Genomic DNA, 56,749 nt, shown 5'->3' with positions numbered 1-56,749 from the left:
TTCATGTCGCCGATGACGTCGCCCAGATAGTCTTCCGGGGTCACGACCTCGACCTTCATGACCGGCTCGAGCAGCGTGATGCCCGACTTCTGGGCCGCTTCGCGCATGGCGCCACGAGCACAGATTTCGAACGCCAGCGCCGACGAGTCGACGTCGTGGTACGCGCCGTCATACAGCAGGACCTCGAAGTCGATGATCGGGAAGCCGACCAGCGAACCGGTTTCCGCGGTTTCACGGAAGCCCTTCTCGATCGCGGGGATATATTCCTTCGGAATGTTACCGCCCTTGATCTCGTCCTTGAAGACGAAGCCCGAACCACGCTCGCCCGGGGTCAGCTTGACCTTGACGCGGCCGAACTGGCCGGTGCCGCCCGACTGCTTCTTGTGGGTGTAGTCGATGTCGACCGGCTTCTTGAGATATTCGCGATACGCCACCTGCGGCGCACCGACATTCGCCTCGACCTTGAACTCGCGCTTCATGCGGTCGACCAGGATCTCGAGATGGAGCTCGCCCATGCCCTTGATGATGGTCTGGCCCGACTCGGCGTCCGAGGTCACGCGGAACGAGGGGTCCTCGCGAGCGAGACGATTGAGCGCGACGCCCATCTTCTCCTGGTCGGCCTTGGTCTTGGGTTCCACCGACAGCTCGATCACCGGCTCGGGGAATTCCATGCGCTCGAGGATGATCGGGGCGTTCTGCGCGCAGAGCGTGTCACCGGTCGTGGTATCCTTGAGGCCCGCGAGAGCGACGATGTCGCCCGCATAGGCTTCCTGGATGTCCTCACGGCTGTTCGCATGCATCAGCAGCATACGGCCGATCTTTTCCTTCTTGTCCTTCACCGAGTTCAGGACCTGCGACGAGGTCTCGAGCTTGCCCGAGTAGATGCGCGCGAAGGTGAGCGAACCGACGAACGGATCGTTCATGATCTTGAACGCCAGCGCCGAGAACGGCTCGGTGTCCGACGAAGGACGCTCGTCCGGCGTCTCGCCGTCGAGCTTCACGCCCTTGATGGCCGGAACGTCGAGCGGCGACGGCAGATAGTCGATGACCGCGTCGAGCAGGGGCTGCACGCCCTTGTTCTTGAACGCCGAGCCGCAGACCACGGGGACGAACGCCATTTCCAGCGTGCCCTTGCGGATCAGCTTCTTCAGCTCTTCGACCGAAGGCTCGTTGCCTTCCAGGTACGACTCCATCGCGGCGTCGTCCTGCTCTACGGCCATTTCGATCAGGTCGCTGCGATACTTCGCGGCCTTTTCCTTCAGGTCATCGGGAATGTCCTGATATTCGAACTTGGCGCCCAGCGACTCTTCGAGCCAGATGATCGCACGGTTCTCGACCAGGTCGACCAGACCCTTGAAGCCGCCCTCGATGCCGATCGGCAGGTACAGGACCGCCGGACGCGCGCCCAGGCGCTCGATGATCGAGTTCACGCAGAAATAGAAGTCGGCGCCGGTGCGGTCGAGCTTGTTGACGAAGCACATGCGCGGCACGCCGTACTTGTCGGCCTGACGCCACACGGTTTCCGACTGCGGCTCAACACCCGCCACGCCGTCGAAGCAGGCGACCGCGCCGTCGAGCACGCGGAGCGAACGCTCCACTTCGATGGTGAAGTCGACGTGCCCGGGGGTGTCGATGATGTTGATGCGGTTGTCGTTCCAGAAACAGGTCGTCGCGGCCGACGTGATCGTGATGCCGCGCTCCTGCTCCTGCTCCATCCAGTCCATGGTGGCGGTGCCTTCGTGCACTTCGCCGATCTTGTAGGACTTGCCGGTGTAATAAAGAATGCGCTCGGTCGTGGTCGTCTTGCCGGCATCGATGTGCGCCATGATGCCGATGTTGCGATACTTCTCGAGCGGATGGCTGCGGGCCATGATCGATCTTCCTCAAGCGTAGGGGGGAGCCGGTTGGCCCGGCTCCCCCTTATATAGGCTGTTTGCGTGACCAGCGGAAGACCGCCGGCACCGCACCCTGAAAAGGTTGCGGCAGGACGGAAAATATTCCGGTCCCGCCGCAGTCCCTTACCAGCGGTAGTGCGAGAAGGCGCGATTCGCTTCCGCCATGCGGTGCGTATCTTCGCGCTTCTTGACCGCGTTGCCACGGTTGTTCGCGGCGTCCATCAGCTCACCCGACAGACGGGCAGCCATCGTGTTCTCCGAACGGGCGCGCGACGCGCCGATCAGCCAACGGATGGCCAGGGCCTGGGCACGCTCCGGGCGGACTTCGACCGGAACCTGGTAGGTCGCACCGCCGACGCGGCGCGAACGGACTTCGATGCCCGGCTTGATGTTGTTCAGCGCATCGTGGAACACGCCGATCGGATCGCGCTTGGCGCGCGTCTCGACGGTTTCCAGAGCACCGTAAACAATGGCTTCGGCCACGGACTTCTTACCGTCCAGCATAACCGAATTCATGAACTTCGACAGGACCTCATCTCCGAACTTGGGGTCCGGCAGAATTTCCCGCTTTTCGGGACGACGACGACGAGCCATTCTCGTATTTCCTTACAAAACTTCAGCCTTTGATGGTCGAGGAGCCTGAAAACAGGCCCGACCGGCTTACTTCGGACGCTTCGCGCCGTACTTCGAGCGGGACTGCTTGCGATCCTTCACGCCCTGCGTGTCGAGAACGCCGCGCAGCACATGGTAGCGCACGCCGGGAAGGTCGCGCACACGGCCGCCGCGGATGAGCACCACCGAGTGCTCCTGCAGGTTGTGGCCTTCGCCCGGGATGTACGAGATGACTTCGCGGCTGTTGGTCAGACGGACCTTGGCCACCTTGCGAAGTGCCGAGTTCGGCTTCTTCGGGGTCGTCGTGTAGACACGGGTGCAAACGCCGCGCTTCTGCGGGTTCTGCTCCATTGCAGGGACCTTGGACTTGGCCTTCTGCAGTTCGCGGCCCTTGCGGACCAGCTGGTTGATCGTCGGCATTGAAGCCTTCACCTTTCCATGAGGTTACTTTGCTGGAGCCATCACAGCACTTCGGAATACAAAAAGGGGCCTTCGCGGCTTTCGCCCGGCCCTCATTCGCATCCAGCAATGTTCAAGCTTGCCCGACGGATAAGTCCCGAATCCCGGAAAATCCCCTTCGTGCAGCGGCGGGCTATACGCCGGAGTCGGCCGGGGGTCAATGACGGCGCGGCCCCGCCAGATCGCGGCCCGCGAACAATCTCGAAAATTCGTGATATTGGGTCTTGTCCCGACTCGCCAGCCGGGCTAATGGCGGCCGCCTCGCAGGAGTGTAGCTCAGTTGGTAGAGCATCGGTCTCCAAAACCGAGGGCCCACGGTTCGAGTCCGTGCACTCCTGCCACTTTTCCCTGACATCGTTGGATTGGTGATACCGCGTTGGCGGTAAGCGAAGCCACGCACCTATTCCTCCCCTGCAAGGGGAGGGGGACCAGCGAAGCTGGTGGAGGGGTGTCCCCGCTCGCGATGGCCACCTGACCTATCAAACGGTGACACCCCTCCGTCAGGCCTTCGGCCTGCCACCTCCCCTGCCGGGGGAGGAATGGGGGTCAGTTCACCGGGCGCGGCCCCACGCCCGGCGGGGTCGCAGGGTCCACTTCGCCGATTTCGTCACCGGGATTCCCGTCGCCCGCCCCTGCCCCGCTGCCATGGACTTCGCCGGTCTTCGGGTCGGCCGAGGCCCGCCTGCCATTGTCGTCAGGCAGGCTGGTGCCCGCATTGCGATCACCGGGCGCAGGCGGCTTGGGTGCGACCTGACCCGTCGGCAGGTCGCGGCCGAGCGCATGTTCGTCATCGCGGTGATAGACTTCGCCACTGTCTCCCCGATTGGAAGCGGTGAGTTTGACGGTGGGCTTTTCCTGCTCGGCCATGGCCTATCTCCTTTGCCCGGCTCAACGGGGCAAGGGAGACGCCGTTCCCCATCACGCAGAAGGGGCGCCCACCGGGTCGGTGGACGCCCCCTTTCGTCAGGCCATGACCTTCGCTCAGCTGCGGAAGAGCGAGTTCGGGTCGATGACGTCGCCATGATGGCCGACCGAGTCGACGTCGCGGCTCTGCTGCTCGCGCTCGGCGCGCAGCGAGGCGAGCAGGGCTTCGCGGTCGCCCTCCAGGCGGGTGTCGGTCGGCTGCGCATCGGCATTGCCGCCGGTCGCCTTGGCCGCCTTCGCCACCGCCGAGTCCAGCTCGCGCTGGGTGGTCAGGCCCAGGGTCACCGGGTCCTTCGGCGTGATGTTGGCGATGTTCCAGTGGCTGCGGTCGCGGATCGCGGCGATCGTCGTGCGGGTCGTGCCGATCAGGTTCGAGATCGCGCCGTCCGAGATTTCGGGATGGTTGCGGATGATCCAGGCGATGCCGTCCGGCTTGTCCTGCCGCTTGCTGACCGGCGTGTAGCGTGGCCCCTTGGTGCGGCGGACCTGCTCGGGGCCCTTGGTCATCTTCATGCGGTAATCGGGATTGGCCTGCGCCTTCTCGATCTCGCTCTGGGTCAGCTCGTGCGCGCGCACGGGGTCACGGCCGGTCAGCTTGGTCGCCGCCGTGTCGTCGGCGATCGCCTGGACTTCCAGGATGTGGAGGCCGCAGAAATCCGCGATCTGCTCGAACGAGAGCGACGTGTTGTCGACCAGCCAGGAAGCGGTCGCATGGGGCATGAGCGGCTGGGCCACGGGGATCACTCCAGTCGGAAAATAAAAGGGCCGCCCCTCACCGGAGCGGCCGTAGCTGCGACAAATCTAATGAAAGCCGTCCCCGAGAGCAAGGTGCGCTGCCACAAACTGCCGGGACGTGGCGCGATAGACGTTGGCGACGCCCACGTCCAGCCGGTCAGTTGTCGTCGTCGAAGCGCCCGAAAGGCAGCGATTGCGAGGCGAGCGCGCGCGTCTTCGGCCCGTCCCCGGCGCGCAGCGAGGCCAGGACCGCGACACAGGCGCGTTGCAGGATGCGGTCGATCGGAGTCACCGTCCCGGCGCGCACCGCCGCTTCCGCCAGGGTCCGGCCGCGCGGATCGCGGGGGTCCAGCTCCAGCCGCAGCAGCGCCGACAGCCCGGGAAACAGTGCGCGGTCACCGCCCAGTGCGATCGCCCGGTCGAGCGAGGCAAAACCGACGCTCCGCTGCGCGCCCAGCGCCGCGCGGCCGACGATCGCCCCCAGTTTCTTGACCGCGCCGATATGCCAGGCACCCAGCGCCAGTTGCGCCTCGGCATCGCGCGGATTCTGCGCCACCAGCGCCTCGAACTGGCGGCGGGCCGTGATCGCGTCGCTGCGATTGCCGGTCAGCTTGGCGCGGTAGCCGAGCGCGGTGGCCCGCATCAGCAGGGACTCATGATCGTCGGGCGTCCGCTTCAGGGCATTGGCCGCCACCGTATAGGCGCTCGAAACGCGGCGCAGCGCGCTCGCCTCGTCGGAATCGCCGAAGGACGCCTGGGTCAGCAACTCACGGGCCGATTGCGCCCGGGTCGGAGCCGCCATCGCCAATCCGGCCGCCAGACCCATGCAAACCAGCCCGATCCGGCCACCATGCTGCACCATCGCCATCCCCCATGGACTCGGCACGGGGAGACGGCCGATCCGGTCGTTCGATCCGTTGCAATCTTTTGCATCGGGATCAAGACCGGCCTGCTGGTCAGTCGGCTGCGGCCCCTTCCGCCGCCCCGTCCGCCGCCCCGTCCATGGTCAGGACGATCTTGCCCAGATGATCACCCGCCTCCATCCGGCGATGCGCCTCAGCAGCTTCGGCCAGCGGGAAGCTGCGATCGATGACCGGGCGCAACCGCCCCTCCTCGACATGCGGCCAGACCAGCCGCGACAATTCGTCGGCGACCATCGCCTTGAAATCCCGGTCCCGCCCGCGCAGCGTCGAGCCGGTCAGGATCAGGCGGCGGCGCATGATCTCCCAGATCGGGATTTCCGCCTTGGCGCCGCGCTGCACCGCGATCGAGACGTGGCGGCCATCCTCGGCCAGGCATTTCAGGTTGCGCGGCACATAATCGCCGCCGACCATGTCGAGCACGATGTCGACGCCGCGCCCCTCGGTGAAGTCCTTCACCGCCTCGACAAAATCGACCGCCTTGTAGTTGATCGCCTTGGCCGCGCCCAGCGTCTCGGCCGCCGCGCATTTCTCGTCCGAGCCCGCCGTAACGATCACGGTCAGCCCGAAGAGACGACCCAGCAGGATCGCCATGGTGCCGATGCCGCTGGTCCCGCCATGCACCAGCAACGTGTCGCCCTGGTCGGCATAGGCGCGCTCGAAGACGTTGGTCCACACGGTGAACAGCGTCTCGGGCAGCGCGGCGGCCTGCACCATCGACAGGCCATGCGGCACCGTCAGGCAGTGGTCGGCGACCGCCACCGCATATTCGGCATAGCCGCCGCCGCCGATCAGCGCGCAGACCGGCTGGCCGAGCATCTCGGGCCCGACGCCCTCACCGACCGCGACGACCTGGCCCGCGATCTCCAGCCCCGGGATCGAGGGCGCGCCCGGCGGCGGTGGGTAGAGACCCTGGCGCTGCATGACGTCGGGCCGGTTCACCCCGGCGGCGGCGACGCGGATCAGCACCTCGCCCTCGCCCGGATGGGGCGTCGGGCGCCGGACAGGCACCAGCACCTCGGGACCGCCCGCCTCCGCGGGGTCGATGGCGGTCATCGTCTTCGGGATATCGCCGATCCCCATTCCCTCGCCAAATGCGTGCACCGGCTGCCATCCCCCATCATCGGCTCTCGTCCCACCGTTATTGACATCGGCGGCGACCGGGTCAACGCTGCATCCCATTATGGAACAGGACGATTCTCCGATCCGCCTTCCCGACGCCCTGGCCGCGTTGGTCCAGACCGATCTCGATCCGCTGTCGCTCGCCGAGCTGGAGACGCGGATCGCGGTGCTGGAGCAGGAGATCGCGCGGACCCGCCGCCACATGGAGCGTGCCACGCTCCACCGCGCCAGCGCCGACGCGCTCTTCAAGCGGTGACGCGCATGGGCCTCACCCGGCGCGCACGCACCGAGGCGGTCCCCTCTTCTTCGCACAATGTTTTTTGCTTCGCGCGATACGCTTTGTTCAGCGGCCGCGCGTTACACCCGCTTGATGCCGGGCCTCCCCGTCCCGACATTGGTCGAAACGAGGCGTCAGTCCATGGCGCTTCGGAAGGAGTATCGTAGATGCCATCTTTCGCCCCCGCGCTCGAGACCACGCTTCACAAGGCGCTGGAAGCCGCGACCGTGCGGCGCCACGAATATGCCACGCTGGAGCACCTCCTGCTCGCGCTGATCGACGACGACCATGCCTCCAAGGTGATGGAAGCCTGCCATGTCGACACGGGCGAGTTGAAGGCGACGGTCGCCCAGTATCTCGACACCGAACTCGACGCATTAAAGGTCGAGGCGGCGACCGACCCCTCCCCGACCAGCGGGTTCCAGCGCGTGGTCCAGCGCGCAATCCTGCACGTCCAGTCCTCGGGCCGCGACGAAGTGACCGGCGCGAACGTGCTGGTCGCGCTGTTCTCCGAACGCGAATCCTATGCCGTCTATTTCCTGCAGCAGCAGGACATGAGCCGCCTGGATGCCGTCAGCTTCATCAGCCACGGCGTCGGCAAGGGCGGGGCGACGAGCGAATCCACCCCGCCCAAGGGAGTCGAGGAGGAAAAGCCCGCCAAGCCCGCTGAAAAGGGCAAGGCCGAGAGCGCGCTCAAGCAGTTCACCGTCGACCTCAATGAAAAGGCCAAGATCGGCAAGGTCGATCCGCTGATCGGGCGCGGGCCGGAGGTGGACCGCACCGTCCAGATCCTGTGCCGCCGGTCGAAGAACAATCCTCTCTATGTGGGCGATCCCGGCGTCGGCAAGACCGCCATCGCCGAAGGCCTGGCGCGCAAGATCGTCGAGGGCGACGTTCCCGAGGTGCTGCTGAACGCCGTCATCTACTCGCTCGACATGGGCGCGCTGCTGGCGGGCACGCGGTATCGCGGCGATTTCGAGGAGCGGCTGAAGGCGGTCGTCAACGAGCTGGAGAAGCTGCCCCACGCGGTGCTCTTCATCGACGAGATCCACACCGTCATCGGCGCGGGCGCGACCAGCGGCGGGGCGATGGATGCGTCGAACCTGCTCAAGCCCGCACTGTCGGGCGGCACGATCCGCTGCATCGGCTCGACGACGTACAAGGAGTTCCGCAACCACTTCGAAAAGGACCGCGCGCTGCTGCGCCGGTTCCAGAAGATCGACGTCAACGAGCCGACGATCGAGGATACGATCAAGATCCTGGCGGGTCTGCGCTCGGCGTTCGAGGATCACCATCAGGTCAAGTATACCCCCGACGCGATCAAGTCGGCGGTGGAGCTGTCGGCGCGCTACATCAACGACCGCAAGCTGCCCGACAAGGCGATCGACGTGATCGACGAGGTCGGCGCGATGCAGATGCTGGTGCCGGTCAGCAAGCGCAAGAAGACGATCACGCCCAAGGAGATCGAGGCCGTGATCGCCACCATGGCGCGCATCCCGCCCAAGAGCGTGTCGACCGACGACCGCCAGCAGCTGGAAACGCTGGAAACCGATCTGAAGCGGGTGGTGTTCGGCCAGAATGCCGCGATCGAGAACCTGTCCTCGGCGATCAAGCTGAGCCGGGCGGGGCTTCGCGATCCCGACAAGCCGATCGGCAATTATCTGTTCACCGGACCCACCGGCGTCGGCAAGACCGAGGTCGCGCGCCAGCTGGCGACGATCCTGGGCATTCCGCTCCAGCGGTTCGACATGTCCGAATATATGGAGCGCCATTCGGTCAGCCGCCTGATCGGTGCCCCTCCCGGCTATGTCGGATACGACCAGGGCGGTCTGCTGACCGATGCGGTCGACCAGAACCCGCATTCGGTGCTGTTGCTCGACGAGATCGAGAAGGCGCATCCCGACCTGTTCAACATCCTGTTGCAGGTGATGGACAACGGGAAGCTGACCGATCACCACGGCAAGACGGTCGATTTCCGCAACACGATCCTGATCATGACGACCAATGCGGGCGCCGCCGACATGGCGCGCGAGACGGTCGGCTTCGGCAACCTCACCCGCGAGGGCGAGGATGAGCAGGCGGTGCAGAAGATGTTCACGCCGGAATTCCGCAACCGCCTGGATGCGATCGTGCCCTTCGGCTATCTGCCGCCCGAAGTCGTGGCGCGGGTGGTGGACAAGTTCATCCTCCAGCTCGAACTCCAGCTGGCCGACCGTCACGTCCATATCAGCCTGGACGAGGCGGCGAAGAGCTGGCTCACCGAGAAGGGCTATGACCGTCTGTACGGCGCACGCCCGATGGGCCGCCTGATCCAGGAGAAGATCAAGCAGCCGCTGGCCGAGGAACTGTTGTTCGGCAAGCTGGTCCATGGCGGCGAGGTGACGGTGAAGATGAAGGATGGCGCGCTGTCCTTCGCGATCGAACCGGCCGCGCCCAAGAAGCCGCGCAAGAAGGGCGGCAAGCCCGCCTCGGTCGACGCGAGCTGATCGATCGCACCGAAACGGTGACAATCAAAAAGGGCCGGGTGGAAACATCCGGCCCTTTTCATATGCATTTTGAACGACTTCACCGGTGAGGCGCGGCGGCACGTGAAATCTGCGTTACGCCGCCCTTAACTCTATTTTCGGCCTTTCGCGGGCAGATGAAGCACATGAAGGGCGCTTGGCCGATCACGATAGGCGCGTTGCTGCTGGCGGTGCTGGCCTTGATCTGGCCGTGGACGGAGGCGGACGCCCAGGTCGGCCGGAGCCTGACCACCTGTATCCGCCCTATCCGCGCCGGTGACGATGCCCGCACGCTGCTGACGCACGCCCAGGGGTTCGACTGTACCAGCGACCAGTCATCCCACGGCCCCGGCGATTTCTGGGTCCTGTCGCAACCCTTGCCCCGAATATCGGACGATGTTCGCGATCGGCTGGCCGTCAGCTTCGCCAGCACCTGGCAGGATGCGACGGCGCTTCACATTCTCTACGCCAACGGACAGATTCGCACCGTCGCCTTTACCAGCGCGACCACCGCTCCCTATCTGCTGCTCGGCCCGGTCATCGCGGTGCCCCTGCCCCATGAAGCGAGCTGGCCCGTGCGCATCCTGTGGGAGGCGCGCGGCGCGGCCAATATGCGCGGCGTCGTGCGCGGCGCGCGGATCGGCCTTCATGCCGACATGCTGGCGGTCGAGTCCTCGCTCGGGCTGGTCTATGGCGTCATCATCGGCGTCGTCGTCGGCCTGGCGGTGTACAACATGGCCCTCTGGCCGGCGCTCCGCCAGCCGCTCCAGCCCGTCTATTGCCTGCTGCTGTTCTTCATCACCGGCTATACCCTGTCCTCCTCCGGGCTGATCGGCCAGTGGCTGCCCTGGCTCGACAATAACGAGCGGCATCGGTGGAACGCGATCATGCTGGGCGGGGTCGCGATGACCCTGATCGTCTTCTCGCGCCATTTCTTCGAACGGAAGGTGTTCGAGGGCTGGCTGGACCGCATGGCCGTCATCTGCTTCGTGCTGATCGCCATTCCCAACATCGCCTTTGCGCTGCTGGCTCCGCACTGGATCATCCCGCTCGACCAGGCGGTCCTGATAGGCTTCATGATACTGCTGTTCTTCCTTATCGCGGTGCTGGCGCAGGCCTGGCGGCGGCGGAGCAATTTCCTATGGGCCTTCGCCATCGCCTGGGGCACGCCGATCGGGCTGGCGATGTTCCGGGTGCTCAATGCGCTGCACCTGATCGAGTGGCGGCCCTGGATCGACCAGTCGACCGTATTGTCGATGGGCGTCGAGGCACTGATCGCCAGCCTGGGCGTCGCGTACCGCATCTATCTGCTCAGCCGCGAGCGCGATCTGGCCCGCGCGGACGAGCGGGTGGCGCGCCGTCTGGCCGACACCGATCCGCTGACCGGGCTGTTCAACCGCCGCGCCTTTCTGGAACAGGCGACCGGGCGGAGCGGGCCGCAGACGCTGATCCTGGCGGATATCGATCACTTCAAGCGGATCAACGACACGCTGGGCCATGACGGCGGCGACGAGGTGCTGCGCATCTTTGCTCGGACGCTGGGCGAGGCGGTGGGTCTGGACATGCTGGTCGCCCGGATCGGCGGCGAGGAATTCGCGCTGCTGGCCGATGCCGAACGCGCGCCCGATCCGGATAGGCTGCTCGCCCGGCTGCGCGGCACCAGCTATCCGTCGGGGCTGACCGTCACCGCCAGCCTGGGGCTGTGCACCGGCCCCATGGCCGACGAATCGGATTGGCGCCTGTTGTACCGCGAGGCGGATCAGGCCCTGTTCGCGGCCAAGAATGGCGGGCGCGACCGCGCCTGCTGGGGCGTCCCGATCGACCCCGAACCCCGGCCCAACGGACTATTGCCCGCCATCCGTCCGCATCGTAAGACGACGCCCGAGGGGAAGGGACTGTGCGCGAACGGCGGATCATGACGGCTGGACTGGTGCTGGCGCTGATCGGCCTGGGCTGGTGCCATCCCACGGCCGATGTCCGCCTCATTACCCATGACCTGACCGACCGCTCGCCCCGCCGGGTGCAGGCGGCGCTCGACCTGGGTCTGTTCGGTGTCTCGTTTCTCTACACCTGGACCGTCGACCGGCTCCGCTGACGCCCGTCTTATTCCTCCCCTGCAAGGGGAGGTGGCAGGGCGCAGCCCTGACGGAGGGGTGTCGCCCTATCGAGAGCGGGACACCCCTCCACCATCCTTCGAATGGTCCCCCTCCCCTTGCAGGGGAGGAATAACGAGACTGTCAGTTCGTGATGAGTGCGAGTGTCCTTGCGCGCGCCGGGTCGGTATCGCATAGCGGCGTCATGGATACGCCCATCGAAGAACTGACGTTCGAGGACGCCCTCAAGGAATTGGAGAGGATCGTCGGCCGACTGGAAAGCGGCGAAGCGACGCTCGACGAATCGATCCGCCTCTATGAGCGCGGCGATCGTCTGCGCCAGCGCTGCGCCGAACGGCTCGACGCCGCCCAGGCCCGGATCGAGGCGATCCGCCTCGACGCCGAGGGCAAGGCCGCGGGCACCCGCCCGTTTCAGGCGGGTTGAGGGTGACGCTCGCCGCCACCGCCCTGCCCGAGGCGCTGACCGAAGTCGCCGAGGATATCGATCGCCGCTTTGCCGAGCTGCTCGCCGATCCGGGCGATCCGCGCGCCTCGCTCTATGCAGCGATGCGCCATGCCGCGATCGGCGGCGGCAAGCGGCTGCGCCCGCTGCTCGTCTTCGCCACCGCCCATCTGTTCGCGGTCGACCGCGATACGGCGGGCTGGGTCGCGACGGCGCTGGAGGCGATCCACGTCTATTCGCTGATCCATGACGATCTGCCCGCGATGGACGATGACGATATGCGGCGCGGCAAGCCGACCGTCCACAAGGCGTTCGACGAGGCGACCGCGATCCTGGCGGGCGACTGCCTCCATGCGCTGGCCTTCGAGATCCTGGCCGATCCGGCGACCCATGCCGATCCCTTCATCCGGTCCGAGCTGATCCTCGACCTCGCGCGTGCCTCCGGCCCCGGCGGCATGGCGGGCGGGCAGCAGATGGACCTGGAGGCCGAGCGGCAGGTGTTCGACCTCGCCACCGTCACCCGGCTGCAGCAGATGAAGACGGGCGCGCTGATCTGCGCCGCGGTCGAGGCGGGCGCCATCCTGGGCCGCGTGCCGCCCGAGGGCCGCACGCACCTGCGCGGCTATGCGCATGACCTGGGACTCGCCTTCCAGATTGCCGACGACCTGCTCGATGCCGAGGGAGACGAGGCGGCGGCGGGCAAGAAGCTGCGCAAGGATCAGGATGCGGGCAAGGCGACCTTCCTCAGCCTGCTCGGCGTCGAGCGCGCGCGCGAACAATGCCGGATGCTGGTCGTCCAGGCGATCGAGCATTTGCGCGACTACGGCCCCGAGGCCGATCTGCTCCGCGCCATCGCGTCTTACGTGGTGGAGCGCGACCGTTGACCCGGATCGGCGTCTATCCCGGCACCTTCGATCCCGTGACGCTCGGCCATATGGACATCATCCGGCGCGGCGCGAAGCTGGTCGACCGGCTGGTGATCGGCGTCACCACCAACCCCTCCAAATCGCCCATGTTCACGCTGGACGAGCGCATGGAGATGGTCCGGCGCGAGGTCGAGGGTGTCGCGGGCGAGATTCATGTCGTCGCCTTCGATTCGCTGCTGATGGACTTTGCCGAGCGTGAGGGCGCGAAGGTCATCGTCCGGGGCCTGCGCGCCGTCGCCGACTTCGAATATGAGTATCAGATGGCGGGCATGAACCAGCAGATCAATCCGCGGGTCGAAACCGTCTTCCTGATGGCCGACGTCGCGCTGCAACCCATTGCCAGCCGGCTGGTCAAGGAGATCGCGATGTATGGCGGCAACATCGCCAAGTTCGTGACGCCCGCCGTGTGCGAGGATGTGGTGCAGCGCGTCGAGAAGCTCGGCCGCAAGGGCAGCTGATATCCTCCCCGCTCGCGGGGAGGTGGCAGGCCGCAGGCCTGACGGAGGGGGGCTTCCTCCAGGTACAACCTTTGTGGAAAGCCCCCTCCACCATGCTTCGCATGGTCCCCCTCCCCGTGCCGGGGAGGATATTCACCTCCAAAAGGTTCAGATTGGCGCAAGGGGCGATTTGCTCTACAGCCCCTCCATTCCTTCCCTTGTCGTAGAGATATGATGCGCGTTCTCGCCGCTCTTGCCATGATGATGGCCAGCCTGATCGCCGTTCCGGCACAGGCGCAGAAACAGTCCCAGGCTCAGCCGAAATTCACCTCCCCCGCCAAGGCCGCGCAGGTTCTGGAGGACAATGTCACCGGCCGCCCTACCCCGCCGCCCGTCACCGACAAGGAGAATCTCTGGCTGCTCGACCTGTCGACCGGCGGCCGGGTGACGATCTGGCTGCGCCCCGATGTCGCGCCCAAGATGGTCGAGCGGATCAAGACGCTGACCCGGCGTCACTTTTATGACGGCCTGACCTTCCACCGCGTGATCGACGGCTTCATGGCGCAGGGCGGCGATCCCAAGGGCGACGGCACCGGCGGCTCGGACCTGCCCAACGTACCCGCCGAGTTCAACTATCTGCCGCATGTGCGCGGATCGGTCGCCGCCGCGCGTGCCGACGATCCCAACAGCGCGAACAGCCAGTTCTACATCGTCTTCCAGCCGCGCTTCGCGCTCGACAAGAAGTACACGGTGTTCGGCCGGGTGATCGACGGCATGCAATATGTCGACCGCATCGAGCGGGGCGAGCCGCCCGCGAACCCCAGCCGGATCGTCCACGCCTATGTCGCGGCGGACAATCCCCCGGCCTATGTGCCGATGGCCCCGGCACCCGCCGCCGATCTGGGTGCGCCCGTGACCCTGCCGGGCGCGGCCCCCAAGCCCGTCTCCATCACCCCGGCGCGCCGCCCCGCCCCGAAGGCGGCTCCGGCCAAGAAGGCGGCGACGGCCACCAAGTGAACGTAGATCTGTTCGACTTCGCGCTGCCGCCCGAGCGGATCGCGCTGTACCCGGCATCCCCGCGCGACTCGGCGCGGATGCTGGTCCTCGACGGTGACGCCACCCGCGACCAGCGGGTGAGCGATCTGCCCGCCGCCTTGCGCGCGGGCGACCTGCTGGTGTTCAACGACACGCGCGTCATCCCCGCGCAGCTGGAAGGCGTGCGGGGAGAGGCGCGGATCGGCGCGACCCTGCACAAGCGCGAGGGCACGCGGCGCTGGCGCGCCTTCATCCGCAACGCCAAGCGGTTGCGCGATGGCGACGTGATCGACTTCGGCGCAGGCGTCTCCGCCACGGCGCGCGATCGAGCCGAGGATGGCAGCTTCGCGCTCGACTTTGCCGGGGACGAACCGGTGGAGCTGCTGCTGGAGCGGGCGGGCACCATGCCCCTGCCCCCCTATATCGCGCAGAAACGCGGCGTGACCGAGAAGGACGCCGACGACTATCAGACGATGTTCGCGCAGGAGCCCGGCGCGGTCGCAGCCCCCACGGCGGCGCTGCACTTCACGCCGGGCCTGCTGGATTCGCTGGCGGCGGCGGGGATCGAGCATGCCACGCTGACCCTGCATGTCGGCGCAGGCACTTTCCTGCCGGTCAAGGCCGAGGACACGGCCGACCACAAGATGCACGCCGAATGGGGCCGCATCGACGCCGCGACCGCCGACCGGCTGAACGCGGTCAAGGCAAGGGGCGGCCGGGTGATCGCGGTCGGCACCACCTCGCTGCGCCTGATCGAAAGCGCGGCCGGAGAGGACGGCGTGATCCGCCCGTTCGAGGGCGACACCGCGATCTTCATCACGCCGGGCTATCGCTTTCGCGGCATCGACGGGCTGATGACCAATTTCCACCTGCCGCGCTCGACCCTGTTCATGCTGGTATCGGCCCTGATGGGACTGGACCGGATGCAGGCGGCCTATGCCCATGCGATCGCGAATGCGTATCGCTTCTATTCCTATGGCGACGCGTCGCTGCTGCTGCCGGAACGCCCTGCATGATCCTGTTCGCCCTGCTTCTGATGCAGGCGACACAGACCGCCGCGCAGGAGGCGGACAATACGGTCGTCGTCACCGCACGCCCCAAGCCCTTCGCGCAGACGCCCGCGACCATGGTGGTCGAGCCGGTGGCGATGATGATCGCGACGCTCGACAGCGATGGTGACGGCAAGACCAGCCGCGCCGAGATGGAGGCGGGGGTCAAGCGCAGCTATGACGCGATCGACACCACGCATCAGGGATCGATCGGCTATCTCCAGTTCGCCGACTGGGCCGAGCGTTGGCTGGGGGATCGCAATGCGCTGCCCAGCCCCTTCGATGTCGATAAGAACAGCGACAATCGCATCACCCTGGCCGAGTTGCAGGCGCATTTCTCGCGCCTGTTCTCGCGCTTCGACCGCGATCAGGACGGCGCGATCAGCCGCACCGAGGCGCTGACCATCCGCACCACCCCCGTTGACGCCAACGGCCCGACCGGCCCGCTTCGGCCCCGAGACAGAAAATGACCGCCCGCTTCTCCTTTTCCATCCACGCCACCGACGGCCGCGCCCGCACCGGCACCATCACCATGAAGCGCGGCGAGATTCGCACCCCCGCCTTCATGCCCGTCGGCACCGCCGCCACCGTCAAGGCGATGAAGCCCGGCGACGTGCGTGCGAGCGGTGCGGACATCATCCTGGGCAACACCTATCACCTGATGCTGCGCCCCGGTGCCGAGCGGGTGAACCGGCTGGGCGGGCTGCACGGCTTCATGGGCTGGGACCGGCCGATCCTGACCGACTCGGGCGGCTATCAGGTGATGAGTCTCGCCGAACTGACCAAGCGGTCCGAGGATGGCGTCGCGTTCAAGAGCCATCTCGACGGCACCCGCCATCTGCTCAGCCCCGAACGCTCGATCGAAATCCAGCGGCTGCTAGGCTCCAACATCGTGATGGCGTTCGACGAACTGGTCCCCACCACCTCGACCCGCGAGGTTCAGGCCAGCGCCATGGAACGCTCGATGCGCTGGGCGAAGCGCAGCCGCGACGCCTTCGACGCGGGCGGCCAACATGCCGAGGACAATGCGATCTTCGGCATCCAGCAGGGTGCGCTGGACGAAGGGTTCCGCAAGGCGTCGGCCGATGCGCTGATCGATATCGGGTTCGACGGTTACGCGATCGGCGGCCTCGCGGTCGGCGAGGGGCAGGAGGCGATGTTCGGCTGCCTCGACTTCGCGCCGGGCCAGTTGCCGGTCGAAAAGCCGCGCTACCTGATGGGCGTGGGCAAGCCGACCGATATCGTCGGCGCGGTCGAGCGCGGGGTCGACATGTTCGACTGCGTGCTGCCGACCCGCTCGGGCCGGACGGGACAGGCCTTTACGCGCCAAGGCCCGATCAACATCCGCAACGCGCGCTTCACCGAGGATCAGGGGCCGCTCGACCCCGCCTGTGGCTGTCCGGTCTGTTCGACCTGGAGCCGCGCCTATCTGCATCATCTGGTCCGCGCGGGCGAAATCCTGGGCGCGATGCTGATGACCGAGCATAATATCTGGTTCTACCAGCAGATGATGGCCGATCTGCGCGCCGCGATCGTTGAAGGGCGACTGACGGCCTTTGCGGACGACTTCCGGGCGCGCTACGCTGCCGGACAGTAGGAGAGTAACCATGACCGATCGTATCGAAGACGCCCCCAACGAAATCCTCGCCGCCGCCAAGGAGGCCAAGGATCACGCCGTCGCCGCCGCCGAAGCCACCGCCACGTCGATCAAGGAAAAGACGCGCAACTGGCCGATGGGCAAGATCGGCCTGGGCGTCGGCATCGGTTCGGCCGCGATCGCCGCCGCCGTGCTGTACGGCACGCGCAACAAGTCCAAGTAATCCGTCTCCAATAACGAGGGTTTTCATGCGCCTTTTCCGTGCCGCGCTTCTGCTCGGCGTCGCCGCCCTTCCTACACTGGCCGGGGCGCAAACCGCACCGTCACCGGCGCGCACGGAAAGCGTGAAGCCCATCGCCTTCACCACGCGCACTTTGCCCAACGGCCTGCGCGTCTATGCCATTCGCGACACGACGACGCCCAATGTCTCGGTCCAGGTCTGGTATGATGTCGGGTCGAAGGACGACCCCAAGGGCCGCTCGGGCTTTGCGCACATGTTCGAGCATCTGATGTTCAAGGCGACGCGCAACCTCGTCCCCGAACAGATGGATCGGCTGACCGAGGATGTCGGCGGCTATAACAACGCCTCCACCGCCGACGACTATACCAATTATTTCGAGGTGGTGCCCGCCAACCACCTGCAACGCCTGCTCTTCGCCGAGGCGGATCGCATGGCGTCGCTGGTCGTCGAGCCCAAGAGCTTCGCCAGCGAACGCGACGTGGTGAAGGAGGAACTGCGCCAGCGCACCCTCGCCCAGCCCTATGGCAAGTTGTTTGCCATCTATTACCCCGAGCTGGCGTACAGCGTTCACCCCTATGCGCGGCCGGGTATCGGCAGCCTGGAGGAACTGGAGTCGGCGGGCATCGACGATGTGCGCGCCTTCCACGCCACCTATTACCGGCCCGACAACGCGGTTCTGGTCGTGGCGGGCAATTTCGATCCCGCGCAGCTGAACCGCTGGGTCGACCAGTATTTCGCGAATATCAAGCGCCCCGCGACCGCGATCCCGCGCGTCACCGTGCAGGAACCGGCGCGCAAGGAGGCGGTATCGCGCACCGTCTATGAGCCCAACACGCCGCTGCCCGCCGTGCTCGTCAGCTATCACATCCCGCCCGAGCGCAGCGCCGACACCCCTGCGCTGATGGTGCTCAACGCGATCCTGTCGGCGGGCGAAAGCTCGCGGCTGTATGAGGATCTGGTCTATCGCGACCAGCTGGCCCAGTCGGCCGCGACCTTCCTCGACACCAAGCAGGCGACCGGCAACATCGTGCTGTATGCGATGATGGCGAGTGGCAAGCCGGTGGCCGAGGGCGAAGCGGCGCTGAAGAAGGAGGTCGCCCGGCTGCGCGACGCCCCCGTCTCCGCCACCGAACTGGCCGAGGCGAAGAACGAGCTTCTGACCGCCGCGCTCAAGCAGCGCGAAACCGCAGAGGGCAAGGCCAGCCTGATCGCCAACAGCGTGATCGTCGATGGCGACCCCAGCGCCGCCGACCGCCAGATCGCCGCCGTACAGAAGGTGACGGCCGCAGATATCCAGCGGGTCGCGCGCGCCTATCTGAACGACAATCAAAGCGCGACCATCCGCTATCTGCCCGACAGCGAACGTCCGGCAAATGTCCGGATGATGCCGATCGAGATCGCGCCCACGGTCCAGATGGCGGCGCTGACCCCTCCCGCCAATATCGAGGTGGTGACGCCCGCCCCGGAGGGCCAGCGCATCCTGCCCCCCGCGCCCGGCGCGGCCATCGCCCCCACACTGCCTCAGCCTGTCGCGACCACCCTGCCCAACGGCCTGCGCGTCGTGACGGTCGAGCGGCACGACCTGCCGCTCGTCACCGCCTCGCTGGTGGCGCTGGGCGGGGCCGCCACCGATCCGGTCGGCAAGGCGGGCGCGAGCAGCCTGTCGGCCGAGCTGATGACCAAGGGCACCACGACCCGCTCGGCGACCGAGATCGCACGCGCGGTCGAAAGCCTGGGCGGATCGATTGCGGCCGGTGCCTCGGATGACGGCGCCACCATCGACCTGACCGTCCCCTCGGCGCAGCTCGGCACCGCGATGACCATCCTGGCCGATGTCGCGACCAACCCGGCGTTCAAGCAGGAAGAGATCGACCGCGCCCGCACCCAGTCGATCGACAGCCTGAACGTCGCGATGCAGAACCCGGCGCAGCTTTCGGCGATGGTCGCCGACCGCGTGGTCTATGGCGCGCGTCCCTATGGCCAGCCGCTGTCGGGCACGCCCGCCTCGCTGAAGGGGCTGACCCGTGCCGACCTGACCGCCGCCTATGCGCGCAGCTGGAAGCCGGGCCAGGCGACGCTGCTGCTGGTCGGCGACGTGACGCCCGCGCAGGCCAGGCAGGTCGCCGAGCGCTATCTGGGCAACTGGCGGGTGGCCGGAGCCGCCGTGACCGCACCCAAGGCCCCTGAACCCGCCTTCCCCGCGCCGCGCGTCATCGTCGTCGACATGCCCGACGCCGGACAGGCGGGCGTGGTCGTCGCACGCTCGGGCATCCGCCGCGCCGATGACCGCTATTATCCGCTGGCGGTCGCCAACACCGTGCTGGGCGGCGGTTTTTCGTCACGGCTCAATCAGGAAATCCGCATCAAGCGCGGGCTGGCCTATGGCGCGGGCAGCTCCGTGGCGACGGGCCGTGACATCGGCCTGATCTCCGCGCGGACCCAGACCAAGAATCCCTCGGCCGCCGAAGTGGTCGGGCTGATCGATGCCGAGATGCGCAAGCTGGGCACCGCACCCGTGCCGCAGGACGAACTGGCGACGCGGCAGGCGGTTCTGGTCGGCGGGTTCGGCCGGACCATCGAGACGACCGACGGCATTGCCGACATATTGGCCAACTATACGCTGCAAGGCGTGCCGCTGGAAGAGCTGAGCCGCTATATCCCGCGCGTTCAGGCGGTGGACCCGACGGCGGTGGAGTCTGTGTCGGCCACGCTGCTCGACCCCAGGGCGGCCAGCATCATCGTGGTCGGCGACGCCAAGCAGTTCCTGCCCGCGCTGCGCCAGGCGCATCCGGAGGTGGAGGTCATCCCGGCCGCCTCGGTCAATCTCGACTCGCCCAGGCTGCGCTGACCGTCCATTCCTCCCCAGGCCCGGCCTGGGGAGGACGCGACGGAAAATCCTTAACCCTCTCGGGTATAACCAATAGCCGAGAGCGGCAGGGTTGGAGGATTCCCCACATTGCGGGTGGCGAAGCGGACCGTAAGGCGGATGATACAGGTCTGGCTGGCGCTGCTCGGCCTGATGCTGACGTTCGGCCTGGTGCTGGCCGCGCAAGGAGCCTTGCGACGGGCCAGACAACCGGCTGCGGTCGCGCCATCGCCGCAAGCCTCTCCGGCCGCGACCACGCCCGCTCCCGTCGCCGATGCGCGGCCTGCCATCGATGGCAGTACGGGAACCGTCGCCCTCCCCGCGCTGCCGATCCCGCCCGGGGCCAGCACCGCCGATCCCGGCGTGGTGGCCGCCCGGCCCTTTGCCTGGGGCCGGGCGACCGCGATCGACAAGGCGCGCGCGATGCAGTGCCTGACCGCCGCCATCTATTACGAAGCGGGTGGCGAGAGCATCGACGGCCAGCGGGCGGTGGCGCAGGTCGTGCTCAACCGCGCGCGGCATCCGGCCTTTCCCGCCACGGTCTGCGGCGTCGTCTATCAGGGGGTCGAGCGCGCACATTGCCAGTTCAGCTTCGCCTGCGACGGCGCGCTGAACCGCGCCCCCGCCATTACCGGCTGGTCCCGCGCGGCGCAGGTCGCAGCGGCAGCGCTATCGGGTGGAGTCTATGCGCCGGTCGGGCTGGCGACGCATTACCATAGCTTCGCCGTCGCGCCTGCCTGGAACCGCGCCATGGTGATGACCGACATGGTCGGCGCGCATCTGTTCCACCGCTGGAAGGGCTATTGGGGCACCGCCGCCGCGATGAACCGCGCCTATGCGGGGGGAGAGGTGCTTCCCATGCTCGCTCCGGCACCGGAAACGGCGAGCAGCGACGTGCTGCCGCCCGCTCCGGCAACCCTGCCCGCGCCGCCCCTGCCCGCGCCGCCCCTACCCGGTGCGACTCCCGGTGCTACTCCCGGCGCGACACCCGCTGCGGCCCGCCCGGCCCCGACACGCGAAACGCCGACCCCCACTCCGCCACGCGAGACGGGGATCAGCGACCGGCTGGCCACATCGGGCCGGATACTGGACAAATGGAAGGACAGCGGCCGCCCGATCGAGCGGCCCGACGCACCGCGCCCGAACAATCCGGACGCGGCGGCCGTCACCAATCAGCGGCGATGATTGCGGTCGTGCTTCTCGAAGCGGACCTGGCGGCTCAGCATCGCGTAGCGACGGTCCAGATCATTGCGCTCCGAGACGCTCAGGCCACCGCCCGACCGGCGATAGCGATATTCGAGCTGGTTGAGACCACGCAGTTCGGACTGGAGGCGGTTGGCCTCGCGCCGGTTCAGCGCGCCAGAGCGGATGCCCTGGTCGATCCGCTGCTGCAACTGGCCCTGGCGCTGCGCGATCGGGGTCCAGCGCTGCGCCTCGGCGACCGTCGGGACGGCGATGGTGGCGAAACCCAGACCTGCAAGGATCATGGCCTTCATGATGACACTCCCTTAATAAAGCGGGCGATTACTGGCCCGATCCACAATATGGGTCGTGACAATCGCAAAGCCATACCAAGGACTTGGCTATTGTGTCGCCAATTGTCGCAGAAAATGACATGGCGTTCATCTGGGGTTTATCAGAGCCGGACATGACAAGGCCGGCTCTCTCCTTGCAACGGGAAGAGAACCGGCCCAATCGATTGTCGCATATCAGCAGCCGGTATCAGCGGCAGCGGACATTGTTCCGCTCGATCGCGCGTCCGGCCAGCGCACCGCCCGCCGCACCCAGCAGCGTGCCCAGCGTCTGCGATCCGCCCGAGGTGATCGCGGCACCCAGCGCACCGCCCGCGATGCCGCCGACGATCAAGCCGGTCGTGCCGTCGTTGCGACGGCAATAATAGCGGCCGTCCTGCCCGACATAGACCCGGTCGTTGCGACCGAGGCGACGTTCGCGATAGCGCGCATTGTCGACATAATAACGATCGGCGTAATAGCCGCCATAAGCGGGGTCGGGCCGGTTATAGTCATAGGCATAGCGCGGGCCGCCATAGCCGCCGCCCAGGCCGCCACCATAGGTCGAGCAACCCGAAACCAGCGTCGCTGCGGCCACCAGGCCGAGAGTCAGTGCACGCATTAGATCCTCCCTCATGGGTGATGCGGGGGAAGCGCGTGATTCGGGAAAAGGTTGCGACAGGTTAAGGCGGTTTAAGAGGTAGGTCATATGGCACGGGTCAGGCATGCCCTTCGACTTCGCTCAGTGCGAACGAGGTGAATGGCCGGGATCCTCTCAGGGCGGATCGCCATTCAGCCGCCCCTTTCATTCCTCCCCTGCAAGGGGAGGGGGACCAAAGCGAAGCGGTGGTGGAGGGGTGTCACCGCTTGCAAGGTTCGAACAACCTCTCGGGCGGGGACACCCCTCCGTCAGGCCTTCTGCCTGCCACCTCCCCTGCAAGGGGAGGAAAAGGTGAATGTCGATCCGATCTGGGCTTGGCCTCCAGCCCCCGTTCAGCCTGAGCGAAGTCGAAGGCCACGGGGATCGCCATAGTTCCCGCATAAGGGAGGTGGCAGAGCGAGAGGGGAGCCGCCACGCACGTCCTTCACGCGGCCGGCCCCCTCCACCATGCCGCGCATGGTCCCCCTCACCGTGCCGGGGAGGATCGTTATTCCGCCGCCTGCGCCTGTCCCTTGTCGAGCAGCGGCTTCAGATATTTGCCGGTAAAGCTGCGCGGTTCGGCGGCGACCACCTCCGGCGTGCCCACCGCAACGATCTCGCCGCCCTTCACGCCGCCCTCGGGGCCGAGATCGACGATCCAGTCGGCGGTCTTGATGACGTCGAGATTATGCTCGATCACCACCACCGTATTGCCCTGCTCGACCAGTGCATGGAGCACTTCGAGCAATTTGCGAACGTCCTCGAAGTGAAGCCCGGTCGTCGGTTCGTCGAGGATGTAGAGCGTGTTGCCCGTCGCGCGGCGCGACAATTCCTTGGCCAGCTTCACCCGCTGCGCCTCGCCGCCCGACAGGGTCGTCGCCTGCTGGCCGACCTTGACGTAACCCAGCCCGACCTCGACCAGCATCGCCATCTTGTCGCGGATCGGCGGCACCGCCTGGAAGAATTCGGCGGCATCCTCGACCGTCATGTCGAGCACATCGGCGATCGAATGTCCCTTGAACTTCACCTCCAGCGTCTCGCGATTGTAGCGCGCGCCGTGGCACACGTCGCAGGTGACGTAGACGTCGGGCAGGAAGTGCATCTCGATCTTGAGCACGCCGTCGCCCTGGCACGCCTCGCACCGCCCGCCCTTCACGTTGAACGAGAAGCGACCGGGCTTGTAGCCGCGCGCCTGCGCCTCGGGCAGCCCGGCGAACCAGTCGCGGATCTGCGTGAAGGCGCCGGTATAGGTCGCCGGGTTCGACCGGGGCGTACGGCCGATCGGCGACTGGTCGATATCGATCACCTTGTCGAGATGATCGAGCCCGGTGATCTTCTCATGCTTTCCCGCCAGGATGCGCGCGCCATTCAGCGAGCGTGCGGCGGCGGCATAGAGGGTGTCGATGGTGAAGCTCGACTTGCCCGATCCCGATACGCCGGTGATACAGGTGAAGGTGCCCAGCGGAATGCTCGCGGTCACGCCCTGAAGATTGTTCGCGGTCGCCTTGTGAACGGTCAGCTTCTTGCCCGAACCCTTGCGCCGCTTGGCCGGAACCGCAACCTCGCGCGTGCCGTTCAGATAATCGGCGGTGACGCTGGTCTTGGACTTGAGCAACTGCTTGAGCGTGCCGTGCGCGACGATCTGGCCGCCATGCACGCCCGCGCCCGGCCCCATGTCGATGACATAGTCGGCGGTGCGGATCGCGTCCTCGTCATGCTCGACGACCAGCACGGTGTTGCCCAGGTCGCGCAGTCGTCGCAGCGTCGCGAGCAGCATGTCGTTGTCGCGCTGGTGCAGGCCGATCGAAGGCTCGTCGAGCACGTAGAGCACGCCCGACAGGCCGGAGCCGATCTGCGACGCCAAGCGAATTCGCTGGCTCTCGCCGCCCGACAAGGTGCCGCTGGTCCGGTCGAGATTCAGGTAATCGAGGCCCACATTGTTGAGGAAACCCAGCCGCTCGACGATCTCCTTGAGGATCGGCTGGGCGATGGCGCGCTGCTGATCGGTCAGATGGTCGGGCAGGCCGGTGAAGAAAGCCAGCGCATCGACCACCGACAGATGCGTGGCGTAGGAAATGTCCTGCATGGCGATCTTCACCGCCAGCGCCTCGGGCTTCAACCGCGCGCCGTGGCAGACTTCGCAAGGCTGCGACGACTGATAGTTGGACAGTTCCTCGCGCATCCAGGCGCTCTCGGTCTGGAGCATCCGGCGGTTGAGATTGCCGATCACGCCCTCGAACGGCTTCTTCACATCGTACGACTTCTTGCCGTCGACGAAGGTCAGCGTGACCGCCTTGCCCTTGGTGCCATGCAGGATCGCCTGATGCACCGACGGGTCCAGATCCTTCCACGGCGTCTCCAACGAGAAGCCGAACTCGCGCGCGAGACTCCCCAGCACCTGCATATAATAGGGGCTGGGCGGGTTGGACTTGGCCCAGGGCACGACCGCGCCCTTCTTGATCGACAGCTCGTGATTGGGGACGACCAGGTCTTCGTCGAAGATCAGCTTCTCGCCCAGACCGTCACAGGCCGGGCACGCCCCCTGCGGCGCGTTGAACGAGAACAGGCGCGGTTCGATCTCGGAAATGGTGAAGCCGCTGATCGGGCAGGCGAACTTCTCCGAAAACACGATCCGGCCATCGGGCGCGTTGTTGCCCAGCACGGCGGACTTGGGCGTCGCGGGCTCGACCGGATCGGCGGGGTCGACATAGGCCAGACCGTCCGCCAGCTTCAGCGCGGTCTCGAAGCTGTCGGCCAGTCGCGTCGCGATATCCTCGCGCACGACCAGACGATCGACCACCACTTCGATGTCATGCTTGAACTTCTTGTCGAGCGCGGGGGCCTCGTCGATTTCGTAAAGCTGGCCGTCGATGCGGACGCGGGTGAAGCCCGCCTTCTGCCACTCGGCCATTTCCTTGCGATATTCGCCCTTGCGGCCGCGCACGACGGGGGCGAGCAGGTACAGGCGCGTACCTTCGGGGAGCGTCATCACCCGGTCGACCATCTGGCTGACCGTCTGCGCCGCGATCGGCTCTCCGGTGGCGGGCGAGTACGGAATGCCCACACGCGCCCAAAGCAGGCGCATATAGTCGTAGATTTCGGTGACCGTCGCCACGGTCGAACGCGGGTTGCGGCTGGTCGTCTTCTGCTCGATCGAGATGGCGGGCGACAGCCCCTCGATATGGTCGACGTCCGGCTTCTGCATCATTTCCAGAAACTGGCGCGCATAGGCCGACAGCGACTCGACGTAACGCCGCTGCCCCTCGGCATAGATGGTGTCGAACGCCAGCGAAGACTTGCCCGACCCCGACAGGCCGGTGATCACCGTCAGCGTGTCACGGGGAATGTCGATATCGACATCCTTGAGATTATGCTCGCGCGCGCCGCGGACGGAAATCTTGGTCAGCATGAGGCAGGTTCTACTTCTGTTCCGGGAGGAAGGCCAGAGGCGAGATAGGGAGCGGCATGGCCGGTTTCGAGGGGGCGGGCTTGCGGTAACGTGCGACCTTCGCCCATGATCCCCGCCGATCGCCGTTCAAGGGGGAGTAGTTACCGACGTGTCGAAGACCTTGCACCTGACCGCCCTGTTGCTGCTGGCCTCCAGCACCGCCACCCCCGCCTTCGCGCAAAAGGCCGAGAAGACCGAGACCAAGACGACCACAGAGACCAAGGACGACGACAGCAAGCGCCCGCCCCTGCCCGCCGACAAGACGATTAGTCAGAGCGCGCGGATCGGCGGCCGGGTCATCAACTACAAGGCGACCATCGGCAAGATCGCAGTGCGCGACGACAAGGGCAAGGAGATCGGGCAGGTCGTCTATACCGCCTATACCGTGCCCGGCGGCGATGTGCGGCGGCCGGTCACCTTCGCCTTCAACGGCGGGCCGGGCGCGGCCTCGGTCTATCTGAACCTGGGCGCGGTCGGCCCGAAGCGCGTGCCGTTCGGCGCGCAGGGCGACGCCCCCTCCGACGCGCCGGTGACGACCGACAATCCCAATAGCTGGCTGGACTTCACCGACCTGGTCTTCATCGATCCGGTCGGCACCGGCTTCAGCCGCAGCCTGGTCGACGAGGCGGAGACCAAGAAGGCCTTCTTCGCCAACGACCCGGACATCAAATATCTGTCCAAGGTCGTCTATGACTGGCTGGTCAAGGAAGGGCGGTTGCGCTCGCCGAAATATATCATGGGCGAAAGCTATGGCGGCTATCGCGCGCCGCGCATCGCCTATGAGCTTCAGTCGCAGATCGGCGTCGGGGTGAACGGGCTGGTGATGGTGTCGCCCTATCTCGACCCGGCTTCGGGCGACGACGCCACCGCGCTGTCGCCCTTGCCGTGGATGATCGACCTGCCCTCGATGGCCGCCGCGCAACTGGAGCGGCAGGGCAAGCTGACCCCGGAAGCGATGGCGGGGGTCGAGGCCTATGCGCGCGGCGATTACCTGCGCGACCTGATGCGCGGGCGGTCGGACACTCAGGCGGTCGACCGGATGGTCAGTCGCGTGACCGAGCTGACCGGGTTGGACCCCGCGCTGGTTCGCAGGCTGGGCGGGCGGATCGATACGCGGACATATCTGCGCGAAATCCATCGCAACGACTCGACGATCGGCAGCATCTACGACTCGAACGTCACCGCCTTCGACCCCTTCCCCTGGTCGTCGCAGCAGCGGTCCAACGACCCGCTGCTCGACTCGCTGATCGCGCCGACGACCAGCGCGATGGTCGATTTCGTGACGCGCGAAGTCGGCTGGAAGACCGACGCGCGCTATCACGCGCTGTCCTATGAGGTGAACAGCGCCTGGGATCGCGGCAAGCCCGACGACACCCCCGTCACCGACCTGCGCAAGGCGATCGCCAACGACCCGAAGATGAAGGTGATGATCGTGCATGGCTGGGACGACCTGTCCTGCCCCTATTTCGCCTCGCGCCTGATCGTCGACCAGATGCCGAGCTACGGCGTGGCGCAGCGGGTTAAGCTGAACGTCTATCCGGGCGGGCACATGTTCTACAGCCGCACCGACAGCGGCGCGGCGTTCCGGCGGGATGCGATGGCGATGTACGGGGGGTGATAAGGCTGGCTGATCTCCGTTCGCGCTGGGCGAAGTTTCGAGGGATTCCCTTGGCCTTCGACTTCGCTCAGGCGGAACGGAGATTTAGGATTGGGCAGCTTCCCCCGCTCCGTTCAGGCTGAGCGAAGTCGAAGCCCACGCCACACTGCTTCCCGACAACCCGGCTGGCTCCTCGCTCCAACCCACGCTACAGACTCAACCGTATACGAAACGGAGCGAGTGACATGGCAGTTATGATCGGCGGATCGACGGCGGAGCGGGAACTGGCGAGCCTGTCGCCCTGGGCGAACCCCGCGCCGGTCATCACCGCGCAGGAACGCGCGCAGCGACTGACCCGCGCCCGCGAACTGATGGCGCAGATGGGTGCCGACGCGCTGCTGGTCGGTGCGGGGGCCAGCTTGCGCTATTTCACCGGCGTCGCCTGGGGCGCGACCGAGCGGTTGGTGGCGATGCTGCTGCCGATCGCGGGCGAGCCGATCTTCATCTGCCCCGGCTTCGAACTCGGCTCGTTCGAGGCGAGCCTGTCCATCCCCGCCAGCGACATCCGGCTATGGGAGGAGGATGAAAGCCCCTCAGCCTTGGTCGCCGATGCGCTGAAGGCGGCGGGGGCGGGCAGGCTGGCGATCGACCCGGCCATGGCCTTCCTGTTCGTCGAGCGTATCCGCGCCGCCGCGCCGGGCGTCGCGCTGGTCGATGGCGGGCCGGTCGTCGATGGCTGCCGCATGATCAAGTCGCCCGCCGAGATCGCGTTGATGCAGCAGGCGATGGACATCACGCTGGAGGTCCACCGCCGCGCCGCGCGTATCCTGCACGAGGGCATTCGGGCGTCCGAAGTGATCCGCTTCATCGATCAGGCCCACCGGGCGCTGGGCGCACCGACCGGCAACTATTTCTGCGCGGTGCAGTTCGGCCGCTCGACCGCCTTCCCGCATGGCTTGCCGCAGGACGATGTGCTGCGCGAGGGTGATCTGGTGCTGGTCGATACCGGCACGCTGATCGACGGCTATCACAGTGACATCACCCGCACCTATGCGTTCGGCGATGTCGGCGACGAGGTGCGCCGCATCTGGGATATCGAAAAGGACGCGCAAGCCGCCGCCTTCGCCGCCGTCCGGCCCGGCGAACCCTGTGAGGCAGTGGACTATGCCGCACGCGCGGTGCTGGAGCGGGCCGGGCTCGGGCCTGACTATCGCCTGCCCGGCCTTCCGCACCGCACCGGGCACGGTATCGGCCTGTCGATCCACGAGCCTGCCTATCTGGTGCGCGGCGACAAGACGCCACTGACACCCGGCATGTGCTTCTCCGACGAGCCGATGATCGTCGTGCCCGACCGCTTCGGCGTGCGGCTGGAGGACCATTTCCACGTCACCGAGACGGGCGCGGCGTGGTTCACCCAGCCCCAGCCAGCGATCGACGATCTGGGGTGATGAAAGCGCCCCGGCGAAAGCCGGGGCAACAGGTTCACGCGAAGACGCGATGCCGCGAAGGATTTTATTCGCGCGGAGGCGCGGAGACGCGGAGATGATTGCCTGCGCGGCAGCGCTTGGACATCATCGACAGGTTGAGATGACAGGGCCGCCGGCGCGGCGAACCCAGACCCTCCGCGTCTCCGCGCCTCCGCGCGAACCTCTTAATTCTTCGCGACTTCGCGGCTTCGCGGCTTCGCGTGAACGACGGCCTTTACACCACCGTGAACCCGGCCCAGAACGGGTCCTCGCGGTCGATCCAGATCGTGTTGTAGCCGGTTGACACCGCAGAGCCCTGGATCGACGGCACGATCGCCGCCTGCCCGCCCAGTTCGGTCGCTTCCTCGACCCGGCCGATGAAGCGGCTGCGGATATAGCTTTCGTGGACGAAGCGGTCGCCGACCTTCAACCGCCCCTTGGCTGCCAGATGCGCCAGCCGCGCGGAGGTGCCGGTGCCGCACGGGCTCCGGTCGATCGCGCGCTCGCCATAGAAGACCGCGTTGCGGCCGTCGGCGTCCTCCGCCGAGGGCTTGTCGGCCCAGAGCACATGGCTGACCCCCCGGATCGAGGGTTCGAGCGGATGAACCGGCTCGAACTGTTCGCGCACCAGTTCGCGGATGGTGCGGCTGAGTTCGACCAGCCTCGACGCGCCCAGATCGTCGAGGCCCGTATAGGCCCCCTGCGGCTCGATGATGGCGTAGTAATTGCCGCCATAGGCGACATCCAGCGTCAGCGGGCCGAAGCCCGGCACGTCGATCTGTATGCCCTCGGCCGCCAGATAGGCGGGCACGTTGCGGATGCGGACGGCGGTGACCTTCGCGCCTTCCTTCTCATATTCGATATGGATGGTGCCCGCGGGCACCTCGACCTTCAGCTTGCCCGGTTCACGCGGGGTGATCAGGCCGTTTTCCAGGCCGAAGGTGATCATCCCGATCGTGCCATGCCCGCACATGGGCAGGCAGCCGCTCGTTTCGATGAACAGGATCGCCGCGTCGCTGTCGGGCTCGCAGGGCGGGTAGAGGAAGCCGCCCGACATCATGTCATGCCCGCGCGGCTCGAAGCACAGGCCGGTGCGGATCCAGTCGAACCGCTCCAGGAAATCCAGCCGCCGCTCGGCCATGCTGGACCCGCGCAGCAGCGGCGCACCGCCCGCCACCAGCCGGACGGGATTGCCCGCCGTATGGCCGTCGATACAGAAAAAGGTGTGGCGGATCGTGGGTGACGTCATCGGGATTCCCTTGCTGTAAAATCCGTATACGATATGACCAGGCCCATGCCCAAGCCGGAAAATCACGTCCCAGCGTCAGATCATCGCAGCGCCATTGTCGTCGGCGGCGGCGTCATCGGCACGACCACGGCGCTGGCGTTGCAACGCGTCGGTTGGGCGGTGACCCTGATCGAAGCAGAGGACACCCCACGCGCCGCGTCCTGGGGCAATGCGGGCCATATCGCGACCGAACAGGCCGAGCCGATCGCCTCGCCAGCAATGGTGCGTGGTTTCGCCAAGCGGCTGTTCTTTCGCGGCGGCGCGCTGGCCCTGCCGCCGCGCGAGATCGCGACCTGGCTGCCCTTTTCACTCCGCCTGCTAAAGGCTGCCCGCCCGGCGCGGTACGAGCGGGCGCATGAAGCGCTGGCGGGGCTGCTCGCCCAGGCCATGCCCGCGTGGCAGCGGCACGTCGCCGCGCTCGGTGCGCCCGATCTGCTCCGCGCGCACGGCCATGTCGTTCTGTGGGAAACGCCGGAGAGCGCCGCGCGCGGGCTGGCGAACTGGCAGGCGGCGGACACCGGCACCGCGCGCTTCCGCTCGCTGACGGAGGCGGAGCTTCAGGACTGGCGCGCCCGGATTCGCGCGCCGATCGCGGGCGGGATAAGGTTCGAGGGCAGCGGCCAGATCGCCGACCCGACCCGGCTGGCCGAAACCACGACCGCGCGCTTTGTCGCGGACGGCGGCACCCGCCTGATCGCCCGCGTCGAGGCGGTCGGCGACGGCGAGGTCCGCCTGACCGACAACCGCCGCCTGACCGACAACCGCCGCCTGACCGCCGACCAGATCGTCGTGACGGCGGGCGTGGCGAGCGCCGCGCTGCTCCGCCCCTTCGGCTTGAAAGCCCCGATCATCGCCGAGCGTGGCTATCACCTCCAGACCGGCCCGGACGTCGACTGGCCCGCCGACCTGCCCCCGGTGGTGTTCGAGGACCGCTCGATGATCGTCACCCGCTTCGCAGGCGGCCTGCGCGCCGCCAGCATCGTCGAATTCGCCCGCGCCGAAGCCAAGCCCGACCCCGCCAAGTGGGACCGCCTGCGCCAGCATATCGCGGCGCTGGGCCTGCCGATCGGCGAGGATGCGAAACCCTGGATGGGCGCACGGCCGACCCTGCCGGATTACCTGCCCGCGATCGGGCGGGTGCCGGGGGCCAAGGGTGTGTCCTATGCTTTCGGGCACAATCATCTGGGCCTGACGCTCGCGCCGATCACGGGGGAGTTGGTGGCGGCGATGCTGGCCGGGAAGTCACCCCCCTTTCCCACATCGCCATTCGAATTGCAGCGATTCAGGTAATCTGGGAAAACTCGCAGTCGAACGACGGGTCTTACTGAATATTGGGCAGAGGCTAGTCGAAGATGCCAACCGCCGCATCAGCCCATATCGCGCACACCACTGCCACTATTCCGATGACGATCAGGCCACGGACCGCCGGGGGAGCCGACAGGCGCGGGGCATATTCGCAGGCAACGCCAATCGTCCCGAGCAATATGGCGGCAAACACGAAGTCGACCAGGTTCCAATCGACCTCACTGGTAAATGGCATCGCCAGCGCTGGCACGAGAAGTACGCACGTCAGCAGCGCCCAGACGAAATTCCGCAATACCCGGGAATCAATCCGCCGTAGATTATGGATCAATTGCATAAGCACTCCATCTGACGAACGGCAGTCAGCATCATGACGTTGTTTGCCGCGTAATGAAAGTGGCCGAATATGGCGCTTGTCGATCGCTCCGGCGAATGCCCCCCTCATGGGCGACCCGCAATACCACGCGATCGAGGTCATATTCACGTCGGCGTTATCACAATCCTTCGCTCGACATCCCGCCCCCATCCGCTATCGGTTAACCACTTCGCATCGGGGGAGCGGCGACCGGGTCCGTGCAGATCAAGCGGCTTCGCATTTCGGGATTCAAGAGCTTCGTCGATCCGGCCGATCTGGTCATCGAGCCGGGGCTGACCGGCGTTGTCGGGCCGAATGGCTGCGGCAAGTCGAACCTGCTCGAAGCGCTGCGCTGGACGATGGGTGAGAACAGCGCGCGGTCGATGCGGGGCGCTGGCATGGAAGACGTGATCTTCGCCGGGACCGCCACCCGCCCGCCGCGCGACTTTGCCGAGGTCACGATCCTGGCCGAGCGCGAGGGTGAAGAGACCGAGATCGTCCGCCGGATCGAGCGCGGCGCAGGCTCGGCCTATCGGATCGACGGGCGCGACGTACGCGCCAAGGACGTGGCGCTGCTGTTCGCCGACGCTGCGACCGGGGCGCACTCGCCCGCGCTGGTCAGCCAGAACCGGATCGGCGCGGTCATCGCCGCCAAGCCCGCCGAGCGCCGCGCGATGCTGGAGGAAGCGGCCGGGATCGCTGGTCTGCATGTCCGCCGTCGCGATGCCGAAACCAGGCTGCGCGCGACCGAGACCAACCTGACCCGGCTGGACGAAGCCATCGCCGACCAGGACGCGCGCATCGCGACGCTGCGGCGACAGGCGCGGGCGGCGGAGCGCTATCGCCTGCTCTCCGACCAGATTCGGGTGGCCGAGGCGCGGATGATCTTCGCCCGCTGGCGCGACGCGGCCGAGGCGGCGGGGGCGGCGAAGATCGAGGCGGAGGCGGCCGAGCGTCGCGTCGCCGAAACCACCGCCGCCGAGCGTGAGGCGGCGGCCGCGCAAGGCCAGGCGGTGGCGCGCGCCGCCCGGACGCGCGCCGCCTCGCTCGCCGCGCGCGATGCGCTGAGCGAGGCGGGCCATGCCCTGTCGCGCACCCGCGACCGCCGCCACGGGCTGCAACGGCGGATCGAGGAACTCGCCGCCGCGCGCACCCGCATCGACGAAGACCGCGCGCGCGAGGATGCGCTGGCGCATGACGCGGCTGCGGCGATCCGGCGGCTGGTCGAGGAGCGCGAGGATCTGGAGGCGCGCATCGCCCATGCGGTGCAGGCCATGCCCCGGCTCGACGCGCTGCTGGCCGAGGCGGAGACGAAGAACCGCAATGCCGAGGTCGCGCTGGCCCGCGCCTTGTCGGCCCAGGCGGCCGAAGCCGCAGAGCGTCGCATCGCCGAGGCCGCGCTGACCGCCGCCCGTGCGCGCCATGCCCGTGCCGAACGCGACGCGCGCGCGGTCGCCTCCGCGATCGAGGCGCTGCCCGACATGGCCGAGCAGGAGGCGGCGCGCGAAGCGGCCATCGCAACACAGGCCGCCGCCAAAGTCGATGCCGACAAGGCGCGCGCGGCTTTGGGCTGGGCCGAGGAAAGCGAGCTGACCGCGACCGGCGAGCGCGACTCTGCGGAAGGAGCCCGCGCCCGCGCCATCGCCGCGCTCGCCGCGCTGGAAGCCGAGGCGGCGACGCTGACCCGCGCGACGGCGAGCAAGGGCGGCGACCGGCTGCTCGACGAGGTGCAGGCCGAGCCGGGATTCGAACGTGCGCTGGCCGCCGCGCTGGGTGACGAGCTGGAGACGCCGCTGGTCGACTGGCATGGCTCCCCCGTCGCACCGGACGACCCCGCCGCGCCGGTCGGCACGCTGCGGCTGGGCGAGCGGATCAAGGCGCCGCCGACGCTTGCCCGGCGGCTGTCGCAGATATTCCTGGTCGAGGCGGATTCGGGCCAGCAACTCAGCGTCGGACAGCGGCTGGTGACGCGCGAAGGGCGGCTGCGGCGTTGGGACGGCTATATCGGCGAGGGCGGCGGCGCAGCAGCCGCCGAGCGGATGGAGCGGCGCAACCGACTCGCCGCGCTGGAGACCGAACGCCCAGCGGCGGAGGCGGCGGTCCAGAGCGCGACCGAGGCGCGTGCCGCGATCGAGGAGCGGATCGCCCGCGCCCGTGCCGCCGCCGCCAGCGCGCGCAATCTCCATGCCCGCGCCGAGGCGAGCTTGCGCGATGCCGAGCGGGCCGAGGACCGGGCGCAGGCGGTGATCGAGCGGCTGTCGGCCCAGCGCACCGACCTCGCCACCCGCGCCGAACGCATCGCCGCCGAGATGGACGAGGCGCTGGCCGAATGCGACCGTGCCCAGGCGACGCTGGCCGGATTGCCCGACGGTACAGCCAGTGCAGCGGAGACGGCGCGGCTTCAACAGGAAACCCAGCTGGCCCGCTCGGCGGTGGCGCTGGCGCGGTCGGAGCGGACGACGCTGGAGCGCAGCCTGACCCAGACCCGCGACCGCCTGTCCGCCGCGATGGCCGAGGCGCAGGGCTGGGACCAGCGTGCAGGGCAAGCGGCGGGTCGGATCGCCGAGATGGACGACCGCGCCGCGACGCTCGACCGGGACGCCGCCGCGCTCGCCGACCAGCCGACATTGCTGGCCGACGAGATCGCCAGGCTCACCGCCGCACACGACACCGCCAAGACCGAGGCGGAGCGCACCCAGATCGAGGAAACCGACGCCGAACGCGCGCTGCGAGCCATCGAGGCGGCCCATGCCGAAACCCATGCGCTGTTGTCCGCCGCGCGGGAGGCGCGGGCGGGGGCGCTGGCGCGGGTGGAAAACCACGAACTGCGCAGGGTCGAACTGGGGCGCGTGTCGGGCGAACGCTTCGCCTGCCCCGCGCCGGTACTGCCGGAGAAACTCGCCTTCGACAGCGCCAGCGTCGGCTCGCCCCAGACCGAGGCCGCCGCGCATGACAAGCTGTCCGCCGATCGTGAACGGATCGGCCCGGTCAATCTGGTCGCCGAACAGGAACTGGCCGATCTGGAGGCGAGCGGCGCGGCCAGCGCCGCCGAGCGCGAGGATCTGGTGCAGGCGGTGGCGCGCTTGCGCAGCTCGATCGGGCTGCTCAACCGCGAGGGGCGGCAGCGTCTGCTGGAAGCGTTCGAGGCGGTGAACGGCCACTTCCAGACGCTGTTCGCGACCCTGTTCGACGGCGGATCGGCGCATCTGGCGCTGATCGATTCGGACGATCCGCTGGAGGCCGGGTTGGAGATCATGGCGCAGCCGCCGGGCAAGAGGCTCCAGTCGCTCACGCTATTGTCGGGGGGCGAGCAGGCGCTGACGGCGGTGGCGCTGATCTTCGGACTGTTCCTCACCAACCCCGCGCCGATCTGCGTGCTGGACGAAGTCGATGCGCCGCTGGACGACGCCAATATCGATCGTTTCTGCGGGCTGCTCGACCGGATGACGCGCGAGACGGATACGCGCTATCTGATCGTGACGCACAATGCGGTGACGATGAGCCGGATGCACCGGCTGTTCGGCGTGACGATGATCGAACGCGGGGTCAGCCGGTTGGTGTCGGTGGATTTGCAGGCCGCCGAGACATTGCTGGCGGCGGAGTGACGCCGCCTTAACCCGCTGCCAAGCCACAAATATGGGACATACGCTTCGACTTCGCTCAGCGTGAACGACTGCTGGATGATTTGGCCTGATCCTCGCCTCCGTTCAGCCTGAGCCCCTCGACTGGCTGGCAAGCCAGCCGCTCGGGGTAAACTTCGGCGCAAAGCGCCGAAGTCGAAGGCCACGCAAAACCGTCAAGGCAGCAGGAACGTACCCTCGATCACCGTCACGCACCCACCGCCCAGCACGACCCGGTCGCCGTCCAGCCGACAGGTCAACCGCCCGCCGCGCGCACTCGCCTGCTCCGCCACGAACGTTTCGCTGCCCAGCTTCCGCGTCCAATATGGCGTGATCACCGCATGGGCCGCCCCCGTCACCGGGTCTTCGTCGATGGCGAAGGCGGGCACGAATACGCGGCTGACCACATCCGCCTCCCCTGCCCCGCCGCGCGCGGTCAGAATGACGACATAGCGCCCGGCCTTGGCCAGCGCCGCGAAATCCGGCGTGCAGGCCCGCACCGTCTCGGCGCTATCCACGACGACCACCGCATAGCCCGCCGGATGGCGCAGCGTTTCCACCACGCCGTCCACACCCAGCGCCTCGACCACGCCCGGCAGCGCCTCGGGCGACGGCGTGCGCTCGGGCAGGGACATGCTGTAGCCCAGCCCGTCGCGCGCTACCTCCAGCACCCCGGCGTGGCGCGTCGCGAACCGCACCCGGTTTCGCGTGGTATCCGACGACAGCACGACATGCCCGCTGGCCAGCGTGGCGTGACCGCACATCTCCACCTCGTCGCCCGGCGTGAACCAGCGCAGTTCGAAATCCGCCTCGCCGCCGTCCATCGGCACCAGAAAGGCCGTTTCCGACAGATTATTCTCCTGCGCGATCGCCAGCAGCACGGTGTCCTCCAGCCAGGCCGACAGTAGCATCACCGCCGCCGGATTGCCGGCGAACGCGGCCTCGGCAAAGGCGTCGACCTGGGTGAAAGGGATCCGCATCTCAATATCCCACGCGCTTGCCGAACCAATGCGGCGTCACATCCGCCTCGACCAGCGGATTGTCGGTGTCGACATGCCCCTCGGGATCGAGATGGATCAGCACCTCGACCTTGGGGAAGGCGCGGCGCAGCGCGCGCTCGACCCCCTCGACCACGTCATGCGCGGCGGCAACGGTCATGTCGCGGTCGACCTCCATATGGAACTGCGCAAAGTCGTGGCTGCCCGAACGGCGGGTGCGGAAGTCGTGGATACCCTTCAGCCCGGGCTGGCGGGCGGCGACGTCGAGGAAGGCGGCGCGCTGGTCGTCGGACCATTCCTTGTCCATCAGCTGGTCGATCGCGGTCGAGGACGCCTGGAACGCGCCCCAGGCCAGCCAGACGGCGATGGCGATGCCGAAGATCGGGTCCGCGCCGTGCCAGCCGAAATACTGGTCCAACACCATCGCGACGATCACCGATCCGTTGAGCAGCACGTCCGACTGGTAATGGACATTGTCCGCCAGGATCGCGACCGAACCGGTCCGCCGGATCACACTGCGCTGATAGGCGAGCAGGACGATGGTCGCCAGGATCGCGATCACCGACACGCCGATGCCGAATTCGGCATCGCTGGTCGGATTGTCCGCGCCCAGCGCCATGACCGCGCGCCAGGCGATGCCCGCCGCCGAGGCGGTGATGAGCGCCACCTGGAACAGGGCCGCCAGCGCCTCCGCCTTGCCGTGTCCGAAGCGGTGGTCATGGTCCGCCGGGGTCGCCGCCAGCCGGACGCCGTACAGCGTCACCAGACTGGCGAGCAGGTCGAGCGCGGTGTCGGCCAGCGAACCCAGCATCGCGACCGACCCCGTCCGCCACGCGGCGAATCCCTTGAGCGCCAACAGGAACAACGCCATCGCGACGCTGGCCAGCGCCGCGCGTGTCGCCAGCGGAATGACCTTCTTGCGTTCGTCCTGGGTCACGGAAACAGCAATCCTTCGTCCCAGCCATTCTCGCCGGTGCGGGTGAAGACACGGCGTTCGTGCAGCCGGTGCTCGCGGTCGAGCCAGAACTCGATCCGTTGCGGAGTGACGCGGTATCCGCCCCAGTGCGGCGGGCGCGGCACGTCGCCGCCCTCGAAGCGGGCGCGCATGTCCTCGAACCGCGCCTCGAATGTCTCGCGGTCGGCGAGCGGGCGCGACTGGTCCGAGGCCCAGGCCCCCAGCTGCGAGTCGCGCCCCCGGCTGGCGAAATAGGCGTCCGACTCGGAGTCATCGACGCGCGACACCGGACCTTCGATGCGAATCTGGCGACGCAGCGACTTCCAGTGGAAAAGAAGCGCGGCCTTGCTGCCATCGCCCAGATCCTGCGCCTTGCGGCTCTCGCGATTGGTGTAGAACACGAATCCGCGGGGATCATGGCCCTTCAGCAGGACCATACGCACTGACGGCTGTCCGGTCGCGTCGACCGTCGCCAGCGCCATCGCGTTGGAATCGTTGATTTCGCTCGCACGCGCTTCGGCGAACCACGTATCGAACAGGGCAAAGGGATCGTCGGCCATGCGCCCGCCCATACGCCTGTGGGCCGGGAAAACCAACGCCGCGAACGGAAACGCTGAAGCCCATGAACATGGATCCGCTTCCTTTTTCCCTCGCCCCTCATAGAGGAGAGAGGGAGGAATAGGGCGATCGACTCCGACGCCACGCGCGCATCGCGCACCCGATTCCGCTCCCCCCCGCAATCATCTGTTGCAACATTGGCCGGATACAGCGAGTTTCCGCACCCGATGGACCCCTCCGAGGACAGCCCCGCGCAGGCCGCCGCCTGGATCGACGCCTATCGCGCGGCCGCCCCCGGCGCGGACGTGCTGGCGGGGTCCGACGACCCCGCCTGGCCCGCCATGCTGGAGGAACTGGCCGCCGTCGCCAGCCACCTCGCCCATGCACGCGAGCGGGTGCAGCGCCATGCCGCCGATATCGGCACCGGTTTTCGCATCATCGGCGAAACCGACGAGCGGCCCTGGCCCGTCTCGCCCGTTCCGCTGCTGATCGACACCCGTGAATGGGCAGGGATCGAGGCGGGGGTGATCCAGCGGGCCGCGCTGCTGGAGACGATCCTCGCCGATCTCTACGGCCCCGGACGGCTGGTGGCGGAGGGGCATATCCCCGCCGCGCTGGCGACCGGCAGCCCCTATTTCCTGCGCCCCATGGTCGGGGTGCGCCCGCCGGGCGGTCATCATCTGAGCTTCGTCGCCTTCGATCTGGCGCGCGGGCCGGATGGCGAGTGGCGGGTGCTGGCCGATCACCTGCGCAATCCGGCGGGCGCGGGCTATGCGCTGGAGAACCGGCTGGCGGTCAGCCGGACGCTGGGCGGCTTGCAGAACCGGCTGAACGTGCAACGGCACGCGCCCTTCTTCGCCGCCTTCCGCGCCGGGCTGGCCGCCCAGTGCCGCCGCGCCGACCCGCGCATCGGTCTGCTGACGCCGGGCCGGTTCAACCCCAGCTATCCGGAACAGGCGCATCTGGCGCGCTATCTCGGCCTGTTGCTGGTCGAGGGTGCGGACCTCGCCGCGATCGAGGGGCAGGTCTATGTCCGCACCGTCGCGGGGCTGAAGCGGATCGATGCGCTGTGGCGGCGACTCGACCCGCGACTGCTCGACCCGCTGGCCTTTGACAGCCATTCGCAGATCGGCGTGCCCGGCCTGATCGACGCCTATGTCGAGGGGCAGGTGGTGATCGCCAACGCGCCTGGCGCGGGCGTGCTGGAAAGCCCCGCCGTCTCCGCCTTCCTGCCCGCGCTGGCGCAGGCTCTGGCGGGTATGCCGCTGATGCTGCCCAATATCGCGACCTGGTGGTGCGGCGGTCCGCGCCAGGCCGCGCATGTCGCCGAACATCTCGACACGCTGCTGATCGCCCCCGCCTTCGGACCCCGCCCGCTGGGCCTGCCCGATGGCGCGCGCACGGGCGCCAGCCTGTCGGCCGGGGAGCGCGCCACGTTGCTCGCCGATATGGCGAAGCGCCCGCAGGATTATGTCGGGCAGGAGATGGTGCGCCTGTCGACCATGCCCGTCGTCATCGGCGACCGGCTGGAGCCGCGGCCCTTCACCCTGCGCGTCTTCGCCGCGCGCGACGGCGAAGGGCGGTGGACGGTCATGCCCGGCGGCTTCGGCCGGATCGGCGACCATCCGGAGGCGACCGCCGCGATGATCGGCGAAGGGCTGTGGTCCGCCGATGTCTGCGTCCATGGGCCGGAGCCGGTGACGCCCATATCGCTGCTCGCCGACCCCGATTCGCTGCATGTCCGGCGCAATCCGGGGACGCTGCCCAGCCGGGTGGCGGATAATTTCTATTGGCTCGGCCGCTATCTGGAACGGGGCGAGGCGTTGCTTGCGGCGATCCGCGTGATGCTGGGCAATTCGATCGACGTCGATGGCGGCGCGGCGCTGGACCCGCGCACGGTCGGGCGGCTGGTCGGCCTCATCACCGGCGGCGGCGCGGCCCCGCATCCCGACAGCCTGCACCGCGCCACGCTGACCCAGTTCGCGCGCACCGCGATGGAGGATGAAGGCTATCACTCGGTCGCCCGCATCAACCGGCTGGCGCGCGGGATCAGCGAAGGGTCGCGCGACCGGCTGTCCGCCGACATGGTGCGGCTGCTGGAGGCCCCCTTCCCCAGCCATGCCGGGATGCTCGACCGGGCGGGGTCTCTCCAGCGCCGCTATGCCGCGATCGCCGGACTGTCGGCCGAGCATATGGTCCGCACCACCGCCTGGCGCTTCCACGATCTCGGCCGCCGGGTGGAGCGCGCGGTCGCGGTGGCGCGGGCGACGCGTCTGTTCGGCATGGCGGGGGCCTCGGCGGACGACCTGTCCACGCTGCTCGACCTCGCCAACAGCCAGATCAGCTATCGCCAGCGTTATCCGACCGGCCTCGCGCGCGTCGCCGTGGTCGACCTCGTCGCGCTCGACCCCAACAATCCGCGCGCGCTCGCCTATCAGACCGCGCGCATCGCCGACTGCCTGTCGCGCCTGCCCGTCCTGTCCGATGACGACATGGCCGAGCCGCAACAGGCCCAGGCCATCGCGATCCGCGCCGCGCTGGAGACGGCGGACGCGCGCACCCTCGACGCGGATACGCTGGGCGATGTCGAGCGGAGGCTGGGCCTGCTGTCCGAGGCGATCGCCCGGCGCTACTTCCTGCAAGGGGCCGAGCCTCTGCGGGCGGGAGGACTTACCCTGGCATGATCTACGACATCCGCCACATCACCCGCTTCGACTATGGCGCGCAGGTCAAATATGCGCGCTGCAATCTGCGGCTGAAGCCGATCGACTGGCCCGGCCAGACACTGGAATCATACGACCTGATCGTCGAGCCGGTCGGCCGCACCCGCTCCGCCCATGCCGAGGCGGGGCTGGCGCATGTCACGCGGCTGGTCGTCGATCGCCCGGTGCGCAGCCTGACCATCGAGAGCCGCGCGCGCATGATGGTCGACCGGCCGGTGCCGATGCCGTCCCCGAACGACCCGACACTGGCCGAGATATCCGCGCTCGCCCGCGCCAGCCGCGACCTGTCGGCGGCGAGCCCGGCCAACTATATCTTCCCCTCGCCCCTGATCCCGCTCGACCCCGCCATCGCCGAATGGTGCGCGGCCGACCTGGCGCCGGAACGCGGCGCGCTGGAGGCCGGGTTTGCGCTGGCCAACCGCATCCAGCGCGAATTCGCCTTCGATCCCGCCGCCACGCTGGTCGACACGCCCCCGGCCGAAGCGTTCCGCCAGCGGCGCGGCGTGTGCCAGGACTTCGCGCAGATCATGATCACGGGCCTGCGCGCGGCGGGCATTCCGGCGGCCTATGCCTCTGGCTATATCCGCACCTTGCCGCCGCCGGGTCAGGCGCGGCTGGTCGGCGCAGATGCCACCCATGCCTGGGTGCTGATCTGGGGCGGGCCGGTGCATGGCTGGGTCGGCGTCGATCCGACCAACGGCATCTGGATGGCGGGCGACCACATCATCGTCGCGGTCGGCCGCGACTATGCCGAGATCGCGCCGGTCGATGGCGTGGTGCTGGGTTCGGGCGCGCAGAAGATGGACGTCAGCGTCGATGTCGCGCCGCTGGAGGAGATGGTGGCGGGATAGGCCAGCCTGCCCCGCCCCCACCCTCCGTTCGCACTGGGCGAAGTCGAAGTGCATGCCGTGCACCTTGCCGCGAGCGCTTTCCCTTGGCCTTCGACTTCGCTCAGGCTGAACGGAGGGAAGGGAAAGCCCCTACCCCTCCTCCGTCACCGCGTTGGGATTGTCCTTGTCCGGGTCCGGGTGCCCGCCCTTGCCGTGATAGGCCGCGCCGCTCTGCCCGCCATGGAAGTCACCCTCTCGCTCGGGCACGCCCTCGTAACCGCCGCCCTGGCTCTCGCCGCCCTTCTTGCCCGGCGCATCCGACACGCCGTCCGGCGCGCCTTTCTTGCCGTCCTTGCCAGCGGCCTGCATCGGCTGGGTCATGATCCGTCTCCTTCTGCTGGTCCAACGCATGGGGAACGGATTGCGCTCCGGCACGGGCTGCCCCACATGAGAAGCCAATACACTGCCAACGGGGAACAGAGTGGCCGATCCATATCAGACGCTGGGCGTGAGCCGCATGGCCAGCGAAGCCGATATCAAGAAAGCCTATCGCAAGCTGGCGAAGGAACTGCATCCCGACCGCAACAAGGATAATCCCAAGGCGGCGGAGAAGTTCAGCCAGGTTGCCAACGCCTATGACCTGCTGAACGACAAGGACAAGCGCGCCCGGTTCGACCGGGGCGAGATCGACGGCGACGGCAACCCCACCTCGCCTTTCGGTTATGGCGGCGGCGGCGCACGGCCCGGCGCTGGCAGCGGCGGCTTTCGTCAGCAATTCGATTTCGGCGGCGAGGGCGCCGATATGTCGGATATCTTCGAGGGAATGTTCAGCGGCGCCGGGCGCGGCGGTTTCTCGGGCGGCTTTGGCGGCTTCGGCGGACGGGGGCGTTCGGCCGCCAAGGGCGCGAACAGCGCCTATGCCCTGCGCGTTCCCTTTGTCGACGCCGCCACGCTCAGCCCGCAGCGGATCACGCTGGCCGATGGCAAGACCCTGGACCTGAAACTACCCGCCGGTGTCGATACGGGCACCCAGATGCGCCTAGGCGGCAAGGGCGAGCAAGGCCCCGGCGGCCCCGGCGATGCGATCATCACCATCGAGGTCGTGCCCCATGCCTTCTTCACCCGCGACGGCGACGATGTGCGGCTCGACCTGCCCATCTCGCTAACCGAGGCGGTGCTGGGCGGCCAGGTGAAGGCCCCCACCGTCGAGCGTCCGGTGATGCTGACCGTGCCCAAGGGCACCAGCTCGGGCAAGACGTTGCGCCTGAAGGGCAAGGGCTTTCACAAGAAGGACGGCGGGCGCGGCGATCAGTTGATCACGCTGATGATCGACATCCCCGCCGATGATGCCGCGCTGCAACAGTTTGCAGCGGAATGGACCGACGGCAGGAACCCGAGGGCCGCCATGGGCGTCTGATCGTTCCATGAGCGATGTGAACGGCCTGACTCCAGAAGAACGCGCGCACCATCCGGGCAAGGCCCGCCAGCGGCTGGACCGGCAGATCGCCAAGGTCCAGCCGGGTTCCTACGCCTTCGAGATATTGAAACGCACCAGCCTGGGCGTGTTCAACGACGGGTTCATCCATGCCGGGAATCTCGCCTATCTGGCGCTGATGACGCTGTTCCCCTTCTTCATCACCACCGCCGCGCTGCTGTCGCTGTTCGGGCAAAGCAACGAGACGCAACATGCGGTGGAGAGCTTCCTCCACGTCCTGCCGCCCGATGTCAGCGACCTGTTGCGCAAGCCGATCGCCGACGTGCTGGCGGCGCGGACCGGATCGCTGCTGTGGCTGGGCGGGCTGGTCGGGCTGTGGACGGTCGGCGGCTTTATCGAGACGATCCGCGATATCTTCCACCGCGCTTACGGCGTGAAGGCGACGGCGGCCTTCTGGAAATCGCGGCTGTCCTCGACGCTGGTCATGATCGCCTCGGTCGTGGTGGCGCTGCTGTCTTTCCTCGCCGCCGGTATCCTGACGGCGGCGGAGCAGTTCATCTATCGCTTGGTGCCGTTCGCGCAGGACATGGCGGGCTGGATCGGGCTGTCGCGACTGATTCCGGGCGCCGTCATGTTCGGCGCGCTCTATCTGCTCTTCTATTCGGTCACGCCCGGCAAATATCGCGAGAGCGACTGCCCCAAATGGCCGGGCGCGCTGTTCACCGCCGCCTGGTGGGTCAGCATGACCGCGCTGCTGCCCTGGGCGCTGTCCAGGCTGGGCGGATACGACCTGACCTATGGCAGCCTGGCGGGCGTCGTCGTGATGCTGCTGTTCTTCTATCTGATCGGCCTGGGGCTGGTTTTCGGTGCGCATTTGAACGCGGCACTGGCGGAACCACCGGAAACGGCGCTAGAGAGGGCGATTGATGGAAGTGAACCGACAGGAGCGGTAACGGCGTGAACGGATTGATGGCAGGCAAGCGGGGGCTCATCATGGGCCTGGCCAATGACAAATCGCTGGCCTGGGGCATCGCCAAGCAGCTTTCGGAGGCGGGCGCGGAGCTCGCCTTTTCGTATCAGGGCGCGGCGATGGAAAAGCGGGTCCGCCCGCTGGCCGAACAGCTGGGCGTGGCGCGCCTGTTCGATTGCGACGTGTCCGAGATGGAGTCGCTCGATGCGCTGTTCGAGGGGCTGAAGGCCGAGTGGCCGACGATCGACTTCGTGGTTCATGCCATCGGCTTTTCGGACAAGTCGCAGCTGCGTGGAAAATATTATGACACCACGCTCGACAATTTCCTGATGACCATGAACATCTCGGCCTATTCGCTGGTCGCCGTCGCCCAGCGCGCGCGGACGATGATGCCCGAGGGCGGCTCGATCCTGACGCTGACCTATTATGGCGCGGAAAAGGTCATCCCGCATTACAACGTCATGGGCGTGGCCAAGGCGGCGCTGGAGACGAGCGTGAAGTATCTCGCGGTTGACCTCGGCCCGGAAAATATCCGCATCAACGCCATTTCGGCAGGCCCGATCCAGACGCTGGCCGCGCGCGGCATCGGCGACTTCAACTATATCCTGAAGTGGAACGAGCTGAATGCGCCGCTGCGGCGCACCGTGACGATCGAGGATGTCGGCGGTGCGGGGCTCTACATGCTGTCCGACCTGTCGTCGGGCGTGACGGGTGAGATCCACCATGTCGACGCAGGCTACAACGTCATCGGCATGAAGGCCGAGGACGCACCGGATATCGCGCTGGCGTAAACGAAAATCCTCCCCGGCGCGGGGAGGTGGCAGCGCGCAGCGCTGACGGAGGGGGGCTTGCACAAGGGACTTGCCCAGCGTCGATCCCCCTCCACCATGCTTCGCATGGTCCCCCTCCCCGTACCGGGGAGGATACAACATTATCTATCGCGCCTTGCGCTCCGGCGACGCTAAAGACGAACCCATGTCCGACCAGCCTATCGCCGCCATCACCATCCGTCCCGCGCAAGGGCAGGACGTCGCCGCGCTCGACACGCTGCTCGTCGCCAGCTTCCCCGCTCCGGCCGAAGCCGCTTTGGTCCGCGACCTGTGTGTCGAGGGCGACATGGTGCTGATGCTGGTCGCGATCGACGAGGCCACGGACAGCCTGATCGGCGCGATCGCGTTCAGCCGCATGGCCGTGAAGATCGGCGGCAAGCCGATCAATTCGGTCGCCCTCGCCCCCATCGCGGTCGCGCGTGACTGGCGGCAACAGGGCGTCGGCGAGGCGCTGGTCGCCGCCGGGATCGAGCGGCTGGAAAAGGAAGGCGTCGTCCTGTGCTTCGCGCTGGGCGATCCCGCTTTCTACGGCCGGTTCGGCTTCGCGGCGGACGTGGCGAGCGGTTTCGACAGTCCCTATGCGGGTGACTATTTCTTGGCGGTGCCGCTTCAGGGCGGCCTGATCCCCTGCGGCGTGCGCGGGGCCGCCACACATGCGCCGGCCTTTGCCCGGTTGGGAGATGCAGCGTGAGCTTCAACAGTTTCGGCCGCCTGTTCCGCTTCACCACCTGGGGCGAGAGCCATGGCCCGGCCCTTGGTGCCGTGGTCGACGGGTGCCCGCCGGGCATCGCACTGTCCGAAGAGGATATCCAGCCCTGGCTCGACAAGCGCCGTCCGGGCACCAGCCGCTTCACGACGCAGCGCCGCGAGCCGGATCAGGTCCGCATCCTGTCCGGTGTGTTCGAGGGGAAGACAACCGGCACCCCGATCAGCCTGATGATCGAGAATGTCGACCAGCGGTCCAAGGACTATTCCAACGTCGCGCTCGCCTATCGCCCCGGCCATGCCGACTATGCCTATGACGCGAAGTATGGCTTTCGCGACTATCGCGGCGGCGGGCGGTCCTCGGCACGCGAGACGGCGGCGCGGGTGGCGGCGGGCGCAGTCGCGCGCGCGGTGATCCCGCAGGTCAAGATCCGCGCCTGGGTCGAGTCGATCGGCGGCGACCGGATCGATTACGAGGCGTTCGACGACGCGCTGATCGACGCCAATCCCTTTTTCTGCCCCGATGCCGCCGCCGCCGAGCGCTGGGAGGCGATCGTCGATGGCGCCCGCAAATCCGGTTCCTCGGTCGGCGCGGTCGTCGCCTGCGAGGCGACCGGCGTGCCCGCAGGCTGGGGGGCGCCGCTCTATGCCAAGCTGGACAGCGAACTCGCCTCCGCCTGCATGAGCATCAATGCGGTCAAGGGGTTCGAGATCGGCGATGGCTTTGCCGCCGCCGCGCTGACCGGCGAGCAGAATGCCGACCCGATGCGTGCCGGCAATGGCGGTCCGCGCTTCCTGGCGAACCATGCGGGCGGCATCGCGGGCGGCATCGCCACCGGCCAGCCCGTCACGATGCGCGTCGCGTTCAAGCCGACCAGCTCGATCCTGACCCCGGTCGACACGATCACCCGCACCGGTGAGGAAACGCAGATCGCCACCAAGGGCCGCCACGACCCTTGCGTCGGCATTCGCGGCGTGCCGGTGGTCGAGGCGATGGTCGCACTGGTTTTAGCCGATCAGGCGTTGCTTCATCGCGGCCAATGTGGTTAAATAGAGGAACGGACGTTCTCCTGCCTCGTTGACTATCACGAGAATAAAGCAGGAGAGAATCAATGCGTTACATGCATGTAATCGCCACCGCCGCACTCGTGATCCCCGCTGCCGGTTTTGCGCAGATGACGGGCGGCACGACCGGCGGGATGGCGGGCGGCGGTATGTCCGGACAGACCACCACCATGCCGGGTCAGACATCGACCATGCCGGGGCAGACCACCATGGGACAGCCCGACACTATGACCACCACGCCGGGCACCTCCACCCGCTCGACGACGCGCGGCAAGAGCCGCAGCCGTACGACCATGCCGGGCAGCACGGTCAACACGCCCTCCACCACGCCTGATGCCATGGGTTCGTCCACGACGACCGGTAGCGGGACGATGAATGGTGGCACCATGGGCGGTGACATGACCACCAGCGGCCAGGTCGGCACCGGAACCACCGGCGGCACCACCACCCCGCCGGGCAGCAGCAGCGGCATGTAATCCCTTTCGGGATCGTCACTACGGAGAAAGCCCGGTCGCGTGAGCGGCCGGGCCTTTCATATGCTGAGACGTAGGGGCGTGGCCTTCGACTTCGGCGCAGCCCGCCGAAGTCGAAGGCCACGGAAAACCCGCCAACAAAAAAGGCCCCGACGCATCGCCGGGGCCTCCCAAGATCAGTCCGCAAACGGATCGCGAACCAGGATCGTATCCTCGCGCTCCGGGCTGGTCGACACCAGCGCCACGGGGCAGCGGATCAGCTCCTCGATCCGCCGGATATATTTGATCGCCTGCGCTGGCAGGTCGGCCCAGCTGCGCGCACCCGCCGTCGACTCCTGCCAGCCTTCCATCGTCTCATAGACGGGGACGACCCTGGCCTGATCCGCCGCATGGGTCGGATAATAATCGAGCGTCTCGTCGCCCAGCTTATAGCCGACGCAGATCTTCACCTCGTCGAACCCGTCGAGCACGTCGATCTTGGTCAGCGCGATGCCGGTGATCCCGCCGACCGCCGCCGACTGGCGCACCAGCACCGAGTCGAACCAGCCACAACGACGCTTGCGCCCCGTGACGGTGCCGAACTCGTGGCCGCGCTCGCCGAGCCGCTGGCCGGTCTCGTCCTCCAGCTCGGTCGGGAACGGGCCGGAACCGACGCGGGTGGTATAGGCCTTGGCGATGCCCAGCACGAAGCCGACGCCCGACGGCCCCAGGCCCGAGCCGCCCGCCGCAGCCCCTGCGATGGTGTTGGACGAGGTGACGAAGGGATAGGTGCCGTGATCGATGTCGAGCAGCACGCCCTGCGCGCCCTCGAACAGGATACGCTTGCCACCGCTGCGCGCCTCGTTGAGGTCACGCCACACCGGCTTGGCGAAGGGCAGGACGAATGCGGCGATCTCCCGCAGATCGGCGAGCAGCCGCTCGCGGTCGACCGGCGGCTCGCCGAACCCGGCGCGCAGCGCGTCGTGATGCGCGCACAGCCGGTCGAGCTGCGGCCCCAGATCATCCAGATGCGCCAGATCGCACACCCGGATCGCGCGGCGGCCGACCTTGTCCTCATAGGCCGGGCCAATGCCGCGGCGCGTCGTGCCGATCTTGCCCGCACCGCTCGCATCCTCGCGCAGACCGTCCAAGTCGCGGTGGATCGGCAGGATCAGCGGGCAGTTGTCGGCGATGCGCAGCGTCTCGGGACTGGCATGGACGCCCTGCTCGCCCAGTCGCTCGATCTCCGCCTTCAGCGCCCAGGGGTCGAGGACGACGCCGTTGCCGATGACGCTGGGGGTGCCGCGCACGATGCCCGAGGGGAGCAGTGACAGCTTGTAGACATTCTCGCCGACGACCAAAGTGTGACCGGCATTATGACCGCCCTGGAAGCGTACGACCATGTCGGCGCGCTCGGCCAGCCAGTCGACGATCTTGCCCTTGCCTTCGTCGCCCCATTGCGCGCCGATGACTGCTACATTTGCCATGGATGCTATGCTCCGCCTGCCGGACGGACCCCATGCGCCCTTCGACAGGACTCGGCGCGAGGGGGGTTTCCAAAGATGTGCGGGGCGCGCCTAGCGGGCTGCGCCCCCGGCTGTCAACCGGCGATAGCCTGTGGCTGGCCGTTCGTCAGGATATGGGTGCAGAGCTGCGCCTCGGGCGTATCGCCTTCCTCCAGCGCCTGCACCGTCACCCAGCCCTGCGCGCGGAGCGAAGCGCCCGCTGCGGGTTCGGTGCCGAAGGGCAGGAACAGCCGCCGTCGCTCGGTCGGCGGCGCGGTGGCGACGATGGCGTCGGCATAGAGCGAGAAGCCGGTGGCCTTTTCCTCCGCGCCGTCCTCGTGGAAAATCGTATAGGTGCCGCCGCGCCCGACCTCGCGCGGCGGACCGGCGACGAACAGCGAGAAGCCCAGCCAGCTCTGGAACTCGAAACCATGCCGCTCGGTCGGGTCGAGCGTCATCGACACCCCCTCGCCTAGCGCCGCCGCAATCGCCTCCAGCGCATCGAGGCGGCTGGTGAGGACACCCTGGGTGTCGAACGCACGCAGGCGCTCCATCGCGGTCGCGAACGGCCCGGCCGCTTCGACCAACGGAAGGTATTCGGGCGCGATCGCCGCGACCCCGCCCGCATCCTTGGCGTCCAGCCGGTCGCGCAACGCCGCCACCTGACCGCCCGCGACCGGCAGCGGCCCGGCGGCGAGCAGGTCGACCAGATCGGGCAAGGTGAAGTCGATCGAAATGCCGGTCGTGCCCGCCGCGACCAGAGCCTCGACCGCGACGCGCACGACTTCGGTCGCCGCGGCCGTCGAGTCGAGCCCGATCAGCTCCGCCCCGATCTGCCGCCACTCACGCGCGGGCGCCAGCTCGGAGCCACGCAGGCGAACGACGGTGCCCGCGTAGGACAGCCGCACCGGACGCGGGTGATGGCCCATGCGGGTAGCGGCGATCCGCGCTACCTGTGCGGTCAGGTCGGGCCGGATCGCCAGCGTGCGCTGCGACACCGGATCGACGAAGCGCACCGCATCATGCAAGCCACCCGCCTTCAACCGCGATCCGAGCGCCTCGGCAAACTCGATCGACGGCGGATCGGCGCGCTCATACCCGTGCAGCCGCGCCGCCTCCAGCACCCGCGCCTCCACCGACGCGGCGGCATCGGCATAGGGGGGAAGACGGTCGTGATAGCCTTCGGGAAGGAGCGCGGTCATCGGGCATTGTCCTTGAAGCATGCACGGTCGGGGGTGGAGAAGCGGATCACGCGCGAAAAACCCTGTCGTTTGATCGTCGGCCTGCGACGGTTGGGTTGCGTGATTGGTCACTAAGGCCAGCGGCGTCAACCGCGATGGCCCCTCCGTTTTTTCGTTACGCATGCAACCCCTTGGCCGCCAGATGTTTTCGCATCTGTTGGCGGCACGATGATAGATAGCCGCCTGCCTTAAGGAGGAGCATGTTGAAGACCACCGACTACGGCCTTCCCGACCCATCGGGGCTGCTGCCCGCGCGGCCGATCATGGTGCGGCGGGCGGGATTTGCCGATCATTACAGGCTGCTGGTGTTCAGCATCCTGCTGGGTTTCGGAGCCCTGGCCATCGTCGCCACCATCTGGCCGGGCCTGTACGCCGATTATCGCATCCTGCGCGCGCCGGTCGACGTGCCGCAAGCCTCGATGGTCGATGGCGAATGCCGGATGCGGAAGTTCAGCGTTCGTTGCAACGCCATCATCGCCTATCCGCGCGACGGCGCGATCCAGTCGCGGGCGGTCAGCTTTTCCTACATGGCGTTCCGCAACGAGGATCGCGAAACCCGGATCGTCGCGGAACGCGGCAATCCCGACAACATCACCCTGTCGCTGGCGATCGAGGAGTTCTGGAACCGCTTCCTCGGCTCGCTGCTGGTCGTGCTCGTCTTTGCGGTGTTTTCGGTCCTGATGATGCGGCGCTTCCTATACCAATCGGCCTCGATCAAGGCGATGCGTGATCCCGCGCTGCTTCGGCCGGTCTGGGCGCGCATCACCCAGCGTACCGACAAGAGAGGCCAGAGCCGGATCACCTATGCGCCGATCGACCCGGCGATGACCGGCAAGGCGATCGCCAGCGGCTTCGCCAAGGACGAGCGGCCCTGGACCTATTACGACCCTGCGCAGGATGAGACCTTCACCCTGGCGGTCGCCCATCCCAAAGCCACCCTGCCGGTGCTGCTCGACGAGCGTCTCGACCGACTGGACCTTACTCCGGATGAGGCCGACGCCATCCGCGTGCGTCGTGATGCGCTGCTCCCGCCAGAACCCACCGCCTGAGGCAAAGGGGGCGTGGCCGACAGGAGGCCGCCCTTACCTTGGCGATCGACCCGCGCCCGAGACCTTCGCGTCATTCGCCTGACCATGCTATCCTGCGGACATCAGCATCGTGTGAGGATCTTCCATGCCGATCAAGGATCTTACCGGGCCACCCCGCATGAGCGATGCGGAACGGGAAGAGATACGAGCCGCGATAACCGCGATTTTCGTAGCGGGCGGTCGTCCGCCGCCCAAATTCCCGCCATTGCGCCGCGATGATGGACTCGATCCCATAGAGCCACCATCCGGCCCCACACCACGCCCCCTTCTCGGCGGAGCGGAAGCGCCGCTCGATTGACCGCGAGACGAAAGGGGCCGGATGCCTTTTGGCACCCGACCCCTTTGCCGAAAATCCGATTCTATCGGATCAGAATACCAGGCCCATCGCGGTCTTCACGCCCGGCAGCGCCTTGACCTTGCCCAGCAGCTCCGCATCCACCGCCTCGTCGACCGAGAGCAGCAGCACCGCCTCGCCGCCCGCCGAACGGCGGCCGAGGTGGAAGGTGCCGATATTGACACCCGCCTCGCCCAGCGTGGTGCCCAGGCGGCCGATGAAGCCCGGTGCGTCTTCGTTGACGACATAGAGCATCGGCCCGGCGAGATCGGCCTCGACCTTGATGCCGAACAGCTCGACCAGGCGCGGGGCCTGATCGCCGAACAGCGTGCCCGCGACCGAGCGCTCGCCGTCCGCCGTCGTCACCGTGACGCGCACCAGCGTGTGGTAATCACCCTCGCGGTCATGACGCACTTCGCGCACGTCGAGGCCGCGCTCCTTGGCGAGGAACGGCGCGTTGACCATGTTCACCGTGTCCGAATGGACGCGCATGAAGCCCGCCAGCACCGCGCCCGTGATCGGCTTGAGGTTCAGCGCGGCAGCCGCCCCTTCCGCCTCGATCGCGATGCCGGTCACCGCGCCGTGCGACAGCTGGCCGACCAGCGAGCCGAGCTTTTCGGCCAGCGCCATGTACGGCTTCAGCTTGGGCGCTTCCTCGGCGGTCAGGCTCGGCATGTTGAGCGCGTTGGTGACGCCGCCCGAAACGAGGAAATCGGCCAGCTGCTCGGCGACCTGGATCGCAACATTGACCTGCGCTTCGGTGGTCGACGCGCCCAGATGCGGCGTCGAGATGAAGTTCGGCGTGCCGAACAGCGGGCTTCCCTTGGCCGGTTCGACCTTGAACACGTCGAGCGCCGCGCCGCCGATATGGCCCGAGTCGAGCCCCGCCTTCAGCGCCTCTTCGTCGATCAGGCCGCCACGCGCGCAGTTGATGATGCGCACGCCCTTCTTCGTCTTGGCGAGCGCCTCGGCCGACAGGATGTTGCGGGTCTGGTCGGTCAGCGGCGTGTGCAGCGTGATGAAGTCGGCACGGGCGAGCAGTTCGTCCAGCGTCACCTTCTCGACGCCCATCTCCAGTGCGCGCTCCGGCGTCAGGAAGGGGTCGAAGGCGACGACCTTCATCCGCAGGCCCAGCGCGCGGTCGGCGACGATCGAGCCGATATTGCCCGCGCCGATCAGGCCCAGCGTCTTCGACGTCAGCTCGACGCCCATGAAGCGGTTCTTCTCCCACTTGCCCGCCTGGGTCGAGGCGTCCGCCTCGGGCAGCTGACGGGCGAGCGCGAACATCAGCGCGATGGCGTGTTCGGCGGTGGTGATCGAGTTGCCGAACGGCGTGTTCATCACCACCACGCCCTTGGCGCTGGCGGCGGGGATGTCGACATTGTCGACGCCGATCCCGGCGCGGCCGACGACCTTCAAATTGGTCGCGTGTTCGAGAATGTCCTTCGTGACCTTGGTCGAGCTGCGGATCGCCAGGCCGTCATACTGGCCGATGATCGCCTTCAGCTCTTCGGGCGTCTTGCCGGTGATTTCGTCGACCTCGACCCCACGCTCGCGGAAGATCTGGGCGGCCTTGGGGTCCATTTTGTCGCTGATGAGAACTTTGGGCATGGTTCACCTCGTCACCCCGGCACGGCCGGGGTTATGGAATGGGGGGGAAATCCCCGGCCACAAGGCCGGGGGTATCAGGAAAGGATCAGGCCGCCTTGGCGGTGGCGTAGGCCCAGTCGAGCCAGGGGCCGAGCGCCTCGATATCGGCGGTTTCGACCGTGGCGCCGCACCAGATGCGCAGGCCCGCAGGCGCGTCGCGGTAACCCGCCACGTCATAGGCCGCGCCTTCGGCTTCGAGCAGCGAGGCCATCTTCTTGATGAGCGCCTCGTCCGCACCCTCGACCGTCAGGCAGACGCTGGTGGTCGAGCGGATCGCCGGATCGGCGGCGAGATGGCCGAGCCAGTCGCGCTCTTCCACGATCTTGCCCAGCGCCGCCGCATTGGCGTCCGAACGCTTGACCAGCGCCTCTGCGCCACCCAGGCCCTTGCCCCATTCCAGTGCGAAGATCGCGTCCTCGACGGCGAGCATCGAGGGGGTGTTGATCGTCTCGCCCTTGAACACGCCCTCGGCCAGCTTGCCTTTCGACACCAGACGGAACACCTTGGGCAGCGGCCAGGCGGGGGTGTAGGTTTCCAGACGCTCGACGGCGCGCGGGCCGAGGATCAGGACGCCGTGCGCACCCTCGCCACCCAGCACCTTCTGCCACGAGAAGGTCGCGACATCGATCTTGTCCCAGGGCAGGTCATAGGCGAACACCGCGCTGGTCGCGTCGGCGAAGGACAGGCCCTCGCGGTCATCGGCAATCCAGTCGCCGTTCGGCACGCGCACGCCGCTGGTGGTGCCGTTCCAGGTGAAGAGCACGTCGTTCGACCAGTCGACCGCGTTCAGGTCCGCGATCTGGCCGTAATCGGCGCGCAGGACGGTGGGGTCGAGCTTCAGCTGCTTGACCGCATCGGTCACCCAGCCCTCGCCGAAGCTTTCCCAGGCCAGCGTGGTAACGGGGCGGGCGCCCAGCATGGTCCACATCGCCATCTCGAACGCGCCGGTGTCGGAGCCGGGGACGATGCCGATGCGGTGGGTGTCGGGGAGCTTCAGCAGCTCGCGCATCAGGTCGATGCAATATTGCAGGCGCTGCTTGCCCAGCTTCGAGCGATGCGAACGGCCGAGGCTGTCCGTCGCGAGCTTGGCCGCATCCCAACCGGGAGGCTTGGCGCAGGGGCCGCTGGAAAAATAGGGACGCGCCGGTTTGGTGGCGGGCTTCGCAGGCGCAAGAGTGGCGTCAGCGGCAGTCAATTCAGTCATTTAAGACTCTCCTCACAGAGAGCACGCGCGGCGTTGGGACCGCGTGGCCCGTCGACTGCCCTAGCGATGTCGAACGAAGATGACAACCACAATCGCGACGGCGCAATTTTGCATCCGGTTATCTCCCAAAGGGTGAACTTCGAGTGCTTAAGCATCCGAGCTGCTTGAAGCGATTGGCAATTACACTGCCCTGTCTCTAGCTCTTCGCCAGCCTGGGCCAGACGACATTATATCTGTGGCGAATCAGCGCTTTATGTAGCAAATCGTTACACCGAAAGCGGTGAATCGGGTGATCGTGGATCAAGGATCGCCCCTCGATCTGCCTGCCCTGCTCACCTTGCTCTACCCTCTCGGTTTCTTCCGCTGGGTCTATATCGTCAATCGCAACACGCAACAGTGGAACTCTGCGATGACGATCAGCCCAGGCTGGAATGTCGGATGGTTTTTCGTGCCGATCGCAGTGATCTCAAAGCCGTTCGAGGGGATTCGGGAAACGTGCAGTGTCACTATCGCCTCAGCGGCTCCCGCTTAGGTCTCAGTTCCGATATGACTGAACCTGTTGTGGAGCCTGTGGGTCGCAGCGGCGATCTACCGCAATATGACGGTGATCTTCCTCGCGGCATCGGAAACCTCGGATCAATGGATTTCAATATCACGGGCGAATGTGGCGCGCATCATCATCATCGACGTTCCGTCGGCGATGCTGAAGCGCCGATTGCTGGTCGATCTGGGCCGGCGACAGACATTGCGCATCACCATATCCAAGGTTGCGGTGTCAGCCGGGGGTAAGGCAACCACGCTGGTCTGAGTCGACAGAGGTTTTTGTTCCCTCGCCCCTCGCAGAGGGGAGAGGGTTGCGCAGACTTAGGTTTTGCGTAAGCAAAGTCTTAGTCGGAGCTGGGTGAGGGGTGCGCGCGCAGCGCGCGAGCCTTTGGCTCGCTCGACCCCTCACCCAAGCTGCGCTAGCCAGCCACGCTGGCAAGCTTCGCTAACCCTCTCCCCTATCCAGGGGAGAGGGAAGAATAAGCAAAGCTAAGGCCCGCGTATGCCGCAGACACGCCTCAGAATGGCTGATCGGGGCTGACAAATGCGCAAGTGCCGTGGACAAGGGGGCGTATGGTTCGCGTCCCCCTGTTTCTCGCCGCTCCGATTCTGGGGGCTGCGCTCCTTTCCGCCTGTGGTCGGCCCGACCGCTCCGAACGCCCGGTGCAGCAGGCCTCGCGCCCCGAACCCTATCGCCCGCCGGTTCGCGAAGCCGCGCAATGCGAGGCCGATCTGCGGCGCGAGGGCGTGGATTATCGCCGCCTGCCCGACAGGGAATTGGGGCCGGGGTGCGGCCTGTACGGCGCGGTGCAGCTGACCGATATCGGCGTGCCCGTCACCGGCGTCACCGCGATGCGATGCGGCAATGCGCGCGCCTTTGCCGGATGGGTGCGCAACGCCGTCGCCCCCGCCGCGTGGCAGATCCTGGGCTCGCCGTTGGTCAAGGTCGAGGGGATGGGCACCTATGCCTGTCGCAACATCGTCGGGACCAAGCGGATCGGGGACCGGCGCTCGGGCCATGCACTGGCCAATGCGGTCGATATCGGCGGCTTCGTGCTGAAGGACGGGCGGCGGATCAGCCTGCTGAACGACTGGCATTCGACCGACCCGCAGGTGCGTCAGTTCTGGACGACGATCCGCGCCTCGGCCTGCAAGCGCTTCGGCACGGTGCTGAGCCCCGACTATAACGCGGCGCACCGCAACCACCTGCATCTGGAGGATGATGCCGCGCATTTTTGCCGGTAGCGCGGGGGCTTGCGATATCCTACATCACCCAAAATGACCGATAAGACCCAAGTACCGAACCGCGTCTTCCCCAATGCCAGCCAGGACGCCGAGAGCGCCAAGACGATCGTCTCGACGCCGCAGACCGAAAGCCCCGCCTATACGCTGGCCTTTCAGGACATGGACTTCCTGCTGCGCGAAGACCTTCGCCCCGTCCGTTTCCAGCTGGAATTGCTGAAGGCCCAGTTGCTGCTCGAAGAGGCCAAGATCGCCTCGACCTTCGTCTTCTATGGCTCGGCGCGCATTCCCGAGCCGGCCAAGGCCGAGGCGCTTCTGGCGCTGGCGCATGACGACAAGTCGCGCAAGATCGCCGAGAACCTCGTCGCCAAGAGCAAATACTATGACATCGCGCGCGAGCTGGCGCAGATCACCAGCCGCCTGCCCCGCGACGATCGGGGCATGCGCCAGTTCGTCGTGTGCTCGGGCGGTGGCCCCTCGATCATGGAAGCCGCCAATCGCGGCGCGGCGGACGTCGGCGCCGAGTCGGTGGGCCTGAACATCGTCCTGCCGCACGAGCAGGCGCCCAACCCGTACGTCACGCCGTCGCTGAGCCTCCAGTTCCACTATTTCGCGCTGCGCAAGATGCACTTCCTGCTGCATGCGCGCGCATTGGCGGCGTTCCCGGGCGGGTTCGGCACGTTCGACGAGCTGTTCGAGCTGCTGACCCTGATCCAGACCGGCAAGATCCAGCCGATCCCGGTGCTGCTGTTCGGCCGCGCCTTCTGGGAACGCGTCGTGAATTTCGAGGCGCTGGTCGAGGAAGGCGTCGTGTCCGAGCGTGACCTGGGCATCTTCACCTATGTCGAAACCGCCGAAGAGGCGTGGGACGTGGTCCGCAACTTCTACGAGGAACGCGCGCGCAAGGAAGCCGAACAGGCGTAACGTCGGTCGGTTACCCTATGTAGCCCCTCTCCTTCAAAGGAGGGGTTGGGGTGGGGCCTATCCACCAGTGCCGCGCTTGCGGAAGCGCCCCACCCCCGCCCCCCTCCCCTGAAAG

Annotated in this window: 51 protein-coding genes and 1 tRNA gene (1 of these 52 cut by a window edge); 32 read left to right on the top strand and 20 right to left on the bottom strand. The window is 67.2% G+C overall.

Annotated features, from left to right (window positions below; genetic code table 11):
• The 3 genes from fusA to rpsL all read right to left on the bottom strand — a co-directional run.
• Window positions 1-1,871 carry the 5' portion of an elongation factor G gene (gene fusA / locus BSZ14_RS09125; RefSeq protein WP_042491194.1) on the bottom strand. The gene continues 205 nt to the left of window position 1, outside the view, so 1,871 of the gene's 2,076 nt are visible here — the first part of the coding sequence; its start codon is at window positions 1,869-1,871; its stop codon lies beyond the left edge, outside the window.
• A gap of 147 nt (window positions 1,872-2,018) precedes the next feature.
• A complete protein-coding gene (gene rpsG, locus BSZ14_RS09120; RefSeq protein ID WP_042491196.1) occupies window positions 2,019-2,489 on the bottom strand; it encodes a 30S ribosomal protein S7 in 471 nt (156 codons plus the stop codon).
• A gap of 66 nt (window positions 2,490-2,555) precedes the next feature.
• Window positions 2,556-2,927: a 30S ribosomal protein S12 gene (rpsL, locus tag BSZ14_RS09115; RefSeq protein ID WP_007406072.1), complete on the bottom strand. Its 372-nt coding sequence runs from the start codon at window positions 2,925-2,927 to the stop codon at window positions 2,556-2,558.
• A gap of 304 nt (window positions 2,928-3,231) precedes the next feature.
• Here rpsL and BSZ14_RS09110 point away from each other — a divergent pair.
• Window positions 3,232-3,307 (top strand) — tRNA-Trp (locus BSZ14_RS09110).
• A 205-nt stretch (window positions 3,308-3,512) separates the two neighbouring features.
• Here BSZ14_RS09110 and BSZ14_RS09105 read toward each other — a convergent pair.
• The 4 genes from BSZ14_RS09105 to BSZ14_RS09090 form a co-directional block, all read right to left on the bottom strand.
• Window positions 3,513-3,833: a hypothetical protein gene (locus BSZ14_RS09105; RefSeq protein ID WP_076710680.1), complete on the bottom strand. Its 321-nt coding sequence runs from the start codon at window positions 3,831-3,833 to the stop codon at window positions 3,513-3,515.
• Window positions 3,834-3,947: 114 nt separating this feature from the next.
• Entirely contained in the window at window positions 3,948-4,625 is a 678-nt protein-coding gene (locus tag BSZ14_RS09100; RefSeq protein ID WP_076710689.1) for a DUF1013 domain-containing protein, read from the bottom strand.
• Window positions 4,626-4,782: 157 nt separating this feature from the next.
• Window positions 4,783-5,487: a hypothetical protein gene (locus BSZ14_RS09095; protein WP_076710688.1), complete on the bottom strand. Its 705-nt coding sequence runs from the start codon at window positions 5,485-5,487 to the stop codon at window positions 4,783-4,785.
• A 94-nt stretch (window positions 5,488-5,581) separates the two neighbouring features.
• Window positions 5,582-6,601: an NAD(P)H-quinone oxidoreductase gene (locus tag BSZ14_RS09090; RefSeq protein ID WP_076710687.1), complete on the bottom strand. Its 1,020-nt coding sequence runs from the start codon at window positions 6,599-6,601 to the stop codon at window positions 5,582-5,584.
• 127 nt (window positions 6,602-6,728) lie between these two features.
• On the opposite strand from BSZ14_RS09090, the gene BSZ14_RS09085 reads away from it, so the two are divergent.
• The 14 genes from BSZ14_RS09085 to BSZ14_RS09020 all read left to right on the top strand — a co-directional run bounded on the left by BSZ14_RS09085 (window position 6,729) and on the right by BSZ14_RS09020 (window position 21,340).
• Window positions 6,729-6,923: a DUF1192 domain-containing protein gene (locus BSZ14_RS09085; protein ID WP_056430762.1), complete on the top strand. Its 195-nt coding sequence runs from the start codon at window positions 6,729-6,731 to the stop codon at window positions 6,921-6,923.
• Window positions 6,924-7,111: 188 nt separating this feature from the next.
• The gene (clpA, locus tag BSZ14_RS09080) at window positions 7,112-9,430 is read left to right on the top strand and encodes an ATP-dependent Clp protease ATP-binding subunit ClpA (RefSeq protein ID WP_042491220.1); all 2,319 of its coding nucleotides are present in this window, start codon (window positions 7,112-7,114) and stop codon (window positions 9,428-9,430) included.
• A gap of 155 nt (window positions 9,431-9,585) precedes the next feature.
• Window positions 9,586-11,367, top strand: a complete 1,782-nt coding sequence (locus BSZ14_RS09075; RefSeq protein WP_052811629.1) for a sensor domain-containing diguanylate cyclase — start codon at window positions 9,586-9,588, stop codon at window positions 11,365-11,367.
• On the top strand, window positions 11,364-11,543 hold the full coding sequence (locus BSZ14_RS09070) for a hypothetical protein (RefSeq protein WP_089413614.1): 180 nt from the start codon (window positions 11,364-11,366) through the stop codon (window positions 11,541-11,543). Before BSZ14_RS09075 ends, BSZ14_RS09070 begins: the two co-directional genes overlap by 4 nt.
• Window positions 11,544-11,746: 203 nt before the next feature.
• Window positions 11,747-11,986 carry an exodeoxyribonuclease VII small subunit gene (locus BSZ14_RS09065; RefSeq protein WP_007406073.1) on the top strand — a complete coding sequence of 80 codons (240 nt, stop codon included), beginning with the start codon at window positions 11,747-11,749 and terminating at the stop codon, window positions 11,984-11,986.
• Window positions 11,987-11,988: 2 nt separating this feature from the next.
• Window positions 11,989-12,888, top strand: a complete 900-nt coding sequence (locus BSZ14_RS09060) for a polyprenyl synthetase family protein (RefSeq protein ID WP_076710678.1) — start codon at window positions 11,989-11,991, stop codon at window positions 12,886-12,888.
• Window positions 12,885-13,388 carry a pantetheine-phosphate adenylyltransferase gene (gene coaD / locus BSZ14_RS09055; protein WP_076710677.1) on the top strand — a complete coding sequence of 168 codons (504 nt, stop codon included), beginning with the start codon at window positions 12,885-12,887 and terminating at the stop codon, window positions 13,386-13,388. Before BSZ14_RS09060 ends, coaD begins: the two co-directional genes overlap by 4 nt.
• 213 nt (window positions 13,389-13,601) lie before the next feature.
• Entirely contained in the window at window positions 13,602-14,384 is a 783-nt protein-coding gene (locus BSZ14_RS09050) for a peptidylprolyl isomerase (protein WP_198930487.1), read from the top strand.
• Window positions 14,381-15,418, top strand: a complete 1,038-nt coding sequence (gene queA / locus BSZ14_RS09045) for a tRNA preQ1(34) S-adenosylmethionine ribosyltransferase-isomerase QueA (protein WP_076710675.1) — start codon at window positions 14,381-14,383, stop codon at window positions 15,416-15,418. Before BSZ14_RS09050 ends, queA begins: the two co-directional genes overlap by 4 nt.
• A complete protein-coding gene (locus BSZ14_RS09040; RefSeq protein WP_042491234.1) occupies window positions 15,415-15,921 on the top strand; it encodes an EF-hand domain-containing protein in 507 nt (168 codons plus the stop codon). Before queA ends, BSZ14_RS09040 begins: the two co-directional genes overlap by 4 nt.
• A complete protein-coding gene (gene tgt / locus BSZ14_RS09035; RefSeq protein ID WP_042491236.1) occupies window positions 15,918-17,048 on the top strand; it encodes a tRNA guanosine(34) transglycosylase Tgt in 1,131 nt (376 codons plus the stop codon). Before BSZ14_RS09040 ends, tgt begins: the two co-directional genes overlap by 4 nt.
• Before the next feature lie 10 nt (window positions 17,049-17,058).
• Window positions 17,059-17,271 (top strand): hypothetical protein, encoded by a 213-nt coding sequence (locus BSZ14_RS09030; RefSeq protein WP_076710674.1) that lies wholly within the window; start codon window positions 17,059-17,061, stop codon window positions 17,269-17,271.
• Window positions 17,272-17,296: 25 nt separating this feature from the next.
• Complete coding sequence (locus BSZ14_RS09025) at window positions 17,297-20,137, top strand: M16 family metallopeptidase (protein WP_076710673.1); 2,841 nt, start codon at window positions 17,297-17,299, stop codon at window positions 20,135-20,137.
• A 138-nt stretch (window positions 20,138-20,275) separates the two neighbouring features.
• Window positions 20,276-21,340 carry a cell wall hydrolase gene (locus tag BSZ14_RS09020; RefSeq protein WP_076710672.1) on the top strand — a complete coding sequence of 355 codons (1,065 nt, stop codon included), beginning with the start codon at window positions 20,276-20,278 and terminating at the stop codon, window positions 21,338-21,340.
• On the opposite strand, the gene BSZ14_RS09015 is transcribed toward BSZ14_RS09020, so the two are convergent.
• The 3 genes from BSZ14_RS09015 to uvrA form a co-directional block, all read right to left on the bottom strand.
• Window positions 21,328-21,651, bottom strand: coding sequence for a hypothetical protein (locus tag BSZ14_RS09015; protein ID WP_076710671.1), 324 nt, complete (start codon window positions 21,649-21,651; stop codon window positions 21,328-21,330). The two genes, BSZ14_RS09020 and BSZ14_RS09015, sit on opposite strands and share 13 nt — an antisense overlap.
• 226 nt (window positions 21,652-21,877) lie before the next feature.
• Window positions 21,878-22,288, bottom strand: coding sequence for a glycine zipper 2TM domain-containing protein (locus BSZ14_RS09010; RefSeq protein ID WP_174435564.1), 411 nt, complete (start codon window positions 22,286-22,288; stop codon window positions 21,878-21,880).
• Between the two features lie 526 nt (window positions 22,289-22,814).
• Entirely contained in the window at window positions 22,815-25,715 is a 2,901-nt protein-coding gene (uvrA, locus tag BSZ14_RS09005; protein ID WP_076710670.1) for an excinuclease ABC subunit UvrA, read from the bottom strand.
• A gap of 148 nt (window positions 25,716-25,863) precedes the next feature.
• Between uvrA and BSZ14_RS09000 the strand changes: the two genes are divergently transcribed.
• A complete protein-coding gene (locus tag BSZ14_RS09000) occupies window positions 25,864-27,372 on the top strand; it encodes a S10 family peptidase (protein WP_076710669.1) in 1,509 nt (502 codons plus the stop codon).
• Between the two features lie 224 nt (window positions 27,373-27,596).
• Window positions 27,597-28,799, top strand: coding sequence for a M24 family metallopeptidase (locus BSZ14_RS08995; protein WP_076710668.1), 1,203 nt, complete (start codon window positions 27,597-27,599; stop codon window positions 28,797-28,799).
• 253 nt (window positions 28,800-29,052) lie between these two features.
• Here the strand turns inward: BSZ14_RS08995 and BSZ14_RS08990 are convergent, their stop codons facing one another.
• Window positions 29,053-30,066 carry a 4-hydroxyproline epimerase gene (locus tag BSZ14_RS08990; RefSeq protein WP_198930486.1) on the bottom strand — a complete coding sequence of 338 codons (1,014 nt, stop codon included), beginning with the start codon at window positions 30,064-30,066 and terminating at the stop codon, window positions 29,053-29,055.
• A gap of 45 nt (window positions 30,067-30,111) precedes the next feature.
• On the opposite strand from BSZ14_RS08990, the gene BSZ14_RS08985 reads away from it, so the two are divergent.
• A complete protein-coding gene (locus BSZ14_RS08985) occupies window positions 30,112-31,395 on the top strand; it encodes an NAD(P)/FAD-dependent oxidoreductase (RefSeq protein WP_076710667.1) in 1,284 nt (427 codons plus the stop codon).
• Window positions 31,396-31,447: 52 nt separating this feature from the next.
• On the opposite strand, the gene BSZ14_RS08980 is transcribed toward BSZ14_RS08985, so the two are convergent.
• Entirely contained in the window at window positions 31,448-31,885 is a 438-nt protein-coding gene (locus BSZ14_RS08980) for a hypothetical protein (RefSeq protein WP_139330389.1), read from the bottom strand.
• A 95-nt stretch (window positions 31,886-31,980) separates the two neighbouring features.
• Here BSZ14_RS08980 and BSZ14_RS08975 point away from each other — a divergent pair, with 95 nt between their 5' ends.
• The gene (locus BSZ14_RS08975; RefSeq protein WP_076710666.1) at window positions 31,981-35,367 is read left to right on the top strand and encodes a chromosome segregation SMC family protein; all 3,387 of its coding nucleotides are present in this window, start codon (window positions 31,981-31,983) and stop codon (window positions 35,365-35,367) included.
• Window positions 35,368-35,558: 191 nt separating this feature from the next.
• Here BSZ14_RS08975 and BSZ14_RS08970 read toward each other — a convergent pair whose 3' ends face one another.
• The 3 genes from BSZ14_RS08970 to pdxH are packed head-to-tail and all read right to left on the bottom strand — an operon-like array spanning window position 35,559 to window position 37,895.
• Window positions 35,559-36,362: a PhzF family phenazine biosynthesis protein gene (locus tag BSZ14_RS08970; protein WP_076710665.1), complete on the bottom strand. Its 804-nt coding sequence runs from the start codon at window positions 36,360-36,362 to the stop codon at window positions 35,559-35,561.
• Window position 36,363: 1 nt separating this feature from the next.
• Window positions 36,364-37,317, bottom strand: coding sequence for a cation diffusion facilitator family transporter (locus tag BSZ14_RS08965; RefSeq protein WP_076710664.1), 954 nt, complete (start codon window positions 37,315-37,317; stop codon window positions 36,364-36,366).
• Window positions 37,314-37,895, bottom strand: coding sequence for a pyridoxamine 5'-phosphate oxidase (gene pdxH / locus BSZ14_RS08960; RefSeq protein WP_076710685.1), 582 nt, complete (start codon window positions 37,893-37,895; stop codon window positions 37,314-37,316). Before pdxH ends, BSZ14_RS08965 begins: the two co-directional genes overlap by 4 nt.
• A 225-nt stretch (window positions 37,896-38,120) precedes the next feature.
• Between pdxH and BSZ14_RS08955 the strand changes: the two genes are divergently transcribed.
• Both BSZ14_RS08955 and BSZ14_RS08950 read left to right on the top strand, forming a co-directional pair.
• Window positions 38,121-40,577, top strand: coding sequence for a circularly permuted type 2 ATP-grasp protein (locus BSZ14_RS08955; RefSeq protein WP_042490656.1), 2,457 nt, complete (start codon window positions 38,121-38,123; stop codon window positions 40,575-40,577).
• Window positions 40,574-41,467 (top strand): transglutaminase family protein, encoded by an 894-nt coding sequence (locus BSZ14_RS08950; RefSeq protein ID WP_042490654.1) that lies wholly within the window; start codon window positions 40,574-40,576, stop codon window positions 41,465-41,467. Before BSZ14_RS08955 ends, BSZ14_RS08950 begins: the two co-directional genes overlap by 4 nt.
• A gap of 129 nt (window positions 41,468-41,596) precedes the next feature.
• On the opposite strand, the gene BSZ14_RS08945 is transcribed toward BSZ14_RS08950, so the two are convergent.
• Window positions 41,597-41,827 carry a hypothetical protein gene (locus BSZ14_RS08945; protein ID WP_076710663.1) on the bottom strand — a complete coding sequence of 77 codons (231 nt, stop codon included), beginning with the start codon at window positions 41,825-41,827 and terminating at the stop codon, window positions 41,597-41,599.
• Between the two features lie 100 nt (window positions 41,828-41,927).
• Between BSZ14_RS08945 and BSZ14_RS08940 the strand changes: the two genes are divergently transcribed.
• From BSZ14_RS08940 to BSZ14_RS08915, 6 genes are all read left to right on the top strand, one after another.
• Window positions 41,928-42,863: a DnaJ C-terminal domain-containing protein gene (locus tag BSZ14_RS08940; protein WP_076710662.1), complete on the top strand. Its 936-nt coding sequence runs from the start codon at window positions 41,928-41,930 to the stop codon at window positions 42,861-42,863.
• Between the two features lie 7 nt (window positions 42,864-42,870).
• Window positions 42,871-43,842, top strand: coding sequence for a YihY/virulence factor BrkB family protein (locus tag BSZ14_RS08935; RefSeq protein ID WP_076710661.1), 972 nt, complete (start codon window positions 42,871-42,873; stop codon window positions 43,840-43,842).
• Window positions 43,843-43,850: 8 nt separating this feature from the next.
• Entirely contained in the window at window positions 43,851-44,642 is a 792-nt protein-coding gene (gene fabI, locus BSZ14_RS08930) for an enoyl-ACP reductase FabI (RefSeq protein ID WP_076710684.1), read from the top strand.
• A gap of 184 nt (window positions 44,643-44,826) precedes the next feature.
• A complete protein-coding gene (locus BSZ14_RS08925) occupies window positions 44,827-45,372 on the top strand; it encodes a GNAT family N-acetyltransferase (RefSeq protein WP_076710660.1) in 546 nt (181 codons plus the stop codon).
• A complete protein-coding gene (gene aroC / locus BSZ14_RS08920; RefSeq protein ID WP_076710659.1) occupies window positions 45,369-46,436 on the top strand; it encodes a chorismate synthase in 1,068 nt (355 codons plus the stop codon). The genes BSZ14_RS08925 and aroC overlap by 4 nt, the downstream gene beginning before the upstream one ends.
• Before the next feature lie 62 nt (window positions 46,437-46,498).
• On the top strand, window positions 46,499-46,927 hold the full coding sequence (locus tag BSZ14_RS08915; RefSeq protein WP_076710658.1) for a hypothetical protein: 429 nt from the start codon (window positions 46,499-46,501) through the stop codon (window positions 46,925-46,927).
• 173 nt (window positions 46,928-47,100) lie between these two features.
• Here the strand turns inward: BSZ14_RS08915 and BSZ14_RS08910 are convergent, their stop codons facing one another.
• Together BSZ14_RS08910 and BSZ14_RS08905 are read right to left on the bottom strand one after the other, a co-directional pair.
• Entirely contained in the window at window positions 47,101-48,390 is a 1,290-nt protein-coding gene (locus BSZ14_RS08910; protein WP_076710657.1) for an adenylosuccinate synthase, read from the bottom strand.
• Window positions 48,391-48,503: 113 nt separating this feature from the next.
• Window positions 48,504-49,610 (bottom strand): ATP phosphoribosyltransferase regulatory subunit, encoded by a 1,107-nt coding sequence (locus BSZ14_RS08905; RefSeq protein ID WP_076710656.1) that lies wholly within the window; start codon window positions 49,608-49,610, stop codon window positions 48,504-48,506.
• Window positions 49,611-49,849: 239 nt separating this feature from the next.
• Here BSZ14_RS08905 and BSZ14_RS08900 point away from each other — a divergent pair, with 239 nt between their 5' ends.
• Window positions 49,850-50,698: a hypothetical protein gene (locus BSZ14_RS08900; RefSeq protein WP_076710655.1), complete on the top strand. Its 849-nt coding sequence runs from the start codon at window positions 49,850-49,852 to the stop codon at window positions 50,696-50,698.
• 406 nt (window positions 50,699-51,104) lie between these two features.
• Here BSZ14_RS08900 and serA read toward each other — a convergent pair whose 3' ends face one another.
• Window positions 51,105-52,682 (bottom strand): phosphoglycerate dehydrogenase, encoded by a 1,578-nt coding sequence (gene serA / locus BSZ14_RS08895; RefSeq protein WP_076710654.1) that lies wholly within the window; start codon window positions 52,680-52,682, stop codon window positions 51,105-51,107.
• Window positions 52,683-52,767: 85 nt separating this feature from the next.
• A complete protein-coding gene (locus BSZ14_RS08890) occupies window positions 52,768-53,925 on the bottom strand; it encodes a phosphoserine transaminase (RefSeq protein WP_076710653.1) in 1,158 nt (385 codons plus the stop codon).
• Between the two features lie 280 nt (window positions 53,926-54,205).
• On the opposite strand from BSZ14_RS08890, the gene BSZ14_RS08885 reads away from it, so the two are divergent.
• The 4 genes from BSZ14_RS08885 to BSZ14_RS08870 all read left to right on the top strand — a co-directional run bounded on the left by BSZ14_RS08885 (window position 54,206) and on the right by BSZ14_RS08870 (window position 56,634).
• On the top strand, window positions 54,206-54,457 hold the full coding sequence (locus tag BSZ14_RS08885) for a hypothetical protein (RefSeq protein ID WP_158069194.1): 252 nt from the start codon (window positions 54,206-54,208) through the stop codon (window positions 54,455-54,457).
• Window positions 54,458-54,484: 27 nt separating this feature from the next.
• Window positions 54,485-54,733, top strand: a complete 249-nt coding sequence (locus BSZ14_RS08880; RefSeq protein WP_076710651.1) for a hypothetical protein — start codon at window positions 54,485-54,487, stop codon at window positions 54,731-54,733.
• Window positions 54,734-55,041: 308 nt separating this feature from the next.
• Window positions 55,042-55,713: an extensin-like domain-containing protein gene (locus BSZ14_RS08875; protein ID WP_076710650.1), complete on the top strand. Its 672-nt coding sequence runs from the start codon at window positions 55,042-55,044 to the stop codon at window positions 55,711-55,713.
• 33 nt (window positions 55,714-55,746) lie between these two features.
• Complete coding sequence (locus BSZ14_RS08870) at window positions 55,747-56,634, top strand: LOG family protein (protein WP_042490639.1); 888 nt, start codon at window positions 55,747-55,749, stop codon at window positions 56,632-56,634.
• Window positions 56,635-56,749: the final 115 nt, after the last annotated feature.

This window comes from Sphingomonas sp. Sph1(2015) (genome assembly GCF_001970915.1).
Taxonomy (GTDB): domain Bacteria; phylum Pseudomonadota; class Alphaproteobacteria; order Sphingomonadales; family Sphingomonadaceae; genus Sphingomonas; species Sphingomonas parapaucimobilis.
This window is presented reverse-complemented; position numbering and strand designations above follow the sequence as displayed.

Excerpts from the sequence above, each read along its gene's own strand:
- BSZ14_RS09010 (WP_174435564.1), bottom strand. The coding sequence starts at position 22,288 with ATGCGTGCACTGACTCTCGGCCTGGTGGCCGCAGCGACGCTGGTTTCG.
- BSZ14_RS08985 (WP_076710667.1), top strand. The coding sequence starts at position 30,112 with ATGCCCAAGCCGGAAAATCACGTCCCAGCGTCAGATCATCGCAGCGCC.
- BSZ14_RS09095 (WP_076710688.1), bottom strand. The coding sequence starts at position 5,487 with ATGGTGCAGCATGGTGGCCGGATCGGGCTGGTTTGCATGGGTCTGGCG.
- BSZ14_RS08910 (WP_076710657.1), bottom strand. The coding sequence starts at position 48,390 with ATGGCAAATGTAGCAGTCATCGGCGCGCAATGGGGCGACGAAGGCAAG.
- BSZ14_RS09090 (WP_076710687.1), bottom strand. The coding sequence starts at position 6,601 with ATGACCGCCATCGACCCCGCGGAGGCGGGCGGTCCCGAGGTGCTGGTG.
- BSZ14_RS08945 (WP_076710663.1), bottom strand. The coding sequence starts at position 41,827 with ATGACCCAGCCGATGCAGGCCGCTGGCAAGGACGGCAAGAAAGGCGCG.
- BSZ14_RS08875 (WP_076710650.1), top strand. The coding sequence starts at position 55,042 with ATGGTTCGCGTCCCCCTGTTTCTCGCCGCTCCGATTCTGGGGGCTGCG.
- BSZ14_RS08995 (WP_076710668.1), top strand. The coding sequence starts at position 27,597 with ATGGCAGTTATGATCGGCGGATCGACGGCGGAGCGGGAACTGGCGAGC.
- BSZ14_RS08905 (WP_076710656.1), bottom strand. The coding sequence starts at position 49,610 with ATGACCGCGCTCCTTCCCGAAGGCTATCACGACCGTCTTCCCCCCTAT.
- BSZ14_RS09065 (WP_007406073.1), top strand. The coding sequence starts at position 11,747 with ATGGATACGCCCATCGAAGAACTGACGTTCGAGGACGCCCTCAAGGAA.
- serA (WP_076710654.1), bottom strand. The coding sequence starts at position 52,682 with ATGCCCAAAGTTCTCATCAGCGACAAAATGGACCCCAAGGCCGCCCAG.
- BSZ14_RS08970 (WP_076710665.1), bottom strand. The coding sequence starts at position 36,362 with ATGCGGATCCCTTTCACCCAGGTCGACGCCTTTGCCGAGGCCGCGTTC.
- BSZ14_RS08890 (WP_076710653.1), bottom strand. The coding sequence starts at position 53,925 with ATGACTGAATTGACTGCCGCTGACGCCACTCTTGCGCCTGCGAAGCCC.
- BSZ14_RS09015 (WP_076710671.1), bottom strand. The coding sequence starts at position 21,651 with ATGAAGGCCATGATCCTTGCAGGTCTGGGTTTCGCCACCATCGCCGTC.
- BSZ14_RS09030 (WP_076710674.1), top strand. The coding sequence starts at position 17,059 with ATGACCGATCGTATCGAAGACGCCCCCAACGAAATCCTCGCCGCCGCC.
- BSZ14_RS08915 (WP_076710658.1), top strand. The coding sequence starts at position 46,499 with ATGCGTTACATGCATGTAATCGCCACCGCCGCACTCGTGATCCCCGCT.
- BSZ14_RS08900 (WP_076710655.1), top strand. The coding sequence starts at position 49,850 with ATGTTGAAGACCACCGACTACGGCCTTCCCGACCCATCGGGGCTGCTG.
- clpA (WP_042491220.1), top strand. The coding sequence starts at position 7,112 with ATGCCATCTTTCGCCCCCGCGCTCGAGACCACGCTTCACAAGGCGCTG.
- BSZ14_RS09050 (WP_198930487.1), top strand. The coding sequence starts at position 13,602 with ATGCGCGTTCTCGCCGCTCTTGCCATGATGATGGCCAGCCTGATCGCC.
- BSZ14_RS08950 (WP_042490654.1), top strand. The coding sequence starts at position 40,574 with ATGATCTACGACATCCGCCACATCACCCGCTTCGACTATGGCGCGCAG.
- BSZ14_RS09070 (WP_089413614.1), top strand. The coding sequence starts at position 11,364 with ATGACGGCTGGACTGGTGCTGGCGCTGATCGGCCTGGGCTGGTGCCAT.
- BSZ14_RS08935 (WP_076710661.1), top strand. The coding sequence starts at position 42,871 with ATGAGCGATGTGAACGGCCTGACTCCAGAAGAACGCGCGCACCATCCG.
- rpsL (WP_007406072.1), bottom strand. The coding sequence starts at position 2,927 with ATGCCGACGATCAACCAGCTGGTCCGCAAGGGCCGCGAACTGCAGAAG.
- BSZ14_RS09040 (WP_042491234.1), top strand. The coding sequence starts at position 15,415 with ATGATCCTGTTCGCCCTGCTTCTGATGCAGGCGACACAGACCGCCGCG.
- BSZ14_RS08955 (WP_042490656.1), top strand. The coding sequence starts at position 38,121 with ATGGACCCCTCCGAGGACAGCCCCGCGCAGGCCGCCGCCTGGATCGAC.
- BSZ14_RS09085 (WP_056430762.1), top strand. The coding sequence starts at position 6,729 with ATGGAACAGGACGATTCTCCGATCCGCCTTCCCGACGCCCTGGCCGCG.
- BSZ14_RS08925 (WP_076710660.1), top strand. The coding sequence starts at position 44,827 with ATGTCCGACCAGCCTATCGCCGCCATCACCATCCGTCCCGCGCAAGGG.
- uvrA (WP_076710670.1), bottom strand. The coding sequence starts at position 25,715 with ATGCTGACCAAGATTTCCGTCCGCGGCGCGCGCGAGCATAATCTCAAG.
- BSZ14_RS08990 (WP_198930486.1), bottom strand. The coding sequence starts at position 30,066 with ATGACGTCACCCACGATCCGCCACACCTTTTTCTGTATCGACGGCCAT.
- BSZ14_RS09105 (WP_076710680.1), bottom strand. The coding sequence starts at position 3,833 with ATGGCCGAGCAGGAAAAGCCCACCGTCAAACTCACCGCTTCCAATCGG.
- BSZ14_RS08870 (WP_042490639.1), top strand. The coding sequence starts at position 55,747 with ATGACCGATAAGACCCAAGTACCGAACCGCGTCTTCCCCAATGCCAGC.
- BSZ14_RS09025 (WP_076710673.1), top strand. The coding sequence starts at position 17,297 with ATGCGCCTTTTCCGTGCCGCGCTTCTGCTCGGCGTCGCCGCCCTTCCT.
- BSZ14_RS09075 (WP_052811629.1), top strand. The coding sequence starts at position 9,586 with ATGAAGCACATGAAGGGCGCTTGGCCGATCACGATAGGCGCGTTGCTG.
- BSZ14_RS08980 (WP_139330389.1), bottom strand. The coding sequence starts at position 31,885 with ATGACCTCGATCGCGTGGTATTGCGGGTCGCCCATGAGGGGGGCATTC.
- tgt (WP_042491236.1), top strand. The coding sequence starts at position 15,918 with ATGACCGCCCGCTTCTCCTTTTCCATCCACGCCACCGACGGCCGCGCC.
- BSZ14_RS09020 (WP_076710672.1), top strand. The coding sequence starts at position 20,276 with ATGATACAGGTCTGGCTGGCGCTGCTCGGCCTGATGCTGACGTTCGGC.
- rpsG (WP_042491196.1), bottom strand. The coding sequence starts at position 2,489 with ATGGCTCGTCGTCGTCGTCCCGAAAAGCGGGAAATTCTGCCGGACCCC.
- fabI (WP_076710684.1), top strand. The coding sequence starts at position 43,851 with ATGGCAGGCAAGCGGGGGCTCATCATGGGCCTGGCCAATGACAAATCG.
- pdxH (WP_076710685.1), bottom strand. The coding sequence starts at position 37,895 with ATGGCCGACGATCCCTTTGCCCTGTTCGATACGTGGTTCGCCGAAGCG.